Raw genomic sequence first — 57,671 nt, 5'->3', positions numbered from 1 at the left:
CCGATTCAGAACCGCCGCCTCTACCAGCAGATCGCCGACAAGCTCAGCGCGATGATCGAGTCGGGCGATTTCCCGCCGGGCAGCTATCTGCCGCCCGAGCGCGAGCTCGCCGAACAGTTCGGCGTGTCGCGCACGTCGGTGCGCGAGGCGCTGATCGCGCTCGAGGTGAGCGGGCTCGTCAGCGTGCGCGTCGGCGACGGCGTGAAGGTGCGCCTTCCTGAAACGGCGGCCGCGCCCGAACCCGCGCCGGCGCCGGTCGGGAAGGTCGCGCCGTTCTCGATCGTCGAGATCGATCCTGAGCTCGGCATCGCACTCGATCTCGATACCGAAATCCCGCCGTTCGCGCTGCTGCAGGCGCGCCGGCTGATCGAGCCGGAAGCCGCGTCGCTGGCCGCGCGGCACGGCTCGGACGCGCAGATCGAAGGTATCCACGAAGCGTTCCTGCGCAACCAGGACGACAACCGCAGCGGCTCGCTCACGCACCCGGGCGACCGGCTGTTCCATATCCGCATCGCGGAAGCGAGCGACAACGCCGCGTATGCGCTGATGATCAAGCAACTGCTGGCGCACAAGTACGACCCGATGTTCCAGCGGCTGCAGTCGCTGTACATGCCGAACGACATGCCGCACCGCTCGGAGCTGGAACACCGCGCGATCCTCGACGCGATCCGCGCGCGACCCCGACGCCGCGCGCCGCGCGATGGCCGAGCATCTCGATGAAGTGATCCGCATCTTTGGCCGCGCGCTCGACTGAGTGCGCGAGTCGATTCGCCGCATGGTCGGCCGCGGCCGACACGATGCGGATTTTCGCGTGCCGATGCGGCGTGCGCATCGCGCGAGGGTAACGGCCGCCGGGACAGAACGAACGCTGCGATGCGAGCGATGCGCGCCGGTCGATCGGCATGCCGCTCGCGCGCCGAATGGAGTGTGACGAATGCGCGTGAACGATTGCCACAATTTCCACGACTTCCGCGAGCTGGCCAGGCGACGGTTGCCGGGGCCGATCTTCAATTACATCGACGGCGCGGCCGACGATGAAACCACGTATCGACGCAACACGAGCGCGTTCGAAAGCTGCGATCTCGTGCCGAGCGTGTTGCGCGGCGTGCGCGACGTCGATCTGTCGGTGACGGTCATGGGGCAAAAGCTCGGCATGCCGGTGTACTGTTCGCCGACCGCGCTGCAACGCCTGTTTCACCATGACGGCGAGCGCGCGGTCGCCGCCGCCGCCGCGAAATTCGACACGATGTTCGGCGTGTCGTCGCTCGGCACCGTGAGCCTGGAAGAAGCCCGTGCGATCAGCCCGGGCCCGCAGGTCTACCAGTTCTATTTTCACAAGGACCGCGGCCTCAACCGCGAGATGATGAACCGCTCGAGGGAGGCCGGCGTGAACGTGATGATGCTGACGGTGGACAGCATCACCGGCGGCAATCGCGAGCGCGACAAGCGCACCGGCTTCTCGATTCCGTTCCGGCTGACGCTCGCGGGGCTCACCGAATTCGCGTTGAAGCCGGCCTGGGCGATCAACTACCTGACCCACGAGCGGTTCCGTTTGCCGCAACTCGACCGGCATGTCGACATGGGCGGCGGCGCGATGTCGATCAGCCGCTACTTCACGGACATGCTCGATCCGTCGATGTCGTGGGACGACGTCGCCGCGATGGTGCGGGAGTGGAACGGGCAGTTTTGCCTGAAAGGCGTGATGTCGGTCGACGACGCGCGCAGGGCGGTGGACATCGGCTGTACCGGCATCGTGTTGTCGAACCACGGCGGACGGCAACTGGACGGCTCGCGCGCCGCGTTCGACCAGCTTGCCGAGGTGGTCGACGCGGTGGGCGACCGGATCGACGTGATGATGGATGGCGGCGTGCAACGGGGTTCGCACGTGCTCAAGGCGCTGGCGCTCGGTGCGAAGGCCGTCGGGCTGGGGCGTTATTACCTGTTCCCGCTCGCCGCCGCCGGGCAGCCCGGCGTCGAGCGCGCGTTGCAGCTGATGCGCACGGAGATCGAGCGGGACATGCGGCTGATGGGCTGCGCGTCCGTTTCTCAGCTCGGGCGGGGCCAGCTTCGTTTTCGCTGACGGCGGCGGGCACGACGCCGTCAGGCCTGCGTGCCGGCCGGCATCGCCCGCTCAGAAGCGATCCGCGCGATACGGCGCCGGATCGGTGAACGGTGCTTCCCCGGTCATCATCTCGGCGAGCAGGCGGCCGGTGACGGGGCCGAGCGTCAGCCCGTGATGGTTGTGCCCGAACGCGAACCACAGCCCGCGATGCGCGGGCGCGGGGCCGATCACCGGGCGCATGTCGGGCGTGCACGGCCGGAAGCCGAGCCACGGATGCGGGTCGAGCCGCTCGCCGAAACCGAACACCGGCCGCGCGACGCGTTCCGCGCGTTCGAGCTGCACGCCGGTGGGCGGCACGCGGCGCCGCGCGATCTCGACGCCGGTCGTCAGCCGCAGCCCGCGCCGCATCGGCGCGATCACGTAGCCGTATTCGCGATCGACGATCGGCGCCGACGGCACGCCGCGCGCGGACGGCGCGTAGTGCATGTGATAGCCGCGTTTCTCGCGCAGCGGGATCTTGTAGCCGAACTTGCCGAACACCGTGTCGGACCACGGGCCGAGCGCGACGACGACGGCCGGCGCGGCCGCCGGGCCGTCGTCGGTCCGGACCTGCCAGCCGGGCGACAGCGCGTCGAGGCTCGCGGCGTCGCCGGTCAGCAGCGTGCCGCCGCCCTGCACGAACAGTTGCGCATACGCTTTGACGAGCGCGGCCGGATCGACGACGCTTTTCGGGTCGAGCCAGTGCAGCGCGCCGCAGAAGCCCGATGCGAGGCTCGGTTCGTGCGCGCGCAGCGCGGCCGCATCGAGCGGCGTGATGCCGAGCCCGTGGCGGCGCGCGGTGAGGCCGGCGTCGGCCACGCCGCGCTCGAATGCGGCCGGCGTGCGGAACGCTTCCAGCCAGCCGCTGGCGCGGACCAGTTCACCGGCGCCGGCCCGCGCGATCAGCGCGTCGTGTTCGACGATGCAGCGCTCGATCAGCGGCAGCATGTCGCGCGAGGCCGCCGCGTGACGCAGCGGCGCCGATTCCCACCAGAACCGCGCGAGCCACGGTGCGAACGCGGGCAGCGACGCGCTGTGCCAGTAGAGGTCGGTCGAGCGGTTCAGCGCATAGCGCATCAGCGTGAACGGGCTGCGCGGGAACGGGTACGGTTCGACCGACGAGCGCTCGATCAGCCCGGCATTGCCGAAGCTCGTGCCTTCGCCGGGCGCGCCGCGATCGACGAGGGCGACCTTGCGGCCGCGATCCTGCAGGTGCAGCGCGGCGCAGACGCCGACGATGCCGGCGCCGAGAACGATGACGTCGAAATCCATCGGTATGAATGAACAACGGTCGAGACAGGTTGGAAACCGACGTTGCAGTCGGGGCGAATTCCGGAGGAGGGCTGCCGACGGACAGCTTGCCGTCAGGATACCCGCGATGTCATGCGATTCGCAAAAACCGATTCGGCTTGCCGGATGCGTACTTACGATTCGCGATATTCCGGATTCTAACCGGGCGCCAGGCGCGGGCGGGACTGACATTCGTCGATGGCGACGGCATGCGCGCGCCGGCGCCCGCGATTCTCGATGCGTTGCACACCACGTGTCGACACCCTGTCATAAGCCGCCGATCGTGTTGATCATTTGATCCGGGGTATCGGTAAATCGTACGATGCTGCATCGCGGAATTGCCAAATTTACCCGTTGCGTCATTCCGGAAGATCCAGGTCCCCCTGCACCGCCGGCTTACCGGCGTAATTCGAGGGACTGCTTAATTGAAAGGTATGGACTCGCCCGAGGCGGGCCGTTATGATGGCGCCGCTTGCCCTGAGAGACAGCCGACCGCGCCAAGAAAAAGACATAAACGTGGGAGAAGATGGCGATTTTCTCGAATGTCCGTCTGCTGGCGAATGCGATTGCGTTGATGGCCTGAAAGCCGCGAATCGCGTTTCGTCGGAGACGCATTCCGAAATTAATATTTCGGACACCGACATGTAGTAATGCCGCGTCGCATGCGCCGCGGCAATCGAAAAAGAAAGCGAGAGGGCCCATGAAAGAGTTGCCAGGAATCGCCGGATTGGTCGAGTCCGCGGGATCGTCCCCGCTTGCCGGCGCGCTGCAGTCGGGCGCGATGCAATTGGCCGCGGCGGCGAATCCCGCCGTCGGCAAGATCGCACCGACGGTCCAGAACAATCATGTGACGGTCGTGAACGGCCCGAACCAGACGAACATCGTCACGCAGGGCCAGCACGCGAGCATCGTGCGCAAGGCGATTTCGGTGCAGTCGCAGGACGAACACATCCAGCACACGGCGAAGACGGCGGTGTGAGTGGCAATGATCGAGCTTTCCGCAACGACTTACACGACCGAACTGAAGCGCTTCAAGCTGCGCGGCCAGGTCTGGCTTGCAGCGAACGAGATTCCCGCCGACGTGCAGGTGCCGACCGCGTGGCGCGTGCTGCTGGATACGCCCGACGCCGCGCTCGGCAACTGGCTCGCGAAGATGTGGGCGGGCGTCGCCGGCCGCCTGCCGGCGGTCGAGCAGTTCTTCGCGGAGAAGCTGCGGCGCCCCGCCGTGTTCCAGAAGGAGAGCGGCGATCTGTGCCTGCTGTATCCGTACACGGTCGAACAGGACGACCTGAACTTCTTCATCGGCCATCCGCCGCTCGGCGAGCTCGTATCGGACGACATGCCGCTGTGGCGCGCGTTACCCGACGATCTGCGCAGCTTCTACCAGTTCACGCACAACGGCTGGACGTTCTTCCCGGCCAACTCGATGGGCCCGTTGCCGATTGGCGACCAGACCGCGTTGACCGACAAGCTCGACCTGACGCCCGACGAGACGCGCCAGCTCGGCGTGAATCCCGATCTCGTGTGGACGGTGTTCCAGAATGGCGGCGGCGACTATCTGTGCCTCGACCTGCGCAACAGCGCCGGCGACGGGAGCGACGCAGGGCGGATCTGGTGGCACGAGAACCCGACCGAACTCGAACCGGTGGATTTCTGGGCCGTGATGAACGCGTGGTTCGAGATTTTCGTCGAGGAAGCCGACAAGCGATGACGACCTGGTGCGTCGTTTCGGGCCGGTGCGCATACAACCGTAGGTCCATGCCGCGTGCCGCACGCGCGACTTCTCCGGTTGCGAATGCAGTGTTCCGGCCGACCCGAAAGCCGTTGCGAGATGTCATTCGATTTGCCGGCGCTCACCTGACGCGTGGGAACGTATGAGGTTTTCCGCGCACGGGCGTCCAATCCACTGATCAATCTGCACGCGTCGACACCCGATCGGCTTCGGTCGACGCGATTGCCAGCCTCGTCGTGCCGCGGCACCGGATCCATACCATTCAGGGTGTTTTTCGCGGGTGTTTCCCACTGCTTGGTGATCCGAATTTTTACCTAAGATGAAGAAATCGTGCGCGTCGTTCGGTGCTTGCGCGCATGGAGGGAGGCAGGAGGCAGCGCCAGAGCGATGCCGGCGGATGTTGCGATCATGGAAGCGAAAGTGTGTGCGGCTGCTGCCTGTCTTGCGACGGCAGCGACGCCGACGGGCGCGGCGCAGGGCGCCGCACGGACGACGCGCCGGCCCGGCCGGATCACTTCGCTGCGCCACGCGTTGTTCGCAATCGTTTGCGTGTTGGGCGCCGCGCCCGCCGTGCTCGCCGGGGCGCTCGCCGATACGGACGGCCCGGCCGACAATGGGCTCATCGCAGCCGCCGCCGCGAGCCCGACCGATCCCGCCATTTCGTCACATGACGCGGCCGTGCGCCACGTCGTACTCGGCATCATCAGCTTCACGCGCTGGCCGACGACGCCCGTGCGCCTGCATCTGTGCATCACCGGGCGCCCCGACTACGCGCGCGGCCTGACCGACACGCTGCAGGCCGGCTCGACGCTGCTCGACGTGCAACGCGTCCGCTTCGACGATCCGTCGCTCGGCATCGCATGCGACGTCGTCTATCTCGGCGCCTTGAACAACGACGAGCGCGCGCGGGTGAGAGCCGCATTGGCCGGCCATCCGGTGCTGACGATCGCGGAACACGATCCGTCCTGCACCGCGGGCGGCATGTTCTGCCTCGACGTCGACGGCGATCGCGTGTCGTTCGACATCAACCTCGATGCCGTCGCGCGCAGCGGCGTGCGCGTGCATCCGAACGTCCTCAATCTCGCACGACGGCCGGTGACGCCATGACACGGCCCTCGCTTCCCGTTCCCGCTTCGCCCGTGCCGCGCCCGACGTTGCAAAGCGTGCTGCGTCGCGCACACTTGCGGCTCGCGTTCGTCGCCGTGACGATGGCCGCCGTGTCGTTGATCGTCGTCGCCGTGATCGCGTTGCGCGCGTATGCCGGCAACAACCTGAACCTGCTCGCGCGCTCGCTCGGTTACACGGTCGAGGCGGCGCTCGTGTTCGGCGATCGCGTCGCGGCGAACGAGGCGATCGGCATGATCGCCGGCGACGAGGACGTCGCGCAGGTGGTCGTCACCGACAGCAACGGGCAACTGTTCGCCACGTGGCAGCTGCCGGCCGGAAGCGGGATCGCGCGGCTCGAGCGCGCGGTCGCCGACGTGGCGCTGCCCGGGCCGGTGACCGTCCCGGTGATGCACGACGGCATCATCGTCGGCCACGTCGTCGTGCGCGGCCGCGGGCACCAGTTCTTCGGCTTCCTGCTCGGCGGCGTCGGCGGCATTCTCGGCTGCCTGGCCGTCAGCGTGTTCGGTGCGTACGTCAGTTCGAAGCGCCTGCTGCGCAACATCGTTTCGCCGCTGCGCGCGCTGGCGGGCGTCGCGCACGCGGTGCGGCGCGAGCGTGCGTTCGCGCGGCGCGTCGAGCCGGCGGCGATCGCCGAACTGAACCAGCTCGGCGACGACTTCAACGCATTGCTCGACGAATTCGAAGACTGGCAGAACACGCTGCGCGACGAGAACGCGTCGCTCGAACACAAGGCGACGCACGATGCGCTCACCGGGTTGCCCAACCGCGTGCAGTTCGAATCGCGTCTCGCGCTGGCGCTGTGCGACGCCACGTTGACGGGGCAGCGGGTCGCGGTTCTCTATCTCGACTGCGACCGCTTCAAGGAGATCAACGATGGTCTCGGTCACGATGCGGGCGACGCGGTGCTGATCGGCATCGCGTCGCGGCTGCGCACGCGGGTGCGCGAGGCCGATCTCGTCGCGCGCCTGGGCGGCGACGAATTTGCGGTGATGCTGGCGGCGGTGCCTGAAGCGGGCAGCGTGTGCCGGATCGCCGACGAGATTCTGTCCGGCATGGCGCCGTCGATCGAGCTGTCCGACGGCCGCGTGGTGGCCACCATGATGAGTGCCGGCGTTGCGCTGTTTCCCGATCACGCATCCGACGCGAGCGGCCTGCTGCGCGCGGCGGATATCGCGATGTACCGCGCCAAGCGCGCGCGGCCGGGATCGTGGCAACTGGCGGAGAGCGTGGCAGGGCCGGTGTGATGTCGATCGACTCGCGCCGCGGGCGAGGCCGCGGCGGCGGTTAAAAGAAGCGCTTGCAGAGCGGGCGCGATGGAAGGGGATGCGAAATGAACCACTCGTTTCCTGTGAGCACGGGGCGGATGTGCGTCGGGAGTGCGCTGCTGCTGTGCATGCTGCTGGGGGGGCTGCAACACGCCGCCGCCGCTTCATCGGGGGCTGACGCAGACGCAGGTGACGGCGCTGAAGTCGGCCGGGTTCCAGGAGACCGGGCAGGGGTTCGAGTTCGGTTCGACCGGGCCGATTCTGTTCGATTTCGATCGATACAACCTCAAGCCGGACGTCAGACGGATCGTCGAACGGATCGGGCGAACGTTGCGGTCGGCGGGCATCAACGGCGTGCGGGTTTATGGGTATTCGGATGACGAGGGCACGGAGAAGTACGACATCGAATTGTCGAGGCGGCGGGCGGAGGTGGTGGCGATCGAACTGGTCGACGTCGGGCTCGACGCGAAGCAGATCGCGATTGCCGGGAAAGGGAAGCGCGATCCGGTGGGGGACAACAGGACGCCGGCAGGGCGCGCGCAGAATCGGCGGGCGGCGATTGTGGTCTCGCCGCGATGAGGTGGTACGCCGCGCATGGGTGGTGTGTGTAGACGCGCCGACACGCACGCCGTGCCGTCCGCTGTAACGGTTCGCCACCATTGACGCGAAAGTGCCCGAGCGGCCGTTTGCAAGCGGCGAGCCTTGATGTTCGCGGCATTCAGGCGCGGCATCGGCAGTATTCGTCATCGCAGAAATGACGCCCGTTCGACGCGTCGCGAATGAAACAATAGGTGGTCAAAATAAAATCGTTCCGCCTTTTTGAACGCTGCATCGTCATACGCACATGCGGCGACGGACGGAACGAGGATGGCCATCGAACCCAAGGATCTGCTGCCGCACTTCGAGCGTGAACTGACGCTGCTGCGCCGTTCAGTGCAGACGTTTGCCCAGCGCTTCCCCAAAATTGCCGCCCGGCTGGCGATCAACGGCGAGCATTCGGACGATCCGCACGTCGAACGCCTGTTGCAGTCGTTCGCATTGATGGCGGCGAGCCACGACATGCGCATCGAAGATGACGTGCCGGCGTTTACGCACGGTTTTCTCGACACGCTGCACGGTGTTTTCCTGCGCCCGTTTCCTTCCTGCGCGATTGCGCAATTTCTGGGCGACCGCAGCAGCGACCTGACTGCGCCGCGCGTCGTGCCGCGCGGCGACAAGCTGATCGCGCCCATCGGCAAGGAAGTATTCCGCGTCGCGGACGACGTCGCGGTCGTGCCGCTCACGGTGTCGTCGGTGCGTTACACGACATCGTCGATCGCGCCGCGCGACGTCGCGTGGCCGGCGGAAACGACCGGCTTGCTGACTTTCACGTTCGAGCTCACCACGCCGAACGCCACCTTCGCCATCGTGCCGGACACCGTGCGCGTGCATTTCACCGGCACGCGGGAAATCGTTGCGGCGCTCACCGACGCCGCGTTGCTCCTTGCCGGCCGAAGCTTTGCCGAAGCAGGCGATTCGACGCGCTGGAAGCGTCTGCCGGACGCGACGTTCACGGCCGCCGGCTTCGAGCCTGCCGATGCGCTGCTCGACGTGCGGCCGGACGAGGCGCTTTGGCCGCTCCATTTGCTGATGGCGTATTGCGCGATGCCGGAGCGTTTCGACTTTGTCGACGTGGACATGCGGAAGATCAAGCGAATCGCCGGCGGCAGCCGTCGCGTCGCGCTTCACCTCGCGATCGCGGGCGTGCATCCGGATTCGCACCGCGCCCGGCGCCTGGCCGCCGCCACGGCCGACCACGTCCGGTTGTTTTGTACGCCGATCGTCAACCTGTTTCAGGACGAGGCCCAGCCGATCGAGACGCGCGCGGGTTGCGCGCACTATGCGGTGAGGGCGCTCGCGCAGGGGGGGGGCGCGCCGCGCACCGCTATCTGGTCGATCGATGCCGTGCGTCATGTCTGCGACTCGGGAACGTCGACGCTGGCGCCGTTCCGGTCGCTAAGCCATGGCACGGACAGGCGTGCCGGGTTGTTCTGGACGGTGTTGCACGACGAGGCAAGGCGGGCACCGAAGGAGCCCGCCGATCCGCGCGCCAAGGAGACGGACGCGCGCCCGGCGCCGTCCCCCGCCGACGCTGCCGAATCGCTCCGCGGTGTCGAACTGGAACTCGTTGACCAGGGCGGGCGACCTGCCGACCCCGGCCATCGCAAGCTGGAGATCTGGCTGTCCTGCACGCAGGGCGATCTGTCCGCGATGCGCGAGCGCGAACTGGCGTTGCCCGCGGGCGATCCGGCGGGAACGGTCATGTTGCTGAACCGGCCGACCGCGAGCCGGCCGACCGCTTTCCGCCATGGGGAGCTGTGGGATCTGCTGTCGCTTCTCGTGCCGCAGGCGGTCCGGCTGGACAAGGGCGGCCTGACCCAGATCAGGCGGCTTTGCGCGCGCTGGGCGGAGAACTCGGTGGACGCCGGCCGGCGCTTCGATGCGATCGTGTCGTTGTCGACCGCGCGCGTGCGGGGCTGGCTGCCCGGCAAGCCGGCATCGGCGTTCGTGCACGGGCTGGAGGTGCGGCTGGTCGTGGACGAGCAGCGTTTCGCCGCGTTCAGCCTGAGCGGATTCGCGCACGTGATGGACCGGTTTTTCGCGCCCTACGTGCCGGTCACGAGCTTCGTGCAGGTCGTGCTGTTTTCGGCCGCTACCGGTGCGGTGCTTCGGCGTGGGGCGCCGCGTCCGGGCACCCAGCCACTGGTCTAGTTTCCCGATTTTTAGGGCCCGTACGAAAACGTTTGCGGACGTCTTTCAAGCCGTCGGGTTTTACCCTACATTATCGAGGCTTCGGGCCGGCGAGCCGGCTTACGGAACCTGAGATCACACGCAAGGAACAAGAATGAGTTTCGCTCCGAACGGGGGTATTCCCAATGGATTGGGCGGTGGTGCGCTCGGCTCGTTGAGCGCGCTCGGGGGCCTCGCCGGCCCGGTCGCGTCGAGTGTGGCCGGCAGTCTCGGGCCGCTCGCAGGGCTGGCCGGGCACGTCGACACCGTCCAGCGGGCACTGCAACTCGCACAGACCGGCTTCTCGCTGATGGAGAAGACGCCCGGCGCGATTGCCGAGGCGATCAACGGCGCCGCCAACCCCGCGCGCCTGACCCAGCTCAACCGCTACGTCACGCTTGATACGCCGCTCGGCCCGGATGTGCTGCTCGTCAGCGCGGCTGTCATCGACGAGCATGTGAACCGGTTGCCGGAGATCCACCTCGACCTGCTGTCGCATCGCCACGACCTGCGCCCGGACGATCTGATCGGCCAGCAGGTCAAGATCCGCTTCGACCAGCAGGCGCGCCTGTCGACCCTCGAACGCGTCGTGGCCTCGGGCACCGGCGACAACGACCGCTACTTCGACGGCTACGTCGCGTCGTTCGACCGCGCCGGCAACCCCGGGAACGTCACGCAATACCACCTGACGGCCGTGCCGTGGTTCTGGTTCCTCACGCGTTCCACCGACTGCCGGATCTTCCAGAACAAGACCGCGCAGGACATCCTCACCGAGATCTTCCAGGAACACGGTTTTTCCGATTTCGTGTTCGATATCCGGACGAGCCAGAAGCCGCTCGAATACGTCGTGATGTACCAGGAGAGCTACTACAACTTCTGCGCGCGGCTGATGGAGCAGGAGGGGCTCGTGTGGACGCACCGCTACGAGAAGGACAAGCACTTTCTCGTGATCGGCGACACGAACCTGCTGTTCCGCCCGATCGATGGACTCGCCACCGTGCCGTTCGCGGCGACCGAGGCGAGCGAGGACAGCGGCATCGATCAATTGCACGAAGGTCGGCGTTTCGGCGTCGGCAAGATCACGTTCCGCGACTTCAATCACCAGAATCCGTCGTCGCCGCTGATGCTGGTGGAGGCCGGGCCGCAGAACCTCAAGCACGCACGGCTCGACGCGACCGAGCGGTTCGAGCACCAGTCGTTGTACGACCACGGCGACGACGGTAACCGCTACGCGCGTTTCGCGATGGAGGCCGAGGAGGCGCAGGCGCATCGCTATACGGGCAGCGGCTATGCGTGGCGCATGACCACGGCGGGAACCGTGGCAGTCGCGAACCACCCGGTGCTCGAAAACAACCAGGAGTACGTGATCCTGCACGTGCGTCACGAGGCCGTGAACGACTACACGCAGCACAGCGCGAAGCTGCCGTACCGCAACAGCTTCTCGCTGCTGCCGAAGAAGATCCCGTACCGTGCGCCGCGCGCGACGCCGAAGCCGGTGATTCACGGCACGCATTCGGCGATCGTCGTCGGGCCGAAGGGCGAGGAAATCTATACGAACGGCAGCGCGGTGAAGGTGCATTTCCCGTGGGACCGGCGCGGCAAGAAGGACGGCTCCGATTCGATGTGGGTGCGCGTGTCGCAGCCGTGGGCGGGCGACGGCTGGGGCGCGGCCGCGATTCCGCGGATCAGGCAGGAAGTGCTGGTGGCGTTCAATCAGGGCGATCCGGATAACCCGGTGATCGTCGGCCGCGTGTTCAACGGCGAGCAGGGCAACCCGTATCACGGCGCGGCCGGCCAGACGATGGGGATCAAGAGCCAGACGCATAAGGGTGCGGGGTCGAACGAGATCCGCATGACCGACACGAACGGCATGCAGGAATTCTTCATGCACGCGCAGAAGGACATGAACACCGTCGTCGAGAACAACGAGACGCACAAGGTGATGGGGCCGATGCGTACCGTGCTGGTGGCGACGGGCAGCGAAGAAAAGCAGATTCCGCAGGGCAACCTCACCGAGACGATCGCCGAGAAGCGCAGCACCACGGCCACGACCGTCGAGGTGACGACGCCGGCCAAGGACGGCGGCGGCGGCACGCAGGTCTATGTGGCCGAGCGCGGCATCCTGCTGAAGGTGCAGGACAGCTCGATCTCGCTCGCGCCGGAAGGCATTCGCCTCGAGCACAACGGCTCCGTGATCCTGATGACCGACGACGGTGTGACGGTCAACGGCAAGCGCATCGATCTCAACAAATAAACTCGAACGAAACCAGCCATGCACTACGCAATCCATGAAGGCACATTCGAATTGCCGGACGCGGCGCTTGATCGCACCGTCAACATGCTGATTCTTCCCGTCGGCCCGGGCGGGCTGAGTCTCGTCGTGTCCCGCGGCCGGCTGCGCGAGCAGGAGTCGATCGACGCGTTCGTCGAGCGCGAATGGGCGCAGGCGTCGCGCACCGCGCAGAATCTGAACGTGCAGTCGCGACGCCCGGTGACGGTCGGGCGGGCGGAATGCCCCGGCGTGCAAACGGAATCGACGCATGAACAGGACGGTCGCACCTTTCATCAGATGCAGACGGCGTTTCGGCTCGATGCCGGCGGGCAGGTGATCGTGATGACGTTGACCAATGCCGCGCCGCTCAACGACGAACAGCGTGCGCTTGCCGCGCGCATGCTGGAGAGCTTCCAGCCGCGCCCGGTTGCGCCCACGCTCGTTTCGGATGCCGGCCGCCCATGAGTCAACCGGCCGCTCGCAAGGACGATCCCTTTACCCACACGACGCTTGCGGGCGATTTGCTCGGCATGGGCGGGTCGCTGCTGGGCGGCCTGGGTATCGGATGGGCGCTGACCACGATAGCGGAAGGCCTCGTGTTCGGCGCTTTGGGCGCGCTCGAAATCGGCACCGGCGGGCTGGCGACGCCGATCGTGCTGGCGATCGGCGTCGGCGTGGCCGCCTACATGCAGGGCTCGGGCCTGAACGACAAGATCGACGAGGCCGCGAAGGGGCTCGGCAACGCCATTTCTCCGCCCGTGGAGAAAGGCACGATCCAGAACGGCTCGCCCAATGTGTTCGTCAACGGGAAGCCGGCGGCGCGCGCGGCCGACGGTGCGGACATGGATCCGGTGCTGTGCAGCGACCATCCCGGTCCGCAATTCGTCGCACAAGGGTCCGACGTGGTGTTCATCAACGATCTGCCTGCGGCGCGGGTCGACGACAAGACCACCTGTGACGGCACGATCTCGAAGGGCTCGCCGGACGTTTTCTTCGGCGGCGGCACGAAGACCGTGCGCGACATCAGCGCGGCGCGGCCGTGGGTCGCCGGGCTCGGCGCGGCGATCGGTATCGCGCTTGCGCTCTGTGGCCGAGGCAAGGGAAGCTGGGGCGATTTCGTCAAGGGCAAGCTGCCGTGTCTCGCGATGAATTTCGCGGCCGGCATATTCGGCACATGGCTCGGCAGCAAGATGCAGCCGTCGGCCGGCCATCCCGTCAACGTGATCACCGGCGGCAAGATTCTCGACGGCAGCGACGATACCGACTTCGTGTTGCCGGGCCCGCTGCCGATCGTCTGGCGGCGTTTTTACAGCAGCCACGACGATCGCGCCGATGGCCTGTTCGGTGTCGGCTGGAGCGTGCCGATCAGTGTCGAGTTGAGGGTGGCGCGGGAGAACGGCGTCGTCACGTCGATCACGTACTGGGACGAACAGGGGCGCGAGATCGAGTTTCCGGCGGTGTCGCCGGGTGAGAGTCATTTCAGCGTGCCGGAAGGCATTTACCTGATTTGTACCGCCGGCGGGCACTATGTGGTCGAAACGGTCGATGGTTTGTATCGCGATTTCGGCCGCGCGGGCAGCGATGCGGACAGCGAGATGCTCAAGCTGCGGCGGCTCGAGGATCGCAACGGCAACTGGATCGAGGTCGAGCAGGAAGCGGTAGATGAGGTCGTGCGGCCGGTGCGGTTGCATGACAGCGCGGGTCGCGTGCTGACGCTGGGTTACGAGAAGCCTCATCCTCGACGCATTGCCACGATCGAACTGACGCGCGGTGTCGACGGAGAGCAACCCGACACGCTGGTGCGTTATGCGTACGACGATGCCGGCCAACTCGTGGCCGTGACCGATCGCAGCGGCCACACCGGGCGACGGTTTGCCTACGAGTATGGGTTGATGGTCCAGCACACGTTGCCCGGCGGCTTGAACTGCTTTTATGCGTGGCAGGGTGTGGGCCGCGACGCGCGTGTCATGCGCCATTGGACCGACGACGGCGAAGCGTACACGTTCGACGCAGATCTCGCGCAGCGTTCGGTGACGATCACCGATCAGATCGGGCGCGTGACGGTCTGGACGTGGAACGAGGATCAGCAGCCGACGAGTTATACGGATGCCGAAGGCAACGTGTGGCGGCTCGAATGGAACGCGATGCGGCAGCTGGTCAGCACGACCGATCCGGCCGGCCATGTCACTCGCTTCGAATATGACGAGCGCGGGCGGCAGACGCAGCGCATCGACGCGCTCGGCCACGTCGAGCGGACCGAATGGAATGGGCACTACGATCTGCCTGTTGCGGAAATCGATCCGACCAACGCGCGATGGATCTATCGTTACGACGCGCGCGGCAACCTGACGATGACGCGCGATCCGGCGGGTTTTGCGACCGAGTATTACCGCGACGATCGCGGGCTCGTGCATACGATTCGTGATGCGCGCGGCGGGTACAAGTTCCTTGAATGGAATGGCCGGGCGCAGTTGACCGCGTATACCGACTGTTCCGGCAAGGTCACGCGGTTTGCGTATGACGCACGCGGTGCGCTCGCTCGGGTGACCGATGCGGCCGGCAATGCCACGGTGTACGAAACGGATGCGATGGGGCGAGTCACGGGGATCGGGACGGCCGATGGTGCGCGTCAGATGTTCCGTTACGACGCGGCCGGAAGGCTGATTGAGGTCGTCGATCCAAACCAGCGCAGCACGCGCTACGAAGTCAATCCGCGTGGATTGTTGCTTGCACGCACGGATGCTGCGGGTCGGGTCGTGCAGTTCGGCTATGACCAGGCGTTCCGGTTGGCGAGCCTGACCAACGAGAATCGTGAGACGTATCGCTTTCAGTACGACCGTCGCGATCTCGTTTCCGCACAGATCGGTCTCGATGGCCACAGGCGTATGTACGAGTACGACGTGTGCGGTCTAGGCACGATCGTACGCGATGGGCAGCTCGAGACACGATACGAGCGCGACGCGATTGGGCGGCTGACGGCGAAGCAAGCCGCGCACGAGCGTTGCGAATACCTGTACGACGAGGCAGGCCGGATCACATCGGCCGAGTTGTACACGCTTGCTGCCCGAGGACCATCGTTGAAGAATCGCGTCAGCCTGAAGTACGACAAGCGTGGAGAAGTCGTCGAGGAATACACGCCGACCGGCTGGCTCGCACACACCTACGACGAGCTCGGCAATCGTGTCAGCACGACGATTTCCGGCGAGCGCACGATCGACTGGCTGCATTACGGGTCGGGGCATGTGCACCAGATTCGTTTCGACGGTGCCACGGTTGCGGACATCGAACGGGACGACCTGCATCGCGAGGTGCTGCGGACGCAGGGCAAGCTGACGAGTCACTTCGGGTATGACGCGGTGGGGCGCCGTGCTCGGCAAACTGCGCAGCGCGGCGCGGCGGGCGGCGAGTTGCTTGCGAAGCAGTGGCAATACGATGCCGCTGGCGACGTGATCCAGAAGCGCGACCAGCGTTACGGCACGACGAGCTATCGGTATGACCCGACGGGGCGCATCGAACAGGCGGTGGGGCCGGGATTGCCGTCGGAAGTGTTTCGGTGGGATGCCGCGGCGAACCTGGTGTCGAGCGATCACCCGGGCGGGTATGTCGAGCACAACCGGCTCAAGATGTTCGAGGACAAGCGCTTTGAGTACGACGCGTATGGGCGGCTCGTTCGTAAGGTGAGCGGGCATGGGCCGGCTAAAGAGCTCACGCTTGAATACGACGACTGGAACCAGTTGAAGACCGTCGTGACGAAGGACCGGCTCGGGGTTGCAACGACGCATTTCGAATACGACGCGTTCGGTCGACGGATCAGGAAGCTCAATGGCAGTTATGCGAGTACGGATTTCCTGTGGGACGGCATGCGGTTGGTGCAGGAGACGTATCACGATCGTCAGGGCGAGGAAGCGCTGACGTACTTGTACGAGTCCAATAGTTATGTGCCGCTTGCCCGGATCGATCAAGGGAGGGCAGCGGCTAATGATGCGGATGGACGGGATGCGGTTTACTACTTCCACAATGATGTATCGGGGTTGCCGGAGGAACTGACTGACGCTGGTGGCGAGTTGGTCTGGCAGGCGCGCTATAAGGTTTGGGGCAATGCGGTACAGGAGGAGTGGATCGCGCGGGCGCCGCAGACGTCGGCCGCCGCCTGGGGTGAAGTGTCGGTAGCCGCGCCGACGTCGACATATGCACCACGACCACAGAACTTGCGCTTCCAAGGACAGTATTTGGACCGCGAGACCGGGTTGCACTACAACACTTTCCGGTTCTACGATCCAGACATCGGGAGATTCATCAATCCGGATCCGATTGGATTGCTGGGAGGAGCGAACCTCTATCGGTACGCGCCTAACCCGGTATCGTGGATTGACCCATGGGGACTGACTGGCGACGACATAACAACGCTTTACCACTACACGACTCAAGATGGTATGGAGGGCATTACGAGTAGTGGACTTTTGAATGCGTCGCATGGGCCCGTACATGCAAGGTTTGGAGATGGTCAGTATTTCACTGATATATCTCCCGATATGATTGGCGGTAGAACTATGGCCGATGCTGCTGGAACTGGAAAGATGTCACTAGGACAGCTTGCGGCAAATATTTACGGCGATGCGCGAAAACTTAATAGCATCACGCATTTTGTTGAAATTGACGTTACGGGTTTGGATGTCAAGGAGCCCCGTCCAGGAACTTTCTTGGTTGAAGGGAGTGAACCACTTGATATTTCGAATCGCGTGAAAAGAAGTGGATCGAGTTGCTCATGAAAAGAGAATATTTCCATTCAAAAACAGAGTTTCCGTGTGGTGTAGGGGAGGTTTATACGGAATTTCTCGACGGCGTCGCGACGCGCCAGATTAGCCATCCTGATGGTGGAGTTATCTATGCATCTTCATCGGTACGTGATTGGAATCCTGAGATAGGATTTTTGCTCTTTGATGGAATTAAGGACGAGCTTGAAATTTCTCAAAAAGACGAAATCAAACGAGAAGATTTCGAGCATGTCTGGAAGGCGGTCATAGGCAATCCTCCCAAAGGACTGTCGATTGTCTATGAAGTTGGGGATGCGGCTGTGCCACGGGAAAATTCAACCTTGATTGCTCATGTGGTGAACAATCGGGGGAAATGGGGGCGCGGGTTTGTTGTTTCTCTCGGCAAGAAATACCCTGTCGCACGAGATGGTTATCTCGAATTGTTCCGAGATGAACAGCGGCCTCCGCTCGGAATGGTTCAATTTTTGTCTGTGGATGACGAGAAGCGGATATTTGTCGCGAACATGGTTTCTCAGGACGGGATTCGCAAGAGTAGTCGCGACGTTGCTCAATACGTTTCGTATTCTGACCTCAAGATATGCCTTAGTAAAATTTGCGAATTTGCGTTAGCTAATCGACTTTCGGTGCAAATGCCAATGATTGGCGCGGGACTTGGTGGCGGGGATTGGGAAGTCATTTCGGCGGAAATCGACGAAGTGTTTTCGTACTATAAACAGACTTGTAAAATAATTACACTTTCTTGATAACGCTGGCGGCGAGCTGGTTTGGCAGGCGCGCTACAAGGTGTGGGACGATGCGGTGCAGGAGGAGTGGGTTACGCGGGTGCCGCAGCGGTCGACGGCCGCCTGGGGTGAAGTGTCGGTGGCCGCGCCGGCCTCGACGCGCGTGGCTGATCAACGATGCGTGTTTTGTTCCGGGCCGCAAGGCGAGGATCGACATTGAGCCGGGCAGGCTGATCATCACGCAGATGTAAAAGGCAACGCCGCGAGATGCGGCCGCGCTGCGCGACGTCGCGCAGCGCGCCGGACGGGGTAGAGCAGCCGTAACCGGCGGCAGCCACCCCAAACCACGCATCACCAAGCGATATCGCAAGACGACCGCGACGTCCCCGCACCGCCGGTAGCCGTGCATTTCGCCCCTGAGCCGTTGTCATAGAACGTCCGCGTCTCTGGTTGCGGCACCGACGGATCGAACGGATTCGGCGCGCCGTGCGGACCGCGCGGCGCATCGTACGGCCGCTGCGGCGCATACGAGCCGCCACTCACAGCCGGCCGCGATCCATTAGCGCGCAGGTATTCATTCCAGTTCCGCTCGAGCTGCTCATACCCCGGCACAGCGCGCCCCAAACTGTCGCTCCCGCCCGCGCCGAGCGCGACACGATTCGGCGGCAAGATGACATCGGGTTCACGTTCAGAAGAAGCGGGCGGCGATGCCACAAGCGCATCGCTCGTCACCCGCAACGGCCGCGTATCCGGCGTATCGAAAGGGCTGCGTTCGGCGGGCGTGGCGAACTGCACCCGCCTGCGGCTCAACCGCGCCGCATGCCCATCATCCCGGGCGGCCGCACGTCGCTCCGAGCGAAACACATTGGCGCCGGCCGACCGATCGGTCAGCGTATCGCGTCCGGAAGCATGGGCAGCACAAACAGAAAGCGCGCACGCGATCGCGGCGGCGGAAGAGAGGCGGATTGGGCAATTCATCGATGATTCGAAGCAGGTGATGTGCATTGAACAAAAACGGCAAATCACTGGCTGGCGGCTGAGCGACAAGGGGGACGTCGAAGCGTCCCTGAAGCGACTGCGAGGCGCGGCGGGCGCGACTTGCAGGGAGGCTGGCTGGATTGCTGAAGCGAGGCCACATTATTTCATGGAAATCTCAAAAAGCTTTCAAAATGTTTAGCTTCAAAAGTAAACAGTAAGATTTGCCGCGATGTCGAGCGCCCGTTCTGGTGCGCACTCACACAATCATCAGTCGATTGGTTTCCCGCGATCGACTCCTGGGCCGCCCACAAAACGCACCATCGCGGATCACGCCCTCGCCGGACGCCATGCTCAGCAAGGAACCCACCCCGGTCTCCCCGCCCAATAGCAACCCAATTGCACCCAAGGCAATCGTCCCACCCCGAAAAGGTTGCGCCCCCGTCGCCACCCGCCCGCCTCAAAAACATACGTGTTTTCCCTCAATCGACAGGCATTTTTGACAGACGATTGAAAAACGCCCATATAATTTCGGCTGCCTTGCCAATGGCTGTCGGACCATCCCTCCGAACGAGCGATTTGGCAAGCGGGGCAGGCGAAACGCTTGCGCAATGCAAGACGCATCACGATGTCTTTCCGAACCAGACGTCCCCTTCGGGGACTGCAAGAGCCGGGCCCCGCTACGCAACATTCCGCTGGAGTTCCGTCTTCTATGTGTCTCGGGCGTGTCCCCTGTCCTCGCCCCGGGTGCTGTTCGATTGCGCAAGTCATGCCGCCTTTGCCCGTATGACTAAACAACATCGAGGAGCTCCCAGATGACGCTGTCCCGTCTTACGTCCATTTCCGCCGCCGCCGTGCTGTTCGCCGCCGGCGCCGCCGCCGCGCAAGCGGAAACCGTGAAGATCGCCATCGCTGGTCCGATGAGCGGCTCGGTCGCCCAATACGGCGACATGGTGAAGGCCGGCGCGCTGACCGCGATCGAACAGATCAACGCGGCAGGCGGTGCGGGCGGCAACAAGTTCGAAGTCGTGATGATGGACGACGCGTGCGAACCGAAGCAGGCCGTCGCCGTCGCCAACAAGATCGTCAGCCAGAAGATCAAGTACGTGATCGGCCACGTGTGCTCGGGTTCGACGATTCCCGCGTCGGACATCTACGAGAACGAAGGCATCGTGATGGTCACGCCGTCGGCCACCGCGCCGCAGCTGACGGAAGGCAAGAAGCGCCACTTCATCTTCCGCACGATCGGCCGCGACGACCAGCAAGGTCCGGCCGCCGCGCACTACATCATCAACAACGTGAAGCCGAAGAAGGTCGCGGTCCTGCACGACAAGCAGTCGTACGGCCAGGGCATCGCGTCGTCGGTGAAGAAGGATCTCGAAGCCGCGAAGATCCCGGTCGTGCTGTTCGAAGGCATCAACGCCGGCGATTCGGACTACTCGGCGATCATCACGAAGCTGAAGTCGCAAGGCGTCGATTTCGTCTACTTCGGCGGCTACCACCCGGAAATGGGCCTGCTGATGCGCCAGGCGCGCGAGCAGGGCGTGAAGGCGACGTTCATGGGGCCTGAAGGCGTGGGCAACAAGGACGTGACGGCGATCGCCGGCCCGGCCTCGGAAGGCATGCTGGTCACGCTGCCGGCCGACTTCTCGGCTGATCCGGCCAACGCGGCGCTCGTGAAGGCGTTCGCGGACAAGAAGCGCGACCCGAACGGCCCGTTCCAGATGCCGTCGTACGCAGCGGTGAAGATCATCGCCGACTCGATCGCGGGCGCGAAGACGACGGACCCGACGAAGGTCGCCGCGTACATGCACAAGACGACGTTCGACACGCCGATCGGCAAGGTCGCGTATGACGCGCAGGGCGACCTGAGGGCGTTCAAGTTCGTCGTGTACACGTGGCACAAGGACGCGACGAAGACCGCCGCCAAGTAACAACGGAGTATCCGCTCGCGCACCCGCCCCGCCCGAAACCCGGACGGGGCGGGTGCGTATTGGCCGCGCATCTGCCCCATGCGCGCCAAAGGGCGGCCCGAGACGACACCGTGCGCTGCGCGCGGCCGGCCGCCGTGATCCGGCGACGGCACGCGACCCAGCGCCAACGGGAGCTTCCCGCACATGACTGACTTCTTTCCCCAATTCGCCCAGCAGCTGGTCAACGGCCTGACGCTGGGTGCGATCTATGCGTTGATCGCCATCGGCTATTCGATGGTCTACGGCATCATCGGCATGATCAACTTCGCCCACGGCGAGATCTACATGATCGGCGCATACGTGGGCCTCGTGACCCTGACGGCCATCGGCATCTCCGCCGGCTATCCGCTGCCGCTCGTGCTCGGCGCCGCGCTGATCGTGTCGGTGATCGTCACCGGCCTGTACGGCTTCGCGGTCGAGCGCGTCGCGTATCGCCCGCTGCGCGGCGGCCCGCGCCTCGTGCCGCTGATCTCCGCGATCGGCATGTCGATCTTCCTGCAGAACTACGTGCAGATCGGCCAGGGCGCGCGCGACGTGTCGGTGCCGGTGCTGATCTCCGGCGCGTTCGAGATCCATCTCGGCGGCGACTACGACGTGACGGTTCCGTATGCGCGCCTGCTGATCGTCTGCGTGACAATCGTGCTGATGATCGCGCTCACGCTGTTCATCTCGCATTCGCGGATGGGCCGTGCGTGCCGCGCGTGCGCCGAGGACATGAAGATGGCGAACCTGCTCGGCATCGACACGAACCGGGTGATCTCGTTCACGTTCGTGCTCGGCGCGATGCTGGCGGCCGTCGGCGGCGTGCTGATCGGGCTGACGATCGGCAAGCTGAATCCGTATATCGGCTTCGTCGCGGGCATCAAGGCGTTCACCGCCGCGGTGCTCGGCGGGATCGGCAGCATTCCGGGCGCGATGCTCGGCGGCGTGCTGCTGGGCCTCGCCGAAACCTTCGCCGCAGGCTACATGCCGGCCGAGTACAAGGACGTGGTCGCGTTCGGCCTGCTCGTGCTGATCCTGCTCTTCCGCCCGACCGGCCTGCTCGGCAAGTCGGACATCGAAAAGGTTTGACGGAGACGCAGATGAGTCAAGTCATTTCCGTTCGCCGCCCGGCTGCCGACGCGTCGATCGGCCAGGCGCTGAAAAATGCCGCGGCCGCCGCGCTCCTGACGGCGATCCTCACGATTCCGGTGCTCGGGCTGCAACTGAAGCTCGAAGGCTATCAGGTGGTGCTCACGCCGCACTGGCGCCCGGTATGGATCGCGGTCGCGGCCGTGTTCCTGTTCCAGTTGTTCAAGCCGTGGCTCGTGCGCGCGAAATCGGCGGTGAAGCTGCCGGCGATGCCCGCGATGGGCGCGCAGCAGCAGCGCGTGATCATCTGGGTGCTGCTCGCCGTCGGCCTCGTGTGGCCGTTCTTCGGCTCGCGCGGCGCGGTGGACGTCGCGACGCTCGCGCTGATCTACGTGATCCTCGGCCTCGGGCTGAACATCGTGGTCGGTTTCGCGGGGCTGCTGGATCTCGGCTATGTCGGCTTCTACGCGGTCGGCGGCTATACGTACGCGATGCTGAACCAGTATTTCGGGCTGTCGTTCTGGGAATGCCTGCCGATCGCGGCGATTGCCGCGGCGACGTTCGGCTTCCTGCTCGGCTTCCCGGTGCTGCGCCTGCGCGGCGACTATCTGGCGATCGTCACGCTCGGCTTCGGCGAAATCATCCGCCTGCTCGCGAACAACCTGACGAGCCTCACCGGCGGCCCGGACGGCATCTCGAGCATACCGAAGCCGACGGTGTTCGGCTTCGAAATGGCGCGCTCGGCGAGCGTCGAAGGCGCGAAGACCTTCCACGAACTGATCGGGCTGGAATACAGCGGCGAGCACATGGTGATCTTCCTGTACCTGATCGCGCTGGTGCTGGTCGGCTTCACGCTGTTCGTGACGAGCCGCCTGATCCGCATGCCGATGGGCCGCGCATGGGAAGCGCTGCGCGACGACGAGATCGCGTGCCGTTCGCTCGGCCTGAACCCGACGCGCATCAAGCTGTCGGCGTTCACGCTCGGCGCGGCGTTCGCGGGTATCGGCGGCGCGTTCTTCGCCGCGCGTCAGGGCCTGGTGAATCCTGAATCGTTCACCTTCATCGAATCGGCGCTGATCCTCGCGATCGTCGTGCTCGGCGGGATGGGCTCGCAGCTCGGCGTGATTCTCGCGGCGATCCTGCTGACCGTGCTGCCGGAAGTCGCGCGCGGCTTTGCCGAGTACCGGATGCTGATCTTCGGTCTGGTGATGGTGTTGATGATGATGTGGCGTCCGCAGGGCCTGCTGCCCGCGAGCCGTCCTCACGTGGAGCTGCCGCAATGAGCGCGAATGCAGAACTGTTGAAGGTGGCCGGGCTGCAGATGCGCTTCGGCGGGTTGCTCGCGGTGGACGGCATCGATTTCGACGTGCGCCGCAACGAGGTGTTTGCGATCGTCGGGCCGAACGGCGCAGGCAAGACCACCGTGTTCAACTGCGTCGGCGGCTTCTACAAGCCGACCGGCGGCGACGTCGTGCTTGACGGCCACGCGATTGGCGGGCTGCCGAGCCACCAGATTGCGTTGAAGGGCCTGGTGCGCACGTTCCAGAACATCCGCCTGTTCAAGTCGCTGACCGTCGTCGAGAACCTGCTCGTCGCGCAGCATCGGAAGGTGAAGGCCGGGCTGCTGCACGGCCTGTTCGCGACGTCCGCGTATCGTCGCGCCGAGAAGGAAGCGCTCGAACGCGCGGCCGTGTGGCTCGACCGGATGGGGCTAACCGCGGTCGCCAACCGGCCGGCCGGCACGCTGTCGTACGGGCACCAGCGGCGTCTGGAGATCGCGCGCTGCATGATCACCGAGCCGCGCCTCTTGATGCTCGACGAGCCGGCGGCCGGCCTCAACCCGCAGGAAAAGATCGAGCTGCAGCACCTGATCGACAAGCTGCGCCGTGAATTCGGCGTATCGGTGCTGCTGATCGAACACGACATGAGCCTCGTGATGGGCGTGTCCGACCGCATCCTCGTGATGGAGCACGGCCGGCCGATCGTGATCGGCACGCCGGAAGCGGTCCGCAACGACCCGCGCGTGATCAAGGCGTATCTGGGGGAAGAGTGATGCTGAAGCTGGAACAGGTCCATACGCACTACGGCGCGGTCGAGGCGCTCGCGGGCGTGTCGATCGAGGTGAACAAGGGCGAGATCGTCACGCTGATCGGCAGCAACGGCGCCGGCAAGACGACGCTGATGATGACGGTATGCGGCACGCCGCGCGCGTCGTCGGGCCGCGTGCTGTTCGAGGGCAACGACATCACCGCGATGTCGACGCACCAGATCATGCGGCAGGGGATGGCGATCTCGCCGGAAGGGCGGCGCGTGTTCCCGAGCCTGACGGTGCTCGAGAACCTGAAGATGGGCGGCTTTTTCGCGAGCCGTCACGAGATCGACGACGGCATCGAGCACGTGTTCAAGCTGTTTCCGCGCCTGAAGGAACGCGCGGCGCAGCGGGCCGGCACGATGTCGGGCGGCGAGCAGCAGATGCTCGCGATCGGCCGTGCGCTGATGAGCAAGCCGCGTTTGCTGCTGCTCGACGAGCCGACGCTCGGCCTCGCGCCGCTCGTGATCGCGCAGATCTTCGACATCATCCGGACGATCCGCGACGAAGGCGTCACGGTGTTCCTGGTCGAGCAGAACGCGAACAAGGCGCTCGGCGTGGCCGATCGCGGCTATGTGCTCGAAACGGGGCGCGTGGTGCTGGCCGACACGGGCGCGAACCTGCTCGCGAACGACCGGATCAAGCAGGCGTATCTCGGCGGTTGATCGGCGGGAAGCCGCTGGCCTGCAACGGGCCGGCGGCTTTTTAGCGTCGTTTCCGGATGTATTGGTACGATGGGTCCCACGCCCGTTTGTGCAGCCAGTCCGTAGCCGATTCGGCTTCGATCATAGTCGAATCGGCGACTTCCTCGCTTCCCGGAGACAACCGATGAAGGTCAAACGAATCGTCGCCAATATCGACACACGCTCGATCGACGACGCAAAGCGCTTCTATCGGCACATCTTCGGCCTCGACCTGCTGATGGACCACGGCTGGATCGCGACCTACGGCAACGCCGAGCAGATGGCCGTGCAGATCAGCTTCGCGTCGCAGGGCGGATCGGGCACGCCGACGCCCGATCTGTCGATCGAGGTCGACGATCTCGACGAAGCGCTTGCGCGTGTTCATGCGGCCGGCGTGCCCGTCGAATACGGCCCGGCCGACGAGCCGTGGGGCGTGCGGCGCTTTTACGTGCGCGACCCGTTCGGCAAGCTCGTCAACGTGCTCGCGCATCGCTGACCGGCGACGGCGGCCCGGGCACGCCGCCGGCGTTCACGCATGCAACGCCAGCCCCTTCACCGCCTTGTCCACGGCCTTCTTCGGCCCACGCAACGCCAACCCGACCAGATCGGGATTCTCCGCATCCTCGGCGCGAAACGCTTCGCGGTTGGCCGCATCGTGCCCGGTCGAGAACATCGCGCGCACGTAGGGCACGATCGTCAACTCGCGCGACAGCGCTTGCCGGTGCGCGGCCTGCAATCCGTTCAGATCAGCCGCGAACACCAGCATCGGCTGGCCCAGCATCCGGCCGTAGCGGCGGCCGGCCGCGTCCTCGTAAGGTTCGCCGAGCGCCTCGGGCGCGCCGGCGGCGACGCCCGTCGCGAGAAACGCGACGACATTGAGTTTCTGCCACGCGGCGAGATCGTCGCGCACGATCAGCGCTACTTTGGTATCGAACATGCTTGCTCCTGGTTGGAGCGCCCATGATCCGACGCCGCGCGCGATCAGTCTGGAACGTTTGTGCAGAGTTGCCGGTACGCGGCCGGCGTGATCCGGTACGCGCGGCGGAACCAGCGGCCGAGGTGGCTCTGGTCCGCGAAGCCGACGTCGGCGGCCGCCTGCGCGGGCGTGCGGCCGGCGGCCAGCAGCCGGCGCGCGGCACGCAGCCGCAAACGCACGAGGTACGCGTGCGGCGACGTGCCGAACGCGCGCTGGAACATCCGCGTCAGCCGGAACCGGTCGATGCCGGCGACGCTCGCGAGTTCGTCGAGGCCGATGTTGTCGCCCATGTGTTCGTGCAGCAGGTCGCGCACGCGTGCGATCGCGGGCGGCACGACGTCGCTTTCCAGCACAAGCGGGCCGCCCAGATGGCTGCCGAGCCGCATCAGCAGGCGGTCGAGCGTCTGGTCGCGCGCGAGCCGGCCTTCGTTGTCGTGGAGCGCGAAGAACGCATTCCGGATCGCGTCGACGAGGCCGCGATCGTCGACGAGCGTGTGGCCGAACGTGGCTTCGACGCTGCCGAGGCCCGGCAGGTCGAGCCGGCGCGCGGCGCGCTCGACCCAGGCCTGCGGCAGGTACAGCATCCCGTACGTGAAGCCGCCGGCTTCGGGCGCGTGGCCGTCGTGCATCGCGCCCGGCTCGATCAGGATCGCGCGGCCCGGCACGCTCGTATGCAGCGAGCGATGGCACTGGAAGCGCTGCACGCCCTGTTCGGTGAAGCCGACCAGCATGTCGTCGTGGTCGTGCGCGTCGTATGCGTGGCCGTTGAAATGCGCGTGCAGGCTTTCGATGCCGGTTTCCGCGTCGCGGCGCGCGACGACCCAGTGGTCGGGTTCGTCGGTGGCTTTCGCATCTGTCGTCATCGGCTACCTCTCACGTCGTCGTTGTGTGACGGACCCTCTAAGCAGGCGGCGGAACAGCGGAGGCGCGTGCGGTTCATGCTCCGTTCACCGCCGCCTGTTCGTCGCGCGCATATTGCGCGGGCGGCCGGCCGACATGCCGCGCGAACGCGACGCTGAACGTGCTCGCCGAGCTGTAGCCGACGCGCGCCGCGATTTCCGCGATGCGGCCTTCGTTGCGGCGAAGCAGATCCTTCGCGAGCGCCATGCGCCACGTCAGCAGGTATTCCATCGGCGCGACGCCGACCGCGCGGCTGAAGCGTTCGAAGAACGTCGAGCGCGACAGCGCGGCTTCCTTCGCGAGTTCGACGATCGTCCACGGGTGCGCGGGGCGTTCGTGCATCCGACGCAGCGCGGCCGCGAGGCGGCTGTCGGCGAGCCCGCGCACGAGCCCGGGCGATGCGTGCGTGCCGGTCGTGAACCGCAGCGCCTCGATCAGCAGCACTTCCAGCAGACGCGCCAGCACGATCTCGCGGGCAGGCCGCTGCGCGCGCGATTCGTCGCGCACGAGTTGCACGAGCGTGGTCAGCCGAGGTTCGCCGCGCACGTGCACGAAGCGGGGCAGCAGCGACACCAGCAGCGATGCATCGGGCGAACCGAAACTGCAGTTGCCGGCCATCATCCGCGTATCGACCGGGTTGGCCGGATCGCCGATCCGGTATTCGCCGTGGTCGAGCATGACGGGCGGGGCGGTGTCGACGCCCGGCGGCGGCGGTTCGAGGCTCGACATCGCGACGCCGTAGGCCGCCGGAATCAGCATGAAGTCGCCGGCCAGCAGTTCGATCGGCGCATGCCCGTCGATCGCGATCCGGCAGCCGCCGTCGAGGACCGCGCAATAGAACGGCTCGCCGGCGACCGTGCGGTTGATCGCCCACGGGCTCGCGCCGCGCACGTACTTCGAGTACCGCGCGCCCGGTTGCAGCAGCGTCACGACTTCAGTCAGCGGGTCGATCATCGCCGGACTCTCGCAAAAGAAAAGCGGATTGTCGATTGTAGCGAATACGGCTCCCGCCATCTATCGTACGGACACGTGCTCAACACACCCCAGGAGTTCACATGAAGACCGTACTGATTACCGGCTGTTCCTCCGGCTTCGGCCTCGAAATCGCGCGGCATTTTCTGGCGCGCGACTGGCAGGTCGTCGCGACGATGCGCAAGCCGGCCGACGACGTGCTGCCGCCGTCGGAGCGCTTGCGCGTGCTGCCGCTCGACGTGACGAGCGCGGACAGCATTCGCGCCGCGATCGACGCCGCCGGCCCGATCGACGTGCTCGTGAACAACGCGGGCTTCGGCGCGGCCGCACCGGCCGAACTCACGCCGCTCGATACGGTGCGCGCGCTGTTCGACACCAACACGATCGGCACGATCGCGGTGACGCAGGCCGTGTTGCCGCAGTTTCGCGCGCGCGGCGCCGGCGTGGTCGTGAACGTCACGTCGAGCGTCACGCTGAAGGCGCTGCCGCTGGTCGGCGCGTATCGGGCGAGCAAGGCGGCGGTGAATGCGTTCACCGAATCGATGGCGGTCGAACTCGCGCCGTTCGGCGTGCGCGCGCATCTGGTGCTGCCGGGCCGCGCGCCCGACACGCGTTTCGCCGACAACGCACGGGCCAACATGCACGGCTTCGAGCACGAAGCGTATGCGGACTTCGTCGGCAAGGCCGTGGCGCGGATGCTCGATGCGTCGGGGCCGATCACGCATGCGCAGGACGTCGCCGAAGCCGTGTGGCGCGCGGCGACCGATCCGTCGAGCCCGATGCGTATTCCGGCCGGCGCCGATGCGCAGGCGTGGGCGGCGGAAGCGGGTTGAACGATCGGGGGTCCGTCGCGCCGGCGGGTTGAACCGGTGCGACGGACCGGGCGAGGCGGCGACGGGCGCTAAAGCGCGCGGGTAATCGCCTGCTCCAGCAGCGACAGGCCGAGATCGATCTCGTCGTCGCTGACGGTCAGCGGCGGCGCGATGCGGAACACGCCGCCCATGCCGGGCAACTGCACGATGTTCATGCTGAGCCCGAGCTTCATGCACTCGCGCGTGATCTTCGCGCCGAGCCCGTCCGCCGGCTCCTTGGTGCGGCGATCCTTGACGATCTCGACGCCCAGCAGCAGCCCGCGCCCACGCACGTCGCCGATGCAGTCGAAGCGCTCCATCAGGTCGAGCAGGCCGCGCCGCAGCCGCTCGCCCATCGTGTTCGCGCGCGCGACGAGGCCGTCGCGCTGCACGACGTCGAGCACGCGCAGGCCGACGGCGGCCGGCAGCGGATCGGACACGTGCGTCGTGTAGAACAGGTAGCCGAGCGCGTGCGCGCGTTCCTCGATCGCCGCGGACGTGACCATCGCCGCGAGCGGCAGCCCGGCGCCGAGCGTCTTCGACAGCGTCAGGATGTCGGGCGTCACGCCGTCGCGCTGGCACGCGAACATCGTGCCGGTGCGGCCGACGCCCGTCTGCGCCTCGTCGAGGATCAGCAGCATCCCGCGTTCCTCGCACTTGCGCTTGAGCGCGGCCATGTAGCCTTCCGGCAGCTCGATGATCCCGCCCGAGCTGAGAATCGGCTCCGCGATGAACGCGGCGAGGTTGCCGCTCGACTGCCGGTCGATCAGGTCGAACGCGTAGTCGAGTTCGGCGAGCGGGTCGTACGCACCGTTGCGCTCGAAGCGCGGCCGGTACGCGAACGGCGCCGGAATCGCGAACGAGCCGACCGACGCGGGGCCCACGCCCTTGCGGCCCGCGCTGTAGGTGGCCGATGCGGCGGCGCCCGTCATCCCGTGCCACGACTGCGCGAAGCCGACGATCTCGTACTTGCCGGTGACGAGCTTCGCCATCCGGATCGCCGCCTCGTTCGATTCGGCGCCGGTGCTGAGCAGCAGCGCGCGGTCGAGCCCGGCGGGTGTGATGTCGGCGAGGCGCGTCGCGAGATCGACGACCGGCCGCGACAGCATCCCGCTGAACAGGTGGTCGAGCTTGCCCGCGTATTCGCCGATGACGGACACGATTTCCGGATGGCTGTGGCCGAGCACCGCGCTCATCTGGCCCGACGTGAAATCGAGGATCGCGCGACCGTCGGCGTCGTAGACGAAGCTGCCTTTCGCGCGCTCGACGATCATCGGCTCGAACGTGCCGCCGTAGCGGACCAGGTGCTGCGTGGCGTTGCGCCAGAAGGTTGCGTCGTCGTTCAGGGACATCGGGCGGCTCCGGGCAAAGGGCAGGGATCGCTTGCAGTCTAGGCGCGCGTCTGGTTTGATGGAAACGAATAGTTCTAATGCAAGCTAGAAGAGGGGCTAATACCTTGGCGCTTTCGCTCGAAATCGACCTGCTGCGCTCGTTCGTCGTGATCGCCGAGGTGCGCGCGCTGAGCCGCGCGGCCGCGCGCGTCGGCCGCACGCAATCCGCGCTCAGCCAGCAGATGAAGCGGCTCGAGGAAGCGGTCGACCAGCCGCTGTTCCAGCGCACCGGCCGCGGCGTGGTGCTCACGCATCCGGGCGAGCGGCTGCTCGTGCATGCGCAGCGCATCCTGCGGCTGCACGACGAGGCGATGGCCGACCTGTGCGGCACGGGGCTGTCGGGGACGATCCGGTTCGGGTGCCCTGACGATTACGCGCAAGTGTGGCTGCCGTCGCTGCTGCGGCAGTTTTCGAGCCAGCATCCGCAGGCGATCGTCGAAGTCGTGTGTGGGCCGACGCCGCGGCTGATCGAACACCTGGAGAAGCGTGCGGTCGATCTGGCGATGATTTCCGTGCCGGACGACGGCGCGACCGACGACATCATTCGCCGCGAGCAACTGGTGTGGATCGGCTATCCGGGGCTCGAGCCCGCGCATTTCGATCCGCTGCCGCTCGCGCTGTCCGATCGCGATACGCTCGATCACCTCGCGGCCTGCGACGCGTTGAACCGCGCCGGCCGTGACTACCGTGTCGCGTATGCGAGCAGCAGCCTCGCCGGGCTGATCGCGCTGGTGCGCTCGGGGCAGGCGTTCGCGGTGATGACGCAGACGGCCGTGCCGGCCGACCTCGCGATCGTCAACGGCGACCCGCACTTGCCGCCGTTGCCGGCCGTGGGCATTACGCTGCGGTTCGACCGGAAGCGGCCGTCGCACCTGACGGCCGCTTTCGCCGACCATATCCGGCAAACGCTGCCGTTGCTTTGACGGCCGGCGCGAATCAGTCGACCGTCGACGAGGCCGACGCGTGCGTGCGGCCACGCACGGCCGCCGCCGTATCGCGCACGCGGATCGCCGCCCGCATGCCCGACAGCTTCAGTTCGGTTTCCTGATATTCGTTGGCCGGCTCGGAATCGGCGACGATGCCGCAGCCCGCGAACAACCGGCACGCGCCGCCCGCGACGAGTGCCGAGCGCAGCGCGACGATGAAATCGCCGTTGCCGTGCGCGTCGATCCAGCCGATCGGCGCCGCATACCAGCCGCGATCGAAGCCTTCGTGCGCACGGATGTGGTCGAGCGCCGCCGCGCGCGGATGGCCGGCGACCGCGGGCGTCGGGTGCAGCGCGGCGACGACCTGCAACAGCGTCGCATCCGCGTTCAGCGTCGCACGGATGGGCGTGCTCAGGTGCTGCAGCTTCGGCAACTGGTGCAGCGACGGCCGATCGGGCACGTCGAGCGTGCGCGACAGCGGCGCGAGCGCGGCCCGGATGGCGTCGACGACGAGCGCGTGTTCGAGCCGTTCCTTCGCGCAAGCCATCAGCGCCGCGCCGAGTGCGCGATCGTCGTCGGGTGTGGCGCCGCGCCGGATCGTGCCGGCCAGCGCATGCGTGCGCACGTCGCCGGCCGCGACACGCGCGAGCCGTTCGGGCGTGGCGCCGACGAAGCACGCGCCCGCGCGGCGGACCGCGAACAGGTGCGCATGCGGGTCGCGCCGCCGCAGCCGGCGCAGCAGCGGCGCGATCGCGACCGGCCGCGCGTACTGCTCGAGCACGTCGCGCGCGAGCACGACCTTGCCGAATGCGCCGTCGTGGATGGCGTCCACCGCACGACGGACTTCGTGCTGCCATTCGCTCGCCTGCAGCGCCTGCGTGTGCAGCAGTTGCGGCGCCTCGTCTTCCGCGGCCGGCGCAAGGGCGCCGAGCGAGTCGATCCGTGCAAGACACGCATGCGCGAGCGCGGCCGGATCGTCGTGGGCGGAGACGACCTGCTGGCAGACGGCCCAGTGCGCATCGCCTTCGCGCACGATCAGCAGCTTCGCGAGCGTCATGCTCGCATCGGCAAACGGCGACCAGTGCGCGCTGCGCGGGCCCCGCGAATCGAACCGGAAGCCGCCGACGAGCCGCGGCGGCTGCGGGCCGGCCGTGACCGCGTCGCGCACGAGCGTGCGCCAGCGTGCGTCGATCTGCGCGAAGCGCGTGTCGCCGGCGGCGCTCAGTTCGAGCGCGCAGTCCCAGCCGAACAGCGTGACGGACGCATCGCCGGCTTCGTGGAAGCACCACGGCGTGACGCCGTCGTCCCACGCGGCGATCAGGTCGAAGAAGTCGAGCGCGCGCAGCGGCACCGAGACCGACGCCAGCGTCGGCGTGCCGGTGGTGGCGGCGCGGCGGGCCGCCCGCGCGAACGTGTCGTGCAGCAGCGGAAGGCCGGCGGTCATGCGAGCCCCCGCTGTTGTCGCCAGTATCGGGTTTGCTGCGCGATGTACCACGCGATGAGCTGGGCGAACAGCGTCTCGACGTAGTCGGCGTCGAGGCCGGCCTGTTCGGCCCAGCGGCGCCGGTCGGGCAGCATCGCGGCCACCCGCTCCGGCGCGGCGATGCTTGCTTCGTCCGGCTTGAAGCGCGACGCGGCCTTCACGTACTGCATGCGCCGGCCGAGCGCGTCGATGATGTCGGCGTCCAGGCGATCGATCGCTTCGCGAATGTCGGGCAGCCCCGTGCAGGCGTCCGGTGTTTTCATGTGTACTCCTTTCCGTAACGAAGGGACTGGTCGATCCGTTCGACCAGATGGGCGATCACCGCCGGGTACTGGTGCCGCAGGTAGAAGTGGTCGCCGTCGAACGTCGCGACGCGGATCGGGCGCGTCGCGACGTCCTGCCACGCATGCGCCTCGTCGCTGTCGAACTCGGGATCGGCGAGCGGCAGCATCACGCCGAGCGGCGCGTCGATGCGCGGCGGACGCTCGCGCCGATACGTTTCGATCGCGCGGTAGTCGTCGCGGATCATCGGCAGGTAGATCGCGCGCATTTCCGGGTCGGCGAGCAGCGCGGCGTGCTCGCCGGACAGCCGGGCGACGTCTCCCGCGAGCGCGTCGTCGGATTGCAGGTGCAGATCCGACGGGCGCTGCCGGTGCGGCGGAGGCAGCGCGGAAACGGCGACGTAGAGCGGCGCGGCGCCGCGCGCCTCGAGCCGCACCGCGACCTCGTACGCGAGCGCGGCGCCGAGGCTGTGCCCGAACAGCACGAGCGGCGCGTGTGCATGGCGTTGCAGCGCGTCGGCGGCGGGGCCGGCGAGCGCGTCGATCGAGTGCAGGCACGGCTCGCCGAAGCGTTCCTCGCGGCCCGGATACTGCAGCGCGAGCAGATCGACGTCCCACGGCAACGCACGGCTCCAGCCGCGAAAGAAATTCGCGGTGCCGCCCGCGTGCGGAAAGCAGACGAGCTGCGCGCGCGGGCACGGCGACAGCCGCAACTCGCGAATCCAGTTCGACTCGGTCGGGCGCGCGCTCATGCGGCCGCCGCCTGCAACTGGCGGCGCAACAGGTCGCGCAGCGATTTCTTGCTGGTCTTGCCGATGCCGGTTTCCGGAAAGCGCGGCATGAATTCGATCCGATCGGGGATCTTGAAGGCCGCGAGCCCGCGGTCGCGCAGATAGCGTTTCAGCATCAGTCTGGACGGAGCAGGCGCGCGTGCGACGACGAACGCGCAGGTCCGCTCGCCGAGCATCGGGTCGGGCATCGCGACGACCGCCGCGTCGTGCACCTGCGGATGCGCGAGCAGCAGGTTCTCCACTTCCTCGGCCGAGACCTTCTCGCCGCCTCGGTTGATCTGATCCTTGTCGCGGCCTTCGACGACGAGGTCGCCGTCCGCGGTGCGCCGCACGCGGTCGCCGCTGCGGTAGAAGCCGTCTGCCGTGAACGCCGTCGCGTCGTGCTCCGCGAGCCGGTAGTAGCCGCGGATCGTGTACGGGCCGCGTACCTGCAGTTCGCCGATTTCGCCGGGCGCGACCGGTGCGCCGGCTTCGTCGACGATGCGCACTTCGTCGCCTTCGGAGACGGGGCGGCCCTGCGTGCGCGCGATGCGCTCGGGCGTATCGTCGAGCCGTGTGCAGCAGATGAGCCCTTCGGCCATGCCGAACACCTGTTGCAATCGACAGCCGAGCACGGGCGTCACGCGTGCGGCCGCGTGGTCCATCAGCCGGGCGCCGCCGACCTGCAGCACGCGCAGGCTCGACAGATCGGCCTGCCGTTGCGGCTGCTCGTCGAGCCACAGCAGCGCGAGCGGCGGCACGAGCGCGGTATGCGTGACGCGTTCCTGCGCGATCAGCGCGAAGCTCTGGTCTGGCTCGGGCCGGGACGTCGTCACGACCCGGCCGCCCGCGAGCAGCGCGCCGATCGTGCCGGGGCAGCACAGCGTGAAGTTGTGCGCCATCGGCAGCGCGGCGAGATAGGCGGTGTCGGCATCGATACCGCTCGCGGCGCTGCACGCGCGCACGTTGTACAGGTATTCGCGATGGCGGCGCGGAATCAGCTTCGGCGTGCCGGTCGTGCCGCCCGACAACTGGAAGCACGCGATGTCGTCGGCGCGCGCCGCGCAGGCGTGCACGGGCGGCGCGTCGTACAGCGCGTCGAACGACGTGAACGCGTGATCGTCGCCGGCCATCACGACGTGCTCGAGCGTCGGGCAGTCGGCCTGCAAGGCCGCCGCGAGCGGCCGGCAGTCGAAATCGCCGAGTCGCGACGCGCCGAGGTAAGCACGCGCACTGGCGAAGCGGCAGAACGCGCCGATCTCGTAGTGACGGTGGGCCGGCAGCGCGAGCACCGGCCGCACGCCGAGCTGGAACAGCGCGAAGCAGGTCTCGATGAAGCGCGCGCCGTTCGGCAACTGGACGACGACCGCGTCGCCGCGCGTGAGGCCGAGCCGTGCGAGGCCGCCCGCGAGGCGGCGGATGCGCGCCAGCAGATCGCGATAGCGCAGGCGGCGCGCGCCGTCGACGATGGCGAGCGCGTCGGGATGGCGCCGCGCGCACGCGTCGAGCGCGTCGAAGAACGTCGTGTCCTGCCAGTAGCCGGCGTCGCGATAGCGGCGCGCGAAGTCGTCGGGCCAGTCGGGCGCGTCGGCCGGCACGGCCGCCGCCAGGGAGGAAGGGGAGGGTTGCATGCGCTGACCTTGGGTTCCGGCAAGTTGTCAGAAAATGTAAATGAGAGGTATTATCATTTGGAACGGGTGCTGCGATAGCGCCGTTTCTTTCGATATCGCGGCAATTTCGTTCGATCAGGCGCCGGTCGCGCGGCGCCCGGCCAATCCGGCCGGACAATCGGCCGGCTGCCGGTGCGTGCCGGTCCGCGCGTGCCGCCTAACCAACGGACCTCCGATGAGATCGACCTCCTTCGCTTCGTCACGACGTCACCCGCCGGTGCTCGTGCCCGGCAATCACCCGGGCGTGGTGCACATCGACGCGGGCATGAAACTCATGAGCGGCACGCTGTGCTCGGATAGCCGCGACTGGTACGAGGAGCCGCTCGAAAAAGGGCTGAAGCTCGTCCTCGTGCAGAGCGGGCAGTTGCGCTGCCGCGTGCCGGGCCAGCCCGAGCAATGCATCAAGGGGCCGGGCCTGTGCGTGATCGCCAACGACGGCGAATTCACGACGCACCAGATCTACGACCGCGACGTGCCGCTGCGCTACACGATCGTGCAGCTCGGCCTCGATGCGCTCGACCGCAACCTGAGCCTGCTGCCGGAGAAGCTGCTCGCGCCGACGGGCGGCGATCCGCGCATCGTCAGTTGCCCGGCGTCGAAGGCGCTGCAGGCGCTCGCCGTGCAGATCGCCACCTGTCCGTTCGAGGGGGGCCGTGCGCGAGTACTACCTGAAGGCGAAGGCGTTCGAGCTGACCGCGCTGAGCGCGCAGTTGCTGGCCACGCAGCGGCAGTCCGCACCGGCCGACGTGCGCGTCACGTCGTCGGATGTCGAGCGCGTGTACGCGGCGAGCGACATCCTGACGCGCGAGCTCCAGCATCCGCCGACGCTCGACGCGCTCGCGGCGCGCGTCGGGATGAATTCGCGCAAGCTGACGGCCGGTTTCCGCAAGGTGTTCGGCACGAGCGTGTACGCGTATCTGCAGGAATACCGGCTGCGGACCGCGCACGCGATGCTGTGTGCGGAGGATGCGAACGTATCGACCGTCGCGTACCGCGTCGGCTACAGCCCCGCGCATTTCTCAATCGCGTTCCGCAAGCGCTACGGCATTTCGCCGAGCGATATTCGCGTGTCGTCGAACGCGATCGACCACGAGGAACTGGCGGGCGCGGCGATCTAAAACAACTGACCGGCAGCCTAAAGGAATCGACCGGGCGCATGGGTGTTAATGAGATAGATTCTCATTCACAGGTGGCCGCCGCCGCGCGGAGCCGCCGCCGAACGACCCATACAAGGCGTGCCCATGAGCCAGACCGTTGTCGATTCCACGACCGACCATTCCGATCCTTCCTGTTGTTCTCCTACTGATTTTCGCGCGCGGCTCGTCGAGCTGATCGCCGAGCTGCTCGACGAATCCGTCGATGAAATCGCGTCGCTCGACGACGACGAGGACCTGCTGAGCTGCGGCCTCGATTCGATCCGGCTGATGTATCTGCAGACGCGCTTGAACCGGCTCGGCCATGCGCTGACGTTCGATGCGCTCGCGCGCACGCCGACGCTCGGCGCGTGGGCCGCGTTGCTCACGAGTGCGCCGCCTGTCGCTCGGGCCGCTCGCGCCGCTCGGGCGGAGGCCGTCGTCGCTGCCGAAGCGGTCGACGTGCACGCGCCGTTCGAGTTGTCCGCGGTGCAGCAGGCGTACTGGCTCGGCCGCGGCGACGGCGAAGTGCTCGGCAACGTGAGCTGTCACGCGTTTCTCGAATTCCGCAGCCGCGCGATCGATCCCGTTCGTCTCGACATCGCATGCCGGCGCGTGCGCGAGCGTCATCCGATGCTGCGCGCGCGTTTCGACGGCGGCCGCCAGCAGATCCTCGCCGAGTCGAATGCGCCGGTGTTCGCGCATGCGGACTGGCGCGACCGGACGGCGGCCGATGCGCAGGCCGAATGGGTGTCGCTGCGTGCGTTCCGGTCGCACGAATGCCTCGACGTCGAGCACGCGCAAGTGTTCATGATGGGACTCGTGCAGATGCCCGGCGGCGAGGATCGCGTGTGGCTCAGTGTCGATCTGCTCGCGGCCGACGTCGACAGCGTGCGGCTGCTGATGCAGGAGATCGGCGTCGCGTATGCCGAGCCGTCGGCGCTGCCCGCCGCGCCGTCGACGTGGTTCCCGGCCTGGCTCGCGCGTCGCGCGGCCGAAACGCGCGATGCACGCGCCGCGGCGCGCGACGCGTGGCAGGCGCGGCTCGCGGCGTTGCCGGAAGGGCCCGCGCTGCCGCTCGCCCGTGCGCCGGAAACGATCCGCGCGCCGCGTTTCAGCCGCGTCGCACATACGCTGAGCACGGACGAGCTCGCGCGCCTGCAGGCGCGCGCCGCGCAGCATGGCGTCACGCTGTCGTCGGTGTTCGGCGCGGCGTTCGCGGCCGTGCTCGCGCGCTGGAGCGGCCGGCAGGCATTCCTGCTGAACGTGCCGCTGTTCGACCGGCATGGCGATGCGCCCGACCTGGGCCGCGTGATCGCCGATTTCACGACGCTGTTGCTCGTCGAATGCGACGTGCGCGCCGATGCGAGCGCGGCCGATACGGTGCGTGCGTTTCAGCAGCGGCTGCATGGTGCGATCGCGCACGCCGCGTATCCGGCGCTCGACGTGCTGCGCGATGCGCGTCGGCAGGGCATGCCGCGCGCGGCGCCCGTCGTGTTCTCGTGCAACCTCGGCGACGAATCGTTCGTGCCCGACGCGTTCGCGCAGGTATTCGGCGATCTGCACGACATGATTTCGCAGACGCCGCAGGTATGGCTCGACCATCAGCTCTATCGCGTGCGGGGCGGCGCGCTGCTCGCGTGGGACAGCGTCGACGGCCTGTTCCCGGACGGGATGATCGACGCGATGTTCGGCGCGTATGTCGCGTTCGTGCAGGCGCTGTGCGATCGCGACTGGCGGTGGCCGATCGCGGTCGAGCTGCCGTCCGCGCAGCGGCGCGTGCGCGATACGCTCAACGCGTTGCCGGCCTGCGGCCGCGCGCGCACGCTGCATCACGATTTCTTCGCGCTGGCCGCGCGCGAGCCGGCCGCCGTGGCCCTGCGATGCGGCGACCGCGCGGTGACGCGCGGCGAACTGGCCGCGCAGGCGCTCGCGGTCGCGGGCGGGTTGCGGGCGGCCGGAATCGGGCACGGCGATGCCGTCGAGATCAGCCTGCCGCGCGGTCCCGCGCAGGTCGCGGCCGTGTTCGGCGTGCTGGCGGCCGGCGCGTGCTACGTGCCGCTCGACGTCGCGCAGCCGGTCGCGCGCAAGGCGCTGATCGAGCGCGCGGCAGGCGTGAAAATGGCGATCGGCGACGTCGCATGCGCGGACGGGCCGCTGCCGCATGTCGGCATCGCCGCGCTGCTGCGGCATGTGCCGCTGGCCGCGCCGCTCGCGGTCGCGCCGCAGGCGACGGCCTACGTGATCTACACGTCCGGTTCGACCGGCGTGCCGAAGGGCGTCGAGATGACGCACGCGGCGGCGATCAACACGATCGATGCGATCGACGCGCTGCTCGGCGTGAGCGCGGGCGACCGGCTGCTCGCGGTATCGGCGCTCGATTTCGATCTGTCGGTGTACGACCTGTTCGGCGCGCTCGGGGCGGGCGCCGAACTCGTGCTGCCGACGCAGGACGAAGCGCGCGATGCGGCACGCTGGATCGAGCTGATCGCGCAGCACCGCGTGACGCTATGGAACTCGGCGCCCGCGCTGCTGGAAATGGCGCTGGCCGTGCCGGCGGCGAGCGACGCGTGCCGGAGCGTGCGCGCGGCGCTGCTGTCCGGCGACTGGATCGCGCTCGACCTGCCGGCGCGGCTGCGCGAGCGCTGCGGCGATGCCTGTGCGTTCCACGCGCTCGGCGGCGCGACCGAGGCCGGCATCTGGTCCAACGTGCAGACGGTGCACGACGTGCCGCCGCACTGGCGTTCGATTCCGTACGGCCGGCCATTGCCGGGGCAGGCGTATCGCGTCGTCGATGGCGACGGGCGCGATGCGCCCGATTACGTGCCGGGCGAATTGCTGATCGGCGGCGACAGTCTCGCGCGCGGCTACCGGAACGATCCCGAGCTGACCGCGCAGCGTTTCGTGCAACACGCGTCGGGCCGCTGGTATCGCACCGGCGATCGCGGCCGCTACTGGCCGGACGGGACGCTCGAATTTCTCGGGCGCGAGGATCGGCAGGTGAAGGTGCGCGGGCACCGGATCGAACTCGGCGAGATCGAGGCGGCGTTGGCCGTGCATTCGCTGATCGACGGCGCGTGCGCGAGCGTCGTCCACGGCGAGGCCGCGCGCATCGTCGCGGCGTTCGTGCCGGCCGATCGCGCGGCAGCGGACACGGCGCCGTCATCGCTCGTCGAGGCCGGCATGGCCGACACGATGCCGGCGGAAGCGGCCGTCGCGCGTGCCGTCGCCGGCCGGCTGCTCGATGATGGCGCGGGCCTGCCGCCGTCGCTGCGTGCGCACTGGCACGCAAACGGCGACGCATCGATGGCCATCGACGCGGCGCTCGATCGGCTCGACTGGCAGGCAACCGATCTCGACGAGCTGACGGCCGCGCTGCGCGCGCTCGCCGCCGATCCGGATACCGCCGCGCAGCGCGTGCCGCTGGACCCGTGCGTGGCGCCGCTCGCGTTCGCGACGCGTTTGCCGGACGGCGCCCGCACGTTGCGCGCGTTCGCCGCCGCGCTGGACGCGCAGGCCGCGGCACACGCAGGGGCATTGCGCGTCGCGGTGCTCGATGCGCGCGCGGGCCAGGCGCTCGATGCGGGGCTCGGCGTGCTCGACGATCCGCGTTTCGACGTGACGCTGTTCGACGTGTCGCCGGGCCTGCTGCACGACGCCCGGGCACGCTTCACGCGAACGCTGCCTGCGCTTCAGACGATGCAGGACGGCTTGCTGCCCGCCCGTCATCTCGGCGCATTCGATTGCGTGATCAGTTTCGCGGCGGCGCACCTGCGCGACGATCCGCGCGACACGTTCCGGATCGCGGCCGCGCTGCTCGCGCGGGACGGCCGCCTGCTGCTCGCCGACGTGCTGCGCGATTCGCCGCTGCGCGAACTCGTCGCGGGCGTCGTGGGCGATGCGTCGCCGCCGCGGCCGTTCGCCCACGACGCGCTCGCGGCGGCCGCGCACGCATGCGGCTTTGCGGTCGATGCGCGGAGCTGGCGCTCGGCGGCGTTCGCGTGCATCGATGCGCGCCGGACCGGCGAGCCGACCGCGCAGGCGGCGCTGGCCGACTGGCTGCGCGACCGGTTGCCCGACGCGATGCGCCCCGATGCGCTGTGGTGGGCGCCGCGCTGGCCGCTGAACGCGAACGGCAAGATCGATCGCCGGGCGGTGGGGGACGCGCTCGCGCGCGCGCTCGGCGACGCGCCGGCCGCGCACGACGCGTTCGTGCCGGCCGACGAACGGCGCGCGACATTGCTCGCCTGCTGGGAGCAGGCGCTCGGCCGGGCGGCGAACGCGCGTGACGCGACGTTCTTCTCGCTCGGCGGCGACAGCCTGCTCGCGACACGGCTGCTCGCGCAACTGCGCGAGCGGCTCGGCGTGCGGATCGGGATGGCCGCGTTCTACCGGCAGCCGACGCTCGCCGGTCTCGCGGCGCAGCTCGACGCACTGACGCCCGCGGCGCCCGCCGATGGCGACGCATCGTTCGCGACGATCGAGGAGGGCGTGCTGTGAGCTTCGACGACGTGCTCGACCTCTGCCGCGAACGGCAGATCGAACTGTGGTGCGACGACGACGGCCAGTTGCGCTATCGCGCGCCGGCCGGCGCGCTCGACGCGGATCTCGCCGCACGCATCAAGGCCGAACGCGATGCGTTCGTCCGTTTCCTTCAGGGCGGCGCGTGGCGCAGCGATCCGGCGCGCCAGTACGAACGGTTTGCGCTGACGCCGGTACAGGCCGCGTACGTGCTCGGCCGGCACGAATCATTCGACTTCGGCGGCAGCGCCTGCCATCTGTACGTCGAATACGACGAACCGAAGGGTCTCGACTGCGTGCGTTTCGAAGCCGCGTGGAATGCGTGCGTCGCCCGCCATCCGATGCTGCGCGCGATCGTCGAGGACAACGCATGGCAGCGCGTGCTGCCCGACGTGCCGTGGCAGCCACTCACCGTGCACGACCTGCGCGACGCCGACGCGAACGCATTCGACGCCCACCTGAACCGCGTGCGCGAGCGCCTCGACCATGCGGTGCACGCGCTCGACCGCTGGCCGGTGCTGCAGCCGGAAGTGAGCGTCGGGCCGGACGGCGCGGTGCTGCACCTGTCCGTGGATTTCACGCTGATCGACTACGCGAGCCTGCAATTGCTGCTCGCCGAATGGCGGCGTCGTTACGACGATCCGCAATGGCAACCGGCGCCGCTCGACGCGACGTTCCGCGACTATGTGATGCATGAAGCGCAGGCCGCGACGCGTGCCGACCATGCACGCGACAAGGCGTGGTGGCTTGCCCGGCTCGACGATCTGCCCGCACGTCCCGATCTGCCGATCGTGCCCGCGCTGCGCGCCGACGGGCGGCCGCGCTTCACGCATCGGCATGCGCGGCTCGATCGCGCGCAATGGGCCGCGCTGAGCGGCCATGCGAGCCGTTTCGGGCTGAGCGCGGCGAGCGTCGCGCTGGCCGCGTTCGCCGAGGTCGTCGGCCGCTGGAGCCAGGCGCCGGCGTTCTGCCTGAACCTGACGGTGCTGAACCGTCTGCCCGTGCATCCGCGTATCGATGCGGTGCTCGGCGATTTCACCGCATTGAGCCTGCTCGCCGTCGATGCGACGCACGGGCGCGATTTCGTCGAGCGTGCCCGCGCGATCGGCGCGCGGATGTTCGACGATCTCGACCATCGCGCGCTCACCGGCGTCGACGTGATGCGCGAACTCGCGCGGCGGCGCGGCAAGGATGCGGCGCTGATGCCGGTGGTGTTCACGAGCGGGATCGGCAGCGTCGGGCGCCTGCTCGGCGAGCACGCGGCGCGCGCCGAACCGCCGCGCTACATGATCAGCCAGACGCCGCAGGTGTGGCTCGACTGCCAGGTGACCGACCAGTTCGGCGGGCTGGAAATCGGCTGGGACGTGCGCGACGACCTGTTTCCGCACGGCATGCCGTCCGCGATGTTCGATGCGTATGTCGCGCTGCTGGGCCGGCTGGCCGACGATGCCGAATGGTGGTCGCGCGCGGGCGACATCGTATTGCCGTCCGCCGCGCCCGTCGCCGACGTGCATCCGGACGCCGATACGCATCTCGCGGCCGGGTTCGCCGCGCAGGCGCTGCGCACGCCGGATGCGCCGGTCGTGATCGATGCGCGGGGCGCACGCACGTACCGCGAGGTCGCGCAACATGCGGCGGCGCTGCGTGGCGCGCTCGAACGGGCCGGCGTCGGCGTGGGCGATACCGTCGCGGTGCTGATGCCGAAGTGCGCGCACCAGCTCGCGGCCGTGCTCGCGATCGTCCAGGCGGGCGCCGCGTACGTCCCGGTCGACAGCCGCCAGCCGGCGCTGCGGCAGCAGGCGATCCTGCGCAATGCGCGGGTGCGCGCGGTCGTCAGCGTGCAGGCACTCGCGTTCGAACACGATGGTTGCGTGCGCATCGATATCGATGCATTGCCGAACGATCCGCAATGGCCGCCGCGCGCCGCGCGCGACGTCGCCCCCGATGCCTTGGCCTACGTGATCTACACGTCGGGCTCCACCGGCGAGCCGAAGGGCGTGATGCTGAGCCACGCGGCGGTGTGCAACACGCTCGCCGACATCAACGCGCGACATGCGGTCGGCGCGGGCGACGTGGTGCTGGGCCTGGCCGAACTGAGCTTCGACTTGTCCGTGTACGACTTTTTCGGCGCGACCGCGCGCGGGGCGTGCGTCGTGCTGCCCGACCCGGCGCGCGGCAACGATCCGTCGCACTGGGCCGAGTTGATGGCGCGCCACCGCGTGACGCTGTGGAACTCGGTGCCCGCGCAAGGGCAGATGCTGATCGACTACCTCGAAGGCGAGCCGGCGCTCGACGTGCCGGGCCCTCGCCGCGTGCTGTGGTCGGGCGACTGGATTCCGGTGACGCTGCCGGCCCGCTGGTGGCGCCGCTGGCCCGACAGCGCGCTGTTCAGCCTCGGCGGCGCGACCGAGGCGTCGATCTGGTCGATCGAGCATCCGATCCGTCCGGAGGATACGCAGCTCGCGAGCATTCCGTACGGCCGCGCGCTGACCGGGCAGACGATGGAAGTGCTCGACGCACTCGGCCGGCCGTGCCCGCCCGGCGTGCGCGGGGAGATCCATATCGGCGGCGTCGGGCTCGCGACGGGCTATGCGAACGATCCCGTGCGCACGGCCGAACGGTTCATCCGTCATCCGGACGGGCGCCGGCTTTACCGCACCGGCGACCTCGGGCGCGTGCGGGCCGACGGCTCGCTCGAATTCCTCGGCCGGCAGGACGATCAGGTGAAGATCCGCGGCTACCGGATCGAGCTGGCCGAGATCGACGCGGCGCTGACCGCGCATCCGCTCGTCGGCGCGGCCGCGACGATCGTGCTCGGCGACGGCGCGGAGCGCCGGCTCGCGAGCTTCGTATCGCTGCACGGCGCGGACGCGCCTCCGTCGGCGCAGGACGACGCGCTGCACGAGATCGCGACGCATGTGCGTGCGGCATTCGACACGGCGCGCTGGCCCGCGCAGGCGGACGTGTCGCGCTCGGTCGCGCAACTCGAAACGGCGTGCGTGGCGTCGCTCGCCGCGTGGATCGTGCCGGCTGGCGGCCTGACGGCCGACGGCTCGACCGGCTTCGCGACGCTGTGCGAGCGGCTGCGTGTGCCGGCGGCGCGACGGCATCTGCTGCGCCACTGGCTCGCGATGCTGGTCGCGCACGGCGTGCTGGATGCGGACGGCGAAGACGGCTGGCGCATGCGGCCCGATGCCGGCGTCGTCGACGCGCTCGCATGCTGGGATGCATTCGCGCAGCACGCATCGCCCGATCTGTGGCCGGCCGTTCTCGTCGATTATTTCCGCACCAGCGCGGGATGCCTCGATGCGCAGATCGACGGCAGCGTATCGCCGGCCGGCCTGATGTTCCCGGAAGGCGCCGCGCATATCGCCGAAGCGATGTACAGGGACGGCGAGCACGCCCGCGCGCTGCATCGCGGGATGGCGCAGGCCGTGCGGGCGGTCGTCGCGCGCGAGCCTCGGCGCGCGTGGCGCATCCTCGAAATCGGCGCGGGCACGGCCGCCGCGACGCGGGCGATCGTCGATGCGCTCGCGCCGCTCGTCGAAGCCGGCACGCGCATCGATTACCTGTTCAGCGACGTGTCGAGCTACTTCCTCGCGGCCGCGCGCGAGCGTTTCGCCGCGTATCCGTGGATGCGCTTCGTGCGCTTCGACATGAACGCGCGATGCGACGCGCAGGGCATCGCGCCGCATTCGGTCGATATGACGATCAGCTCCGGCGCGCTGAACAATGCGCGCGACACGGTCGCGCTGATCGCCGGCTTGCGCGCGCTGTCGGCGCCTGACGCGTGGTGGGTGATCCAGGAGCTGACGGCCGAGCATCCGGAAATCAGCATCAGCCAGGCGCTGATGATGGAGACGCCGGACGACGCGCGGGCCGCATCCGCGCGGTTGTTCGTGCCGCACGCGCAGTGGCTCGAATGGCTGCAGGCGGAGGCAGGCGATCGCGCGCTCGGTTGCGTCGCGCCCGGCACGCCGCTCGCCGCGCTCGGCTACGACATCCTGCTGGCGCATGTGAAGCGCGGCGCGGCGCGCCTCGCGCCGGATGCGCTGCTGGCGTTCGTGGCCGAGCGCGTGCCGGGCTACATGGTGCCGTCGCAACTGCGCGTGCTCGAACGGTTGCCGGTGACCGCGAACGGCAAGATCGACCGCCGCACGCTGGCCGGCATCGCCGACATCCGCGAACCGGCGCCGGCCGTGGCCCGACCGGCGCCCACACCGGCGGCCGATCCGCTGTTGGCGCGGCTGATCGGCCTGTGGGAAACCGTGCTCGATACGCGCAACGTCTCGCCGGATCAGGACTTCTTCGCCGCGGGCGGCGATTCGCTGCTGATCGCGCAACTCGTGTCGCGGCTGCGCGGCGAGGAACCGCTCGCGCATGCGCATCCGTTCGACCGGCTGCTGCGCTGGGTGCTCGCGCAGCCGACGCCTGCCGCGTTCGCGCAATGCCTGCGCGACGCGAGCGCGCAGCCGGCGGGCGCGATACCGACGGCCGCGCCTGCCGCCTCGCGCACGCCGCCTGCATCGGCGGTCGTCCATGCGCCGGCGCCGCGCGTGCGCGCGGCGGTGCGCCCGATTCCGCTCGCGCCCGGCGACGGCGTGCCGCGCGTGATCGTGCACGAAGGGCTCGGCACCGTGCATGCGTATCGTCCGGTGCTTCCCGCGCTCGCGCGGCTCGGCCCGGTGCTCGGCTTCGCGGTGCGCGACGCGCAGGACTACCTCGACCTGCCGGTGCGCCACCTGAACGCGACGCTGGGCCGGCGCTACGCGGATGCGCTGTGGTGCAGCGGCGTGCGCGAGGTCGACGTGCTCGGCTATTGCTCGGGCGGGCTGGTCGCGCTCGAAATGGCGAAGTCGCTGGTGCAGCTCGGCGTCGCGGTGCGCACGCTCGACATCGTGTCGAGCTACCGGATTCCGTACCTGATCGAGGACGAACGGCTCGTGCTGTTCAACTTCGCGGCGACGCTCGGGCTGCCGCTCGATGCGCTCGGCTTCCCGGAAACGTACGTGCTGGCCGACGCGCTCGCCGACGCGTTGAAGGCCGACCCCGCGCGGCTCGCGCCCGGCAGCCTGCAGGCGCAGCTCGAGATCTTCGGCGATTGCTGCGAGCCGGTCGATGCGCTGCGTCGCCGCGTGCTGCGCGCGGCGGCCGGCCTGTCGATGCAGGACGAACTCGCGCATCCGCTGCTCGACGAGCGCGAACGGCTTTACCGGCTCTTCATGCATTCGGTGCAGGCGTGCCACTGGGCCGGCGACGCGCCGTATGCGGGCGCGCTGCGGCTGTTCGTGCCGGAGCGCTGCAACCCGCTGATCCCGCAGCAGCGCGCGGCGCTCACCGATTACTGGACGGCGCAGACGCTCGGCGGCATCACCGCCGTCGATATTCCCGGCGGTCATTTCGACTGCCTGAACGCCGCGTTCGTCGACACGCACCTGAAGGAGGCACGATGAAGGTCCATCCGCTGCCGGTCGTCGTGGCTGGCTCCCGTTTCGGCCAGTTCTATGCGGCGGGCCTCGCGGCGTCCGGTTCGTATCGCGTCGCCGGCATTCTCGGGCGGGGCAGCGCGCGCACCGCGGCGTTGGCCGCGCGCGTCGGCGCGCCGGTGTTCGACCGCGTCGAAGCGTTGCCCGACGACGTGCGCGTCGCCTGCGTCGCCGTCGGCGGCGCGGCGCGCGGCGAGCAAGGCGCCGCGCTCGCGTGCCGGCTGCTCGAACGCGGGATCGACGTCGTGATCGAGCATCCGCTGCTGCCCGACGAATGGGACGGCGTGCTGCGCACCGCGTCGCGCCAGGGCCGCCACTGCCTGCTCAACAGCTTCTATCCGAACCTGCCGGTCGTCGCGCGCTTCATCGCGGTCGCGCGACGGCTGTGCGAGACGTGCGCGCCCGTGCATGCCGATGTGGCGTGCTCGGTGCAGGCGAGCTACGCGGCGCTCGACGTGCTTGCGGCCGCATTGCAGGGTGTCGGGCCGTGGTCGGTCGAACCGATCGGGCCGGCGCTGTCGTCGATGCGCGAATGCGCGATGGTGCTCGCCGAAACGCCGGTGTCGCTGCGCGTGCACAATGAGATGGCAGCGGCCGACGACGGCCGGATGAGCCTGTTGTTCAGCATCACGTTGACGACCGACGCCGGCACCTGGACGCTCGCGTCGCCGCACGGCCCGCTGTGGTGGGCGCCCGGGCTGCGCGAGCCGGCGAGCGACGACGACGGCCTCTTTCCGATCTTCGGCGAGCCGGCCGGCGACGCCATGCCCAGCATCCAGATCTGCGACGACGCGCGGGATACGTGGGGCGAGATTCACGCGCGAAGCTGGCCGCAGGCCGCCGTGCGTGCGGTCGATCGGCTCGTGTCCGGCGAAGGGCTGCATGCGTGCAACCAGCGCGGCATCGACGTGGCGCGCGTCTGGCAGCAGTTGACCGCGCAACTCGGTTTTCCGGAGCAGCCGCCGGGCGATGCGCGCGCCGCGACGCTCGGCATGCTGCTGGAGCGTGCCGCATGAACGGGCCGCTGCTTTCGATGTTGCGGCCGTTCGCGGCGCCGCTCGTCGCCGCGGTGGCGTTGCAGGCGCTGGCCGGCATCGCGTCGCTCGTGCCGCGGCTCGCGCTCGCGCAGCTCGCCGACGCATGGCGCGTCGCACCGCAGCTCGATGTGGCCGCGCGCGGCTGGCTCGTCGCCGCCGTGGCGGCCGGCGCGTGCTGGCTGGGCGGCCAGACGGTCGCGCTGCACCTGACGCACCGCGTCGACGCCGATCTCGGCGACCGCCTGCGCAAGCGCCTCGCCGATCATCTGCAACGTTTGCCGCTGGGCTGGTTCGCGCGCGCGGGCAGCGACCGCGTCGCGCGCCACGTCGATCAGGACGTGCGCGCGCTGCATCAGCTCGTCGCGCATGCGCCGGCCGATCTCACGCAGCTCGTCGTCGTGCCGTGCGCGGCGCTCGCGTGCCTGCTTTACCTGAATCCCGTGCTGCTCGCGTTCGCGCTCGCGCCGCTCGCCGCCGGTGCGGCGCTGTTCCGCTGGATGCGCTCGGCGCGATTCGCGCCGGCCTTCGCGGCGCGCAACGCGGCGCTCGAACGATTGATGGGCGACTACGCGCAGCTCGCGCAGAATCCGGCGCTCGTGCGGCAGTATCCGGGCGCCGGCATCGAGGCGGCCGCGCTGGCGTCGGCCGGGCATTTCTCGCACGCGTTCTCGGCGTGGGTCGGCCGCATCGGCGGGCTCGGCGCCTGCACGCAGGTGCTGCTCGGCACGCCGTTCCTGCTTGCGTGGGTCGTGTTCGGCGCGACGTGGCTGACGGCCGGGCAGTTGCCGGTCGGCACGCTGTGCGCGTTCGCGCTGCTGGTCTGGGCCATCGCGGCGCCGGTGCGCGCGCTCGGTCATGGCGCCGATGCGTTGCGCGAGGCGCGCGCGGCCGCCGCGCGGCTCGACGCGTTGCTCGCGCAGCCGGGCCTGCAGGAACCCGCCGACAGCGCGGCGCAGGTGCCGCGCGATGCGTCGATCGAACTGCGCGGCGTGCAGGTCGACATCGACGGCGAGCCGATCCTGCGCGACATCGATGCGACGATCGCGGCCGGCACGACCACGGCGATCGTCGGGCCGTCGGGCGCGGGCAAGAGCACGCTGCTGATGCTGCTCGCGCGCTTCATGGATCCGGATCGCGGCACGGTGCGGCTCGGCGGCGCCGATCTGCGGCGGCTCACATCGCAGACGCGCCGCGAACAGGTTGCGATGGTGTTCCAGCAAGCGACGGCGCTCGACGATGTGTCGATTGCCGCGAACATCGCGCTGTACCGGCCCGATGCCGATCGCGACGCGATTCGCGCCGCCGCGCGCGCGGCCTGTCTCGACGCGCGCATCGACGCATTGCCGGGCGGCTACGACTGCGTGTGCGGGCGCGACGTGCGCCTGTCCGGCGGCGAACTGCAGCGGCTGTCGATCGCGCGTGCGCTGCTGTCGCGCGCGCCGTTGCTGCTGCTCGACGAACCGGCGTCGGCGCTCGATCCGCAAACCGGGCGCGCGTTGCGCAACGCGCTGCGCGCCGACACGCGCACGCGCGTGATCGTCAGCCACGATCTCGATGCGATCCGGCACGCGGACCAGATTCTCGTGATGGAACGCGGCCGCATCGTCGAACGCGGTACGCATGCGGCGCTGCTCGCCGCGCACGGGCTGTATGCGCGGCTCTGGCGCGAACGCGGCGCCGCAGGCGGGGAGGCCGCACGATGATGCAGTCGCTCGAACGTTTGCAGTGCCTGCCGCGCGACACGCGCCGCGCGCTGTGGCGCGGCGTGGGCTGGGCGCTGGCCGCCGCGTTGCTCGACGGCGCGTGCGGGCTGCTGCTCGTGCCGCTGATCCGCGCGTGGTTTGCCGGCGCGCAGGCGGCCGCGCTGCACTGGACGGCCGTGCTCGGCGCGCTGACGCTGTGCCATGCGCTCGTGCTGTACGTCGCGCAGCTTCGCGGCTATCGCGCGGGCGGCGCGCTGGCCGTCGGCCTCGTCGAACGCCTCGTGCGGCACTTGCCGCGCGTCGCGTCGTGGCAGACGGTGCGCGACAGTCATCCGGCCGGGTTGTTGCGCGGGCCGGTGATGCAGGCGATGGGGATTCCCGCGCATCTGCTCGGGCCGTTGATCGGCGCGGTCGTCACGCCGCTCGCGGTGGTCGCGGGGCTCGCGTGGATCGACTGGCGCATCGCGCTGTGCCTCGGGGCGGCGGCCGGGCTGCTGTTCGCGCTGCTGGAGCGTGGCGGCGCCCGCACGCTCGCGTTCGAACAGGCGCGCGCCGCCGGCGATCGCGACATGGCCGTGCAGCTTCAGACCTTCGCCGCGCATCAGGGATTGCTGCGCTTCGCGGGCCGGGACGGCGACGCGCGCGCGGCGCTGCAGCGCGCGCTCGACGAACGGCATCGCCGCACGCGCGCGCTGATGCGGCGCTCGCTGCCGATCGAACTCGGCTTCGCGGGCGCGGTGCAGGGCGTGTTCGTCGCGATGCTGGTCGGCGGCGCGTGGGCCGTCGCGGCCGGCCGGCTCGACGCGGCGACGGCCGTGGCGGTGCTCGTGCTGCTCGTGCGCTTCATCGAGCCGCTCGCGCAGCTCACGCAGCTCGACCAGGCGCTGCGCGGCGGCTGGCGCGCGCTCGACACCGTGCTCGCGGTGCTGCATGCACCGCGTTTCGACAGCCCCGAGCGCGGCACGCCGGTACACGATGCGAGCGTCGATGCGGTGCGTGTCGGCTATCGGTCGGCGAGCGGCGCGACGCTGCTCGACGGGGTCGACCTGCATTGTCCGGCGGGCGGCTTCGTCGCGATCGTCGGCCCCACGGGCGCGGGCAAGAGCACGCTGCTCGGCCTGCTCGCGCGGCTCGACGATCCGTGCACCGGGCGCGTGCTGCTCGGCCGTTCGGACGTGCGGCACCTGAGCGAGGCGACGCTCGCCGCGACGCGCAACCTCGTGTTCCAGGACAACGGGCTGTTTCGCGGCAGCCTCGCGTGGAACGTGCGGATGGGGCGGCCGGACGCGACGGATGCGCAGCTGCGCGCCGCGCTGGACGCGGTCGGCCTGCTGCGCGACGCCGAGCGCCTGCCGGACGGCCTCGACACCGACGTGGGGCCCGGCGGCCAGTTGCTGTCGGGCGGGCAGCGCCAGCGGGCGTGCCTCGCGCGGGCGCTGCTCGCGCGGGCGCCGGTGCTGATGTTCGACGAGCCGACCGCGAGCCTCGACGAACTGAGCGCGCGGCGCGTGCGCGACAGTCTCGTCGCGCTGCGCGGGCAGCGCACGCGCATCGTCGTCACGCACCAGCCGGCGCTCGCGGCGGCCGCCGACACGATCGTCGTGCTCGACGCGGGCCGCATCCGGGCGACCGGCACGCATGCGCAGCTGATCGAGACCGATGCGTGGTACGCGACGTTCGCCCGCGCCAGCCAGCCGCCCGACGGGGCGCCGCCCGCCGGCCGGGGCGAGGAAACCCGTCCGGCCGAATCCGAACAGTGACGTGAACAATGCGGGCTGCCGTGCCCGGAATCGATAGGAAAAGCCCCTCGATCGAAAAATCGCCTGCCGGTTCTAATTGATAATGAGAATGATTATCAAATACGGGGGCGTGAATGCGGTACGAGGTACGGGAACCTGGGAGATCGATGATGAAGGGCGCGCGCGTCGCCCGTTTCGGGCGCTGGCGTCCGTCGCTGTATCTCGGCCTGCTGATCGCCGCGCATCCGGCGGCCGCGTTCGTCGATGCGGCGCCGGCGGGCGGCGCGGAAGTTCGCAAGGAGGAGGCGGGCGCCGCGCCGCCCGCCGCGGGCGAACTCAAGGCGATTGCGGTAAACGCATCGCGGGGCGTGGCCGACGATCCGTCGGTGGCGACGGTCGGCAAGATGCCGCTTGCGCTGCGCGAGATTCCGCAGTCGGTCAGCGTGACGACGCGCGAGCGGATCGACCAGCAGAACCTGTTCTCGCTCGACGAGGTGATGCAGCAGTCGGCCGGCGTGACCATTCAGCCTTACGTGCTGCTCACCACCGCGTACTTCGTGCGCGGCTTCAAGGTCGATTCGTTCGAATTCGACGGCGTGCCGGTCGTGATCGGCGACATGGCGAGCGCGCCGCAGGACATCTCGGTGTACGAGCGCGTGGAAATCCTGCGCGGCGCGAACGGGCTGCTGCACGGCTCGGGCAATCCGGCCGCGACCGTCAACCTCGTGCGCAAGCGTCCGCAATACCAGTTCTCCGCGCATGCGACCGCGAGCGTCGGCAGTTGGGACCGCTATCGCGCGGAAGCCGACATCGGCGGCCCGCTCAATGCGGCCGGCACCGTGCGCAGCCGGCTCGTCGCCGCGTACGAGGATCGCCACTTCTTCTACGACCATGCGAAGCAGGACACGCGTTCGATCTACGGCGTCACCGAAGTCGACGTGACGCGCGACACGCTGCTCACGTTCGGCGCGCAGTACCAGACGACGTCGTCGGTGCCCGACATGTCCGGCGTGCCGATGGCGCGCGACGGGTCGAGCCTCGGCCTGTCGCGCTCGACGTTCCTCGACACCGCGTGGGGCCGCTTCAACTGGGACACGACGCGCGCGTTCGCGTCGGTCGAACAGAAGCTCGGCGCCGGCTGGAAGGCGAAGGTCAGCGGCGAATACCAGAGCGTGCGCTCCGACCTGAAGTACGCGGGTTCGTTCGGCGCGATCGATCCGGCGACGGGCGCCGGCGGCCGGCTGACGGGCAGCGCGTACCAGTTCAGCAGCTACAGCCGCAGCGTCGATGCGAACGTGCAGGGCCCCGTGCATGCGTTCGGGCTCACGCACGACCTGCTGTTCGGCATCACGTATGCGAACAGCAGCAGCGGGCAGATGACGGCGCCGCTGCTCGGCAACGTGGCCGGCACGCCGGTGAACGTGTACCGCTGGAACCCGAGCAGCGTGCCCGAGCCCGGCATCGGGCCGTACCAGCAGTCGCAGCAGAACGACATTTCGCAGAAGGGCGTCTACGGGCTCGGCCGCATCAAGCTCGCGGAACCGGTGACGCTCGTGCTCGGCGGCCGGATGAGCTGGTGGAACCAGGACAGTCTCGGCGCGCACTACAACACCGGCCACCAGTTCACGCCGTACGGCGGGCTGATCTGGGATTTCGCGCGCGACTGGTCGTGGTACGCGAGCTATGCGGAGGTGTTTCAGCCGCAGACCAAGTCGATGTGGGGTGGCGGCATCCTGACGCCGGTGAAGGGGCGCACCTATGAAACCGGCGTGAAGGGTGAACTGGCGGGCGGCAAGCTCGACGTGTCGCTCGCGGCGTTCCGCATCGATCTCGACAACAACCCTCAGGTCGATCTCGCGCATCCGTGCGCGGGGCCGAGCTGCTACTACGTGAACGGCGGCAGCGTGCGCAGCCAGGGCTTCGAATTCGAGGCGAACGGCCGCATCACGCCGTGGTGGAGCGTATGGGCAAGCTACACGTACGACACGATGCGTTATGCGGACAACCTCGCGAACGCGGGCACGTTCGCGCCGCTGCCGAACCCGCGCCACCTGTTCCGGCTGTGGACCAACTACGACCTGCCTTGGCAGGAGCGGCGCTGGAGCATCGGCGGCGGCGTGCAGGTGCAGAGCAGTTATTCGGCGCAGGCGAACGGCGTCACGATGCGCCAGGGCGGCTACGCGCTCGCGAGCGTGCGGCTCGGCTACCGCTACGACAAGCACTGGAGCGCCGCGCTCAACGTCAACAACCTGTTCGACCGGAACTACTACCTGAGCCTGAGCCAGCCGGGCTGGAACAACCGTTACGGGGAACCGCGCAACGTGATGCTGACCGTGCGCGGCCAATTCTGATGGCGTCCGGCTGGGGCGCGCGGGCGGCGATCGCGATCGGCGGCGTGCTGCCGGGTGCGGCCGCGCTCGCGGTGACGCTGGCCCGTCATTACCCCGGCGACGGCCTGAACCGGCTCTATGCGGCCGTGTTGATGACGCTCGTGGCGAGCGTCGCCGCGCTGCTGTGGGTGCTCGTCGCTCCCGGCTGGCGGCAGGCCGCGTGGCGCGCGGGTGCGTGGCTCGCGGTGCTCGGGCCGTGCGCGGTGGTCTGGGGAGGGCGCTGACATGGACGCGTCGTCGCGTTCGCGCTGGCGCGCGCTGCATCGCGGCGCCGGCGCGCTGTTCGGCGTGGTGCTGTTCGTCGTGCTGTTCAGCGGCACCTGGAGTCTCGCGTTCGATTCGATGCACGGCTGGTGGCGGCCGCCATCGGTCGCCGTCGCACGGCCGACGCTGTCGCTCGATGCGCTCGTCGCGCGCGCGGCGGCGCTCGGCGTGGCGTTGCGCGACGCGCGCATCGTGCTGCCGCGGCCGGACGATCCGGCCATCCGTTTCTGCGACGCGCGCCAGACGTGCACGCTCGCGCTCGATCCGGCGACCGGCGCGCCGCTGCCCGATACGGGGCGGGCGACCGTGATCGTCACGCTGCACAAGACGTTGTTCGCCGGTTTCCCCGGGCGCATCTTCGTCAGCCTGTGGGGCATCGTGCTGCTCGTGCTCATCGTCGCGGGCGTCGTCGTGCATCGCAAGCGCTGGCCCGACGCGGCGCGCATCCGGCGCGGCAACGGCTTGCGCGTCGCGCTGTTCGACCTGCACGCGTGGATCGGCCTGTGGGGAATGCCGTGGCTCGTGCTGTTCGCGTTCACCGGCGCGTTGTCGGGGCTCGGCGCGCTCGGCACGGTGTCGCTCGCGGGCATCGCGTATCCGGGGCAGCCGCAGCGTGCGTTCGCGGAACTGCTCGGCGGCCCGCCGCCCGTCGAGGCCGGCGGCCCGTGGCGGCATGCGCCCGATCTCGATGCGCTGTTGCGGCGCGACGCGGCGCGCCGGCCGGATTTCCGGCCCGAAGCCGTCGTGCTGCATCGCTGGGGCGATGCGAATGCGCGCGTCGAGATCGCCGGCACGAGCCCGGGCCTGCCGAGCACGGCCGTGTTCGAGCGCCACCTGTACCGCGCGACGGACGGGCAATGGCTCGCCGATGCGACGTCGCGCGGCCGCGGCTTCTGGCTGCGCGCGTTCATCGCGGTACAGCCGCTGCATTTCGCGCAATACGGCTGGGTCGGTGCGGCCGGTGGAGTGCTGCGCGTGCTGCATTTCCTGATGGGGCTCGCCGCGTGCGCGCTGTGCGCGACGGGGCTGCATCTGTGGATCGAGCGGCGGCGCGCGCAGCGCGATCGCTCGGCGCACGTGCTGGCTGCCGCCGCGGTCGGTGTGTGCGGCGGGCTCGTGCTCGCCGGCGGCGCGCTGCTGTTCGCCGGCCGTGCGTTGCCCGACGGCGTGCACGTCGATCATGCGCTCGCGCTGCTGTTCTGGGCCGTGTGGGGCGGCGCGATTGCGCTCGCCGCGTGTGTCGCCGATCGCGCGGCATGGCTGCGCGTGCTGATGCGTGCGGCCGGCGTCGCCTACGCGCTCGCCGGCGCGACCCATTGCGCGCTCGCGCTGCTGGGCGTGGGCAGACTCGTGTACTGGCCGATCGACCTGGCGCTCGTCGCATTCGGCGCGTTGCTGCTGCGGGCGGCGCGCCGTCCGCGGCGCGACGCGATGCAGCCGGCGCGCATGCCGGCCGGCGCCGAACCTTTTTAACCTCATGCAACTGGAGATTCCGATGCGCGATCTGCTCGAACATCGCCGCCTGGTCATCACGATCACGCTGCTGTACCTGTCACAGGGCATCCCGATCGGCATCGCGATGGACGCGATGCCGACGCTGCTGCGCCACGACGGCGCGCCGCTTCACGCACTCGCGTTTCTGCCGCTCGTCGGCCTGCCGTGGGTCGTGAAATTCCTGTGGGCGCCGGTCGTCGACAACCGCTGGTCGCCCCGCATCGGCCGCCGGCGCAGCTGGATGCTGCCGATGCAGACGATCGTCGTGCTGTGTCTCGTCAGCCTCGCGCAGATCGGGATGACGGTCGCGACGGCGGGCTGGGCGGTCGGGCTGCTGGCCGTCGCGTCGCTCGCGAGCGCGACGCAGGACATCGCGAACGACGGCATGGCCGCCGAGCATTTCAGCGGCGACGCGCTCGCGAGGATCAACGCGATCCAGATCGCGGGCGTGATGATCGGCTTCTTCGGCGGCGGCGCGGGCACGTTGACGCTGATCGGCCTGTTCGGCCAGTCAACCGCGTTTCTCGCGCTGGCGGCCGTCCCGCTCGCGAGCCTCGTCTGCGTGCTGTGGCTCTTGCCGCGCGACGCGGATCGTGCCCGCGCCCGGTCCGAACGCGCGGCGAGCCTCGTGCGCTTCGCGAAGCGGCCGCGCTCGTGGTCGCTGCTGTCGCTCGCGCTGCTGTCGGCGATGACGGCCGTATCGGGCTTCGGCCTGTCGAAGCTGTTCCTCAACGACGCGGGCTGGTCGCTCGACGCGATCGGCAAACTCGGGATGGCCGGCGGTGTCGTGACGGTCGTGCTCGGGTGCGGCGGCGGCGCGTGGCTCGTCAGGGCGCTCGGCCTGTGGCGCGCGTTTACGGTCGGCGTGAGCTGCGCGGGCGCGGCGGCGCTGCTGTGGTTCGCGCAGGCGAGCGGGTGGCTGCCGGTGTCGCCATCGTGGGCATGGCTCTGCACGGTGCTCGGCTCGCTGGCGACGGGCATCACGTCCGTGTCGATCATGACGGCCGGCATGCGCTTCGCGGGCGGCAGCGATCAGGCAGGCACCGACGTGACGGCCGTGCAGAGCACGCGCGATCTCGGCGAGCTGATCGCGTCGTCGACGATCCTGTCGCTGACCGCGAAGGTCGGTTATACGGGCGGGTTTCTCACCGGCGTCGCGCTGGCGGTGCTGGCGGCGCTGATCGCGATGAAGCTGCGGCGGCGCGAGGCCGCGTATGCGATGAAGGGGGACGATGCGCTGGTGTCGTGACGGCTGCGCGGCCGGTGCACGGTGCACGGTGCGGGGGCGCACCGTGCCGTAGCGCGCCACATCGCGTGTGGCTCAAGCGCGGCTCAAGCGCCGCGCCGCCAGCAATGCGATGACGAGCAGCACCGCGACATACGCGGCGACACCCGCCCACGCGCCGTGTTGCCAGAACGCGCCGCCGACCGAGCCGAGCACGCTCGACCCGACATAGTAGGCGAGCAGATACAGCGAAGCCGCATGCCCCTTCGCGGCGCCCGCGAGCGCGCCGACCCAGCCGCTCGCCACCGAATGGGCGACGAAGAAGCCGATCGTCACGAGCACGATGCCGACGACGATCGCGACGAGCGAATGCGACAGCGTCAGCGCGAGGCCCGCCGCGAACACGACGATGCCGCTCGCCAGCACCGGCGCGCGCCCGAGGCGATCGGCGAGCGCGCCGGCGCTCGATGACGACACCATGCCGAACAGGTACGCGCCGAAGATCAGCCCGCACGCGGTCGGGCTCAGGTTGAACGGCGCGGCCATGAGCCGGAATCCGGCGTAGTTGTAGATCGTCACGAACGCGCCCATCACGAGGAAGCCGATCGAGAACACGAACGGCAGGCGTGCGTGGCGTAATTGCGCGTGCCACAGCCGCAGGTGGTGACGCAGCGTCAGGTCGGTGCGCTTCACGAAGCGTCGCGACGCCGGCAGCAGCATCACGAATGCGAGCGCCGCGAGCAGATCGACGACGCCGATCGACAGCATCGCCGTGCGCCACGAGAAGTGCTCCTCGAGCGCGCTCATCCCGATCCGTCCGATCATGCCGCCGAACGCGGTGCCGCCGACATAGAGCCCCATCGACAGGCCGAGCCCGTCGGCGGCGATTTCTTCCGCGAGATAGGCCATCGCCACCGCCGGCACGCCGCCGAGCGCGAAGCCTTCGAGCGCACGACAGAGCAGCAGCAGGTGCCAGCTCGGCGACCACGCGGCGAGCAGGTTGAACAGCGCGGCCAGCGTCATCGACGCGAACATCAGCCCGCGCCGCCCGACCCGTTCGGACAGCGCGCCCGCGCACAGGATCGACACCGCGAGCATTCCGGTCGACAGCGATAGCGACAGCGAACTCGACGCCGCGCCGACGTTGAACTCGCGTGCAAAGGCGGGAAGCAGCGGCTGCACGCAGTACAGCAGCGAGAAGGTGGCAAAGCCGGCGAGGAACAGCGCGAACGCGATGCGCTTGTACGCGGCCGAGCGCGGGGACACGCCGGCCGGCAGCGCATCGGGCGTGGTGTTCTGCGTGCCGGGCATGGAGCGGGAAATCGAAGCGGAGGACATGAGGGCACTCGATGTGCGACGGAATACACGAATTCTTGCGCACGGTCATATATATGTCCAATATATGAAATGAACCGCAGCAATATGTTTTAACACTGGCTGACCGGCCAGCCCGACTCATCGCGAGGTCACGTCACGCATGGAACTCCGGCATCTGCGCTACTTTCTGGCCGTCGCGGCCGCGTCGAATTTCACGAAGGCCGCCGAAGCGCTCGGCATCGGCCAGCCGCCGTTGAGCCAGCAGATCAAGGCGCTCGAGAACGAGCTCGGCGTGGA

Annotated in this window: 39 protein-coding genes and 3 pseudogenes (2 of these 42 cut by a window edge); 31 read left to right on the top strand and 11 right to left on the bottom strand. The window is 68.5% G+C overall.

The window, feature by feature from the left end; translation table 11 throughout:
* Both LGN10_RS00440 and LGN10_RS00435 read left to right on the top strand, forming a co-directional pair.
* Positions 1 to 754, top strand: a pseudogene (locus LGN10_RS00440) (FadR/GntR family transcriptional regulator) (it extends 12 nt beyond the left edge of the window).
* 180 nt (positions 755 to 934) lie between these two features.
* Positions 935 to 2,080 (top strand): alpha-hydroxy acid oxidase, encoded by a 1,146-nt coding sequence (locus LGN10_RS00435; RefSeq protein WP_226221155.1) that lies wholly within the window; start codon positions 935 to 937, stop codon positions 2,078 to 2,080.
* Between the two features lie 51 nt (positions 2,081 to 2,131).
* Here LGN10_RS00435 and LGN10_RS00430 read toward each other — a convergent pair whose 3' ends face one another.
* On the bottom strand, positions 2,132 to 3,373 hold the full coding sequence (locus LGN10_RS00430; protein WP_060314317.1) for an NAD(P)/FAD-dependent oxidoreductase: 1,242 nt from the start codon (positions 3,371 to 3,373) through the stop codon (positions 2,132 to 2,134).
* A 718-nt stretch (positions 3,374 to 4,091) separates the two neighbouring features.
* Here LGN10_RS00430 and LGN10_RS00425 point away from each other — a divergent pair.
* From LGN10_RS00425 to LGN10_RS00380, 10 genes and pseudogenes are all read left to right on the top strand, one after another.
* The gene (locus LGN10_RS00425; protein WP_146075215.1) at positions 4,092 to 4,370 is read left to right on the top strand and encodes a hypothetical protein; all 279 of its coding nucleotides are present in this window, start codon (positions 4,092 to 4,094) and stop codon (positions 4,368 to 4,370) included.
* Positions 4,371 to 4,376: 6 nt separating this feature from the next.
* Positions 4,377 to 5,102, top strand: coding sequence for an SMI1/KNR4 family protein (locus LGN10_RS00420; RefSeq protein ID WP_059584425.1), 726 nt, complete (start codon positions 4,377 to 4,379; stop codon positions 5,100 to 5,102).
* 429 nt (positions 5,103 to 5,531) lie between these two features.
* A complete protein-coding gene (locus LGN10_RS00415) occupies positions 5,532 to 6,230 on the top strand; it encodes a YfiR family protein (RefSeq protein WP_226221153.1) in 699 nt (232 codons plus the stop codon).
* Positions 6,227 to 7,495, top strand: coding sequence for a diguanylate cyclase domain-containing protein (locus LGN10_RS00410; protein ID WP_059584426.1), 1,269 nt, complete (start codon positions 6,227 to 6,229; stop codon positions 7,493 to 7,495). Before LGN10_RS00415 ends, LGN10_RS00410 begins: the two co-directional genes overlap by 4 nt.
* 86 nt (positions 7,496 to 7,581) lie before the next feature.
* Positions 7,582 to 8,095 (top strand): annotated as a pseudogene (locus LGN10_RS00405) (OmpA family protein).
* A 288-nt stretch (positions 8,096 to 8,383) separates the two neighbouring features.
* The gene (gene tssF, locus LGN10_RS00400; protein ID WP_226221151.1) at positions 8,384 to 10,267 is read left to right on the top strand and encodes a type VI secretion system baseplate subunit TssF; all 1,884 of its coding nucleotides are present in this window, start codon (positions 8,384 to 8,386) and stop codon (positions 10,265 to 10,267) included.
* A gap of 133 nt (positions 10,268 to 10,400) precedes the next feature.
* Positions 10,401 to 12,539: a type VI secretion system Vgr family protein gene (locus LGN10_RS00395; protein WP_226221149.1), complete on the top strand. Its 2,139-nt coding sequence runs from the start codon at positions 10,401 to 10,403 to the stop codon at positions 12,537 to 12,539.
* Positions 12,540 to 12,557: 18 nt separating this feature from the next.
* Entirely contained in the window at positions 12,558 to 13,022 is a 465-nt protein-coding gene (locus LGN10_RS00390; RefSeq protein ID WP_059584433.1) for a DcrB-related protein, read from the top strand.
* Positions 13,019 to 17,326 carry an RHS repeat-associated core domain-containing protein gene (locus LGN10_RS00385; RefSeq protein ID WP_226221139.1) on the top strand — a complete coding sequence of 1,436 codons (4,308 nt, stop codon included), beginning with the start codon at positions 13,019 to 13,021 and terminating at the stop codon, positions 17,324 to 17,326. Before LGN10_RS00390 ends, LGN10_RS00385 begins: the two co-directional genes overlap by 4 nt.
* The gene (locus tag LGN10_RS00380) at positions 17,323 to 18,075 is read left to right on the top strand and encodes a macro domain-containing protein (protein ID WP_104012570.1); all 753 of its coding nucleotides are present in this window, start codon (positions 17,323 to 17,325) and stop codon (positions 18,073 to 18,075) included. Before LGN10_RS00385 ends, LGN10_RS00380 begins: the two co-directional genes overlap by 4 nt.
* A 330-nt stretch (positions 18,076 to 18,405) precedes the next feature.
* On the opposite strand, the gene LGN10_RS00375 is transcribed toward LGN10_RS00380, so the two are convergent.
* Positions 18,406 to 19,059, bottom strand: a complete 654-nt coding sequence (locus LGN10_RS00375) for a hypothetical protein (protein ID WP_226221395.1) — start codon at positions 19,057 to 19,059, stop codon at positions 18,406 to 18,408.
* A 785-nt stretch (positions 19,060 to 19,844) separates the two neighbouring features.
* Here LGN10_RS00375 and LGN10_RS00370 point away from each other — a divergent pair.
* The 6 genes from LGN10_RS00370 (at position 19,845) to LGN10_RS00345 (ending at position 25,341) form a co-directional block, all read left to right on the top strand.
* Positions 19,845 to 20,963 (top strand): branched-chain amino acid ABC transporter substrate-binding protein, encoded by a 1,119-nt coding sequence (locus LGN10_RS00370; RefSeq protein ID WP_226221137.1) that lies wholly within the window; start codon positions 19,845 to 19,847, stop codon positions 20,961 to 20,963.
* A 183-nt stretch (positions 20,964 to 21,146) separates the two neighbouring features.
* Positions 21,147 to 22,073, top strand: a complete 927-nt coding sequence (livH, locus tag LGN10_RS00365) for a high-affinity branched-chain amino acid ABC transporter permease LivH (protein ID WP_059584442.1) — start codon at positions 21,147 to 21,149, stop codon at positions 22,071 to 22,073.
* An 11-nt stretch (positions 22,074 to 22,084) separates the two neighbouring features.
* Complete coding sequence (locus tag LGN10_RS00360) at positions 22,085 to 23,356, top strand: high-affinity branched-chain amino acid ABC transporter permease LivM (RefSeq protein WP_059584443.1); 1,272 nt, start codon at positions 22,085 to 22,087, stop codon at positions 23,354 to 23,356.
* Positions 23,353 to 24,126, top strand: coding sequence for a high-affinity branched-chain amino acid ABC transporter ATP-binding protein LivG (gene livG / locus LGN10_RS00355; protein ID WP_226221136.1), 774 nt, complete (start codon positions 23,353 to 23,355; stop codon positions 24,124 to 24,126). Before LGN10_RS00360 ends, livG begins: the two co-directional genes overlap by 4 nt.
* The gene (locus tag LGN10_RS00350) at positions 24,126 to 24,827 is read left to right on the top strand and encodes an ABC transporter ATP-binding protein (protein ID WP_006484776.1); all 702 of its coding nucleotides are present in this window, start codon (positions 24,126 to 24,128) and stop codon (positions 24,825 to 24,827) included. Before livG ends, LGN10_RS00350 begins: the two co-directional genes overlap by 1 nt.
* A gap of 163 nt (positions 24,828 to 24,990) precedes the next feature.
* On the top strand, positions 24,991 to 25,341 hold the full coding sequence (locus tag LGN10_RS00345; protein ID WP_059640790.1) for a VOC family protein: 351 nt from the start codon (positions 24,991 to 24,993) through the stop codon (positions 25,339 to 25,341).
* A 33-nt stretch (positions 25,342 to 25,374) separates the two neighbouring features.
* Here the strand turns inward: LGN10_RS00345 and LGN10_RS00340 are convergent, their stop codons facing one another.
* From LGN10_RS00340 to LGN10_RS00330, 3 genes are all read right to left on the bottom strand, one after another.
* A complete protein-coding gene (locus tag LGN10_RS00340) occupies positions 25,375 to 25,782 on the bottom strand; it encodes a DUF2000 domain-containing protein (RefSeq protein ID WP_059640792.1) in 408 nt (135 codons plus the stop codon).
* A 44-nt stretch (positions 25,783 to 25,826) separates the two neighbouring features.
* Positions 25,827 to 26,684, bottom strand: coding sequence for an AraC family transcriptional regulator (locus LGN10_RS00335; protein ID WP_226221130.1), 858 nt, complete (start codon positions 26,682 to 26,684; stop codon positions 25,827 to 25,829).
* Positions 26,685 to 26,757: 73 nt separating this feature from the next.
* Positions 26,758 to 27,735, bottom strand: a complete 978-nt coding sequence (locus tag LGN10_RS00330; protein WP_059584452.1) for an AraC family transcriptional regulator — start codon at positions 27,733 to 27,735, stop codon at positions 26,758 to 26,760.
* 41 nt (positions 27,736 to 27,776) lie between these two features.
* Here LGN10_RS00330 and LGN10_RS00325 point away from each other — a divergent pair, with 41 nt between their 5' ends.
* Complete coding sequence (locus tag LGN10_RS00325) at positions 27,777 to 28,526, top strand: SDR family oxidoreductase (protein WP_099317762.1); 750 nt, start codon at positions 27,777 to 27,779, stop codon at positions 28,524 to 28,526.
* 68 nt (positions 28,527 to 28,594) lie between these two features.
* Here the strand turns inward: LGN10_RS00325 and LGN10_RS00320 are convergent, their stop codons facing one another.
* Positions 28,595 to 29,896 carry an aspartate aminotransferase family protein gene (locus LGN10_RS00320; protein WP_104012574.1) on the bottom strand — a complete coding sequence of 434 codons (1,302 nt, stop codon included), beginning with the start codon at positions 29,894 to 29,896 and terminating at the stop codon, positions 28,595 to 28,597.
* A gap of 77 nt (positions 29,897 to 29,973) precedes the next feature.
* On the opposite strand from LGN10_RS00320, the gene LGN10_RS00315 reads away from it, so the two are divergent.
* Entirely contained in the window at positions 29,974 to 30,858 is an 885-nt protein-coding gene (locus LGN10_RS00315) for a LysR family transcriptional regulator (protein WP_059584463.1), read from the top strand.
* Between the two features lie 13 nt (positions 30,859 to 30,871).
* On the opposite strand, the gene LGN10_RS00310 is transcribed toward LGN10_RS00315, so the two are convergent.
* Genes LGN10_RS00310 through LGN10_RS00295 form a run of 4 tightly spaced genes read right to left on the bottom strand, consistent with a single transcriptional unit; the run spans position 30,872 to position 35,026 of the window.
* Complete coding sequence (locus LGN10_RS00310; RefSeq protein ID WP_226221129.1) at positions 30,872 to 32,305, bottom strand: isochorismate synthase; 1,434 nt, start codon at positions 32,303 to 32,305, stop codon at positions 30,872 to 30,874.
* Positions 32,302 to 32,607, bottom strand: a complete 306-nt coding sequence (locus tag LGN10_RS00305; protein ID WP_059640806.1) for an isochorismate lyase — start codon at positions 32,605 to 32,607, stop codon at positions 32,302 to 32,304. Before LGN10_RS00305 ends, LGN10_RS00310 begins: the two co-directional genes overlap by 4 nt.
* Positions 32,604 to 33,377, bottom strand: a complete 774-nt coding sequence (locus tag LGN10_RS00300) for a thioesterase II family protein (RefSeq protein ID WP_226221119.1) — start codon at positions 33,375 to 33,377, stop codon at positions 32,604 to 32,606. Before LGN10_RS00300 ends, LGN10_RS00305 begins: the two co-directional genes overlap by 4 nt.
* On the bottom strand, positions 33,374 to 35,026 hold the full coding sequence (locus LGN10_RS00295) for a (2,3-dihydroxybenzoyl)adenylate synthase (protein WP_226221117.1): 1,653 nt from the start codon (positions 35,024 to 35,026) through the stop codon (positions 33,374 to 33,376). The genes LGN10_RS00300 and LGN10_RS00295 overlap by 4 nt, the downstream gene beginning before the upstream one ends.
* A 214-nt stretch (positions 35,027 to 35,240) precedes the next feature.
* Between LGN10_RS00295 and LGN10_RS00290 the strand changes: the two are divergent.
* The 10 genes and pseudogenes from LGN10_RS00290 to LGN10_RS00245 all read left to right on the top strand — a co-directional run bounded on the left by LGN10_RS00290 (position 35,241) and on the right by LGN10_RS00245 (position 56,081).
* Positions 35,241 to 36,183 (top strand): annotated as a pseudogene (locus LGN10_RS00290) (helix-turn-helix transcriptional regulator).
* A 123-nt stretch (positions 36,184 to 36,306) separates the two neighbouring features.
* Entirely contained in the window at positions 36,307 to 40,698 is a 4,392-nt protein-coding gene (locus LGN10_RS00285; protein WP_226221115.1) for a non-ribosomal peptide synthetase, read from the top strand.
* On the top strand, positions 40,695 to 46,172 hold the full coding sequence (locus LGN10_RS00280) for a non-ribosomal peptide synthetase (protein ID WP_226221113.1): 5,478 nt from the start codon (positions 40,695 to 40,697) through the stop codon (positions 46,170 to 46,172). Before LGN10_RS00285 ends, LGN10_RS00280 begins: the two co-directional genes overlap by 4 nt.
* Positions 46,169 to 47,221 carry a Gfo/Idh/MocA family oxidoreductase gene (locus tag LGN10_RS00275; RefSeq protein ID WP_226221111.1) on the top strand — a complete coding sequence of 351 codons (1,053 nt, stop codon included), beginning with the start codon at positions 46,169 to 46,171 and terminating at the stop codon, positions 47,219 to 47,221. The genes LGN10_RS00280 and LGN10_RS00275 overlap by 4 nt, the downstream gene beginning before the upstream one ends.
* On the top strand, positions 47,218 to 48,945 hold the full coding sequence (locus LGN10_RS00270) for an ATP-binding cassette domain-containing protein (RefSeq protein ID WP_226221109.1): 1,728 nt from the start codon (positions 47,218 to 47,220) through the stop codon (positions 48,943 to 48,945). Before LGN10_RS00275 ends, LGN10_RS00270 begins: the two co-directional genes overlap by 4 nt.
* Positions 48,942 to 50,705 carry an ABC transporter ATP-binding protein gene (locus LGN10_RS00265; protein WP_319001208.1) on the top strand — a complete coding sequence of 588 codons (1,764 nt, stop codon included), beginning with the start codon at positions 48,942 to 48,944 and terminating at the stop codon, positions 50,703 to 50,705. The genes LGN10_RS00270 and LGN10_RS00265 overlap by 4 nt, the downstream gene beginning before the upstream one ends.
* Positions 50,706 to 50,851: 146 nt before the next feature.
* Entirely contained in the window at positions 50,852 to 53,035 is a 2,184-nt protein-coding gene (locus tag LGN10_RS00260; protein WP_226221107.1) for a TonB-dependent siderophore receptor, read from the top strand.
* Positions 53,035 to 53,298, top strand: a complete 264-nt coding sequence (locus tag LGN10_RS00255; protein WP_060968490.1) for a hypothetical protein — start codon at positions 53,035 to 53,037, stop codon at positions 53,296 to 53,298. The genes LGN10_RS00260 and LGN10_RS00255 overlap by 1 nt, the downstream gene beginning before the upstream one ends.
* A gap of 1 nt (position 53,299) precedes the next feature.
* Positions 53,300 to 54,811 carry a PepSY-associated TM helix domain-containing protein gene (locus LGN10_RS00250; RefSeq protein ID WP_226221104.1) on the top strand — a complete coding sequence of 504 codons (1,512 nt, stop codon included), beginning with the start codon at positions 53,300 to 53,302 and terminating at the stop codon, positions 54,809 to 54,811.
* Between the two features lie 22 nt (positions 54,812 to 54,833).
* The gene (locus tag LGN10_RS00245; protein ID WP_226221102.1) at positions 54,834 to 56,081 is read left to right on the top strand and encodes a RhtX/FptX family siderophore transporter; all 1,248 of its coding nucleotides are present in this window, start codon (positions 54,834 to 54,836) and stop codon (positions 56,079 to 56,081) included.
* A gap of 72 nt (positions 56,082 to 56,153) precedes the next feature.
* On the opposite strand, the gene LGN10_RS00240 is transcribed toward LGN10_RS00245, so the two are convergent.
* Positions 56,154 to 57,395 (bottom strand): MFS transporter, encoded by a 1,242-nt coding sequence (locus LGN10_RS00240; RefSeq protein ID WP_104012577.1) that lies wholly within the window; start codon positions 57,393 to 57,395, stop codon positions 56,154 to 56,156.
* A gap of 139 nt (positions 57,396 to 57,534) precedes the next feature.
* On the opposite strand from LGN10_RS00240, the gene LGN10_RS00235 reads away from it, so the two are divergent.
* Positions 57,535 to 57,671 carry the start of a LysR family transcriptional regulator gene (locus tag LGN10_RS00235; protein ID WP_226221100.1) on the top strand. Its footprint extends 736 nt past the window's final position, so only the first 137 of its 873 coding nucleotides appear in the window; its start codon is at positions 57,535 to 57,537; its stop codon lies beyond the right edge, outside the window.

The sequence above is a fragment of the Burkholderia sp. AU32262 genome (assembly GCF_020419985.1).
GTDB classification, from domain to species: domain Bacteria; phylum Pseudomonadota; class Gammaproteobacteria; order Burkholderiales; family Burkholderiaceae; genus Burkholderia; species Burkholderia semiarida.
The sequence above is the reverse complement of the archived record's forward strand: the minus strand, read 5'-3'. Positions and strand labels throughout refer to the sequence as shown.

Coding starts and splice junctions, on each gene's coding strand:
- tssF (WP_226221151.1), top strand. CDS start 8,384: ATGGCCATCGAACCCAAGGATCTGCTGCCGCACTTCGAGCGTGAACTG.
- livH (WP_059584442.1), top strand. CDS start 21,147: ATGACTGACTTCTTTCCCCAATTCGCCCAGCAGCTGGTCAACGGCCTG.
- LGN10_RS00420 (WP_059584425.1), top strand. CDS start 4,377: ATGATCGAGCTTTCCGCAACGACTTACACGACCGAACTGAAGCGCTTC.
- LGN10_RS00295 (WP_226221117.1), bottom strand. CDS start 35,026: ATGCAACCCTCCCCTTCCTCCCTGGCGGCGGCCGTGCCGGCCGACGCG.
- LGN10_RS00410 (WP_059584426.1), top strand. CDS start 6,227: ATGACACGGCCCTCGCTTCCCGTTCCCGCTTCGCCCGTGCCGCGCCCG.
- LGN10_RS00335 (WP_226221130.1), bottom strand. CDS start 26,684: ATGACGACAGATGCGAAAGCCACCGACGAACCCGACCACTGGGTCGTC.
- LGN10_RS00285 (WP_226221115.1), top strand. CDS start 36,307: ATGAGCCAGACCGTTGTCGATTCCACGACCGACCATTCCGATCCTTCC.
- LGN10_RS00375 (WP_226221395.1), bottom strand. CDS start 19,059: ATGCACATCACCTGCTTCGAATCATCGATGAATTGCCCAATCCGCCTC.
- LGN10_RS00360 (WP_059584443.1), top strand. CDS start 22,085: ATGAGTCAAGTCATTTCCGTTCGCCGCCCGGCTGCCGACGCGTCGATC.
- LGN10_RS00380 (WP_104012570.1), top strand. CDS start 17,323: ATGAAAAGAGAATATTTCCATTCAAAAACAGAGTTTCCGTGTGGTGTA.
- LGN10_RS00245 (WP_226221102.1), top strand. CDS start 54,834: ATGCGCGATCTGCTCGAACATCGCCGCCTGGTCATCACGATCACGCTG.
- LGN10_RS00270 (WP_226221109.1), top strand. CDS start 47,218: ATGAACGGGCCGCTGCTTTCGATGTTGCGGCCGTTCGCGGCGCCGCTC.
- LGN10_RS00345 (WP_059640790.1), top strand. CDS start 24,991: ATGAAGGTCAAACGAATCGTCGCCAATATCGACACACGCTCGATCGAC.
- LGN10_RS00425 (WP_146075215.1), top strand. CDS start 4,092: ATGAAAGAGTTGCCAGGAATCGCCGGATTGGTCGAGTCCGCGGGATCG.
- LGN10_RS00315 (WP_059584463.1), top strand. CDS start 29,974: ATGCAAGCTAGAAGAGGGGCTAATACCTTGGCGCTTTCGCTCGAAATC.
- LGN10_RS00330 (WP_059584452.1), bottom strand. CDS start 27,735: ATGGCGGGAGCCGTATTCGCTACAATCGACAATCCGCTTTTCTTTTGC.
- LGN10_RS00435 (WP_226221155.1), top strand. CDS start 935: ATGCGCGTGAACGATTGCCACAATTTCCACGACTTCCGCGAGCTGGCC.
- LGN10_RS00395 (WP_226221149.1), top strand. CDS start 10,401: ATGAGTTTCGCTCCGAACGGGGGTATTCCCAATGGATTGGGCGGTGGT.
- LGN10_RS00310 (WP_226221129.1), bottom strand. CDS start 32,305: ATGACCGCCGGCCTTCCGCTGCTGCACGACACGTTCGCGCGGGCGGCC.
- LGN10_RS00320 (WP_104012574.1), bottom strand. CDS start 29,896: ATGTCCCTGAACGACGACGCAACCTTCTGGCGCAACGCCACGCAGCAC.
- LGN10_RS00240 (WP_104012577.1), bottom strand. CDS start 57,395: ATGTCCTCCGCTTCGATTTCCCGCTCCATGCCCGGCACGCAGAACACC.
- LGN10_RS00325 (WP_099317762.1), top strand. CDS start 27,777: ATGAAGACCGTACTGATTACCGGCTGTTCCTCCGGCTTCGGCCTCGAA.
- LGN10_RS00390 (WP_059584433.1), top strand. CDS start 12,558: ATGCACTACGCAATCCATGAAGGCACATTCGAATTGCCGGACGCGGCG.
- LGN10_RS00350 (WP_006484776.1), top strand. CDS start 24,126: ATGCTGAAGCTGGAACAGGTCCATACGCACTACGGCGCGGTCGAGGCG.
- LGN10_RS00305 (WP_059640806.1), bottom strand. CDS start 32,607: ATGAAAACACCGGACGCCTGCACGGGGCTGCCCGACATTCGCGAAGCG.
- livG (WP_226221136.1), top strand. CDS start 23,353: ATGAGCGCGAATGCAGAACTGTTGAAGGTGGCCGGGCTGCAGATGCGC.
- LGN10_RS00275 (WP_226221111.1), top strand. CDS start 46,169: ATGAAGGTCCATCCGCTGCCGGTCGTCGTGGCTGGCTCCCGTTTCGGC.
- LGN10_RS00340 (WP_059640792.1), bottom strand. CDS start 25,782: ATGTTCGATACCAAAGTAGCGCTGATCGTGCGCGACGATCTCGCCGCG.
- LGN10_RS00385 (WP_226221139.1), top strand. CDS start 13,019: ATGAGTCAACCGGCCGCTCGCAAGGACGATCCCTTTACCCACACGACG.
- LGN10_RS00260 (WP_226221107.1), top strand. CDS start 50,852: ATGATGAAGGGCGCGCGCGTCGCCCGTTTCGGGCGCTGGCGTCCGTCG.
- LGN10_RS00370 (WP_226221137.1), top strand. CDS start 19,845: ATGACGCTGTCCCGTCTTACGTCCATTTCCGCCGCCGCCGTGCTGTTC.
- LGN10_RS00415 (WP_226221153.1), top strand. CDS start 5,532: ATGGAAGCGAAAGTGTGTGCGGCTGCTGCCTGTCTTGCGACGGCAGCG.
- LGN10_RS00430 (WP_060314317.1), bottom strand. CDS start 3,373: ATGGATTTCGACGTCATCGTTCTCGGCGCCGGCATCGTCGGCGTCTGC.
- LGN10_RS00255 (WP_060968490.1), top strand. CDS start 53,035: ATGGCGTCCGGCTGGGGCGCGCGGGCGGCGATCGCGATCGGCGGCGTG.
- LGN10_RS00265 (WP_319001208.1), top strand. CDS start 48,942: ATGATGCAGTCGCTCGAACGTTTGCAGTGCCTGCCGCGCGACACGCGC.
- LGN10_RS00300 (WP_226221119.1), bottom strand. CDS start 33,377: ATGAGCGCGCGCCCGACCGAGTCGAACTGGATTCGCGAGTTGCGGCTG.
- LGN10_RS00250 (WP_226221104.1), top strand. CDS start 53,300: ATGGACGCGTCGTCGCGTTCGCGCTGGCGCGCGCTGCATCGCGGCGCC.